The sequence below is a fragment of the Diaphorobacter sp. B2A2W2 genome (assembly GCF_056730635.1).
Genome location: NZ_JBWZOR010000012.1, coordinates 1 through 53,951, shown reverse-complemented (window position 1 = coordinate 53,951; position 53,951 = coordinate 1). Strand labels below are relative to the sequence as shown.

Sequence of the window (53,951 nt, the reverse complement as noted above, 5' to 3'; positions counted from 1 at the left end):
CCCTTCGGCAACCAGGGCGCGCACGGCGTGCAGCACCCTTAGTTGCCAACGCAGGTCGAGCGCGCTGGTGGGCTCGTCCAGCAGCATCAGGCGCGGCGCACGCACCAGCACCTGGGCCAGACCGACCATCTGACGCTGCCCGCCGGAGAGTTCGGCCAGGGGGCGCAGGGCCAGCGCATCGAGTTCCAGCGCGGCGAACACGCCGGCGATGGCGGCCTCGGCTGGTTCGCGGCCCAGTTCGGGGCGGCTCGCGCGCAGCGCGCTCAGCATGGCCTCGTAGGCCACGAGCGAGGTGGCCTGGGGCAGTGCCTGGGGCAGGTAGCCCACGCGGCGCAGGCGTGCGCGCGGCGGCAGGGTGGCGAGGTCGGTGCCGTCCAGCAGCACCTGTCCGCGTGCCGGCCGCAGCCCGGCAATGGCCTTGAGCAGCGTGGACTTGCCCACGGCGTTCGGGCCGACGAGCGCCACGAGCGCGCCTGGGGCGACGCATTCCAGGTCCAGCTCTTCGAATACGGGCCGGCGCGGGTAGCCCACGCTCAGGCGGCGCAGCTCCAGCCCCACGCTCATGCGCCCCTCCGGCGGCCCAGCACCAGGGCCAGGAACATGGGCACGCCCACCAGCGCGGTGATGATGCCGATGGGCAGGACCACGCCGGGCACCAGCACCTTGCTGAGGATGGAGGCGCCCGAGAGCATGAGCGCGCCCGCAAGTGCAGCCCCCGGCAGGTAGTAGCGGTGGTCCTCGCCCAGCAGCAACCGCGCGATGTGCGGCCCCACCAGGCCCACGAAGCCAATTGTTCCCACGAACGAGAGCGCCGTGGCTGCGAGCAGGCTCACGCGCAACAACGTGATGAGGCGCAGCCGCTCGACCGCGATGCCGAAGCTGCGGGCCTGGTCCTCGCCAGCGCGCAGCGCGGTGAGCGGCCAGGCATTCCTGGCGGACCAGACCGCGCACAGCAACAGCACGGCGGCCACGAGGGCGATCTTGTTCCAGGTGGCGCGCGCGAGACTGCCCATGGTCCAGAAAACGATCTGCTGCAGCGCATTGCTGTCGGCGATGAACTGCATGAGCCACAGCAGCGCCTCGAAGCTGAACAGCAGCGCGATGCCGAACAGCACCACCGTGTCCACCGTGGCGCCGTAGCGCCACGCAAGCAACTGGATCAGCAGCGTGGCCGCCGCCGCGCAGACGAAGGCTGAGAGCGGGACGGCCAGGTTCTCGCCGAAGGCCATGAGTGTGAAGCCGCCCACGACGGCGATGGATGCGCCGACGGCCGCTGCTGCCGACAGGCCCAGCGTGAAGGGGCTGGCCAGCGGGTTGTTGAGTGCGGTCTGCATCTCAGCGCCCGCCAGGCCCAGGGACGCGCCCACTAGCAATGCCATCACCGCGTAGGGCAGGCGCACCTCCCAGAGGATTACGCGCTGCTCCAGGGACAGGCTGCCGGGTTGCAGCAGCCCGGCCGCTACGTCGGTGAACGGCAGGCCGGAAGGGCCGGTGGCGAGATCGAGCGCGAGCGTGAGGCAGAGCACCACGGCCATGGCTGCCAGCAGCCACAGGCGCAGCGCGGCAAAGCGGCGATAGCGCGCGGCCAGCGCGGTCATGCGCCGTCTCCGATGGCGAGCGCCAGCGCCTGCTGCACGGCGGGCGCCATGCTGTCCCCATGGCCGGCGCCGGGAAAAGACAGGAAGCGCCAGTCCAGTCCCGGCGTGCCGCGCAGGCCGTCGAGCAGCGTGTGCAGGTGCTCGGCGCTGCGCCGCTCGCGTGCGATGGCGGCGCGGGCGGGGTCGGCGGGCCGTTGTGCCTCGCGCTCGCCCAGGGTGACGAGCAGGCGCACAGGGGCCGCATCGCCGCGGCGTGCGGCGCGAAAGCCTGCCTGTTCCTGCAGGATGAAGCCGTCGCGCCACCACACGGACGGGCTTGCGGCCACGTAGTTCTGAAAGCCACCGGGCCGTGTGAACAGCGCGTGCAACACGCACAGGCCACCATAGGAATGGCCGAAGAGGGTCTGCCGCGCCATGTCAGTGCGCACGGCCCGCTCCACCTGCGGACGCACCGTGGCGTGGATGAAATCGAGGAAGGTGTCGGCTCCGCCCTCGCGGCGGCCGCGCCCGTCCGTGGCAGGGCCGGGTGCGGATGGCGTGTAGTCGTAGGTGCGCGCGTCCAGGTCCAGCACCCGGTCGCCGGCATAACCCAGGCCCACCACCACGGCGCCCTGCGCCGGGGTGCCGGGGCCGCGCGCGAAGCGATTGCGCATGAGTTGCGCGGCAAGCGCGAACACCAGGTCGCCATCCAGCACGTAGAGCACGGGCCAGCCCTGCGGGGGCGGAGCCGCGGGCGGCGCCGCCAGCATGATGCGGTGCGTGTGGCCGCCGGAGGCGACGTCGATGCAGCGCGTGCCCGGCAGCGCGACGGGGGGCGCCTGCTCCAGCGTCAGCCGTGCGCAGCCGGGCAGGGCCGACAGGGCGCCCAGGCCCAGCAGGGTGCGGCGGGTGTAGGTGAGCGAGACGGAAGCACTTGCGCCCGGGGCTGTGGCGTGCGTTTCTGGGAGCTGCGCGGCAAGGCTCATGGCGTGAGCGCCGTCCAGTAGACGCCTTCCAGTGCAATCGGCTGGAAACGCGCGTACATCGTCTGCAGCGTGGCACGCGGGTCGAGGTCGGCGAACAGCGTGGGGTGCAGCCACTGGGCGAACACCTGCACGGCCACCACGTTGAACGGCGAGTTGTAGAAGTGGTGCCACATGGCGTAAGCGCGGCCTTCCCGGACGGCCTGCAACTGCGCGATGCCGCGGCGCTGCACTGCGCGCGCGAGCGAGGCACGCGCTGCCTCGAGCGTGGCGTCGGCGCCGAGTACGACGCGCAGCGGCGTTTGCCGGGCCGCGGCCAGCGTGCCGATGCCCGTGCCGATGTACACGCGCGGCTGTCGCGCGATCAGGAACTCGGGGTTCAACGTGCCGAATTCTCCCGGCACCAGTCCGCGGGCTACGTTGTGTGCGCCGGCCGCGTCCAGCAGTTTGCCGACCAGGCCCACCATGGTGTCGCAGCAGCCTTCGGACAGGCCCACGCGGTTTTCCAGGAACACCGTGGGGGCAGTGGGACGTGCCTGGGCGAGGCGGTCGGTGACCACCGCGAGCTGTGTGCGCCAGAATTGCACGAACGCTTCGGCCTCGCGCTTGTTGCCCAGCACTTCGCCCAGCAGCAGCATGCTGCGTGGTGTGTTGGCAAGGGGCTCGTGACGCAGGTCGATGAACACCACCGCGATACCCGCGGCTTCCAGGCGCGCCAGGGTCTCGCGGTCGCGCTCGCTGGGGCCGTGGCCGCCCGCGAGCCCCAAGATCGCCACCTGCGGCCGCAGTGCGATGGCTTGCTCGTCGCTGAAACTGCCGCTGCTCGTGCGGCCCACGCGGGGTACCTGGTCGATCTGCGGGAAGCGGCGCTTCCATTGCGCGTAGCCGGCCTCGTCAAGCTTCTCGAACTCCCCCATCATGCCGACCAGCCGGCGCAGGGGGTTGTCCTTGTCGAATACGGCCAGTGCGGGCAGCAGGCGCCCTTCGCCGAGCAGAATGCGCTCGACCTTGGCGGGTATGCGCACCGTGCGGCCCGCAAGGTCGGTCACCGTCAAGGTGCTCTGGGCATGGGCCGCGAAGAGAGCGCACAGCGAGATCAATGCGCTGGTGAGCATCCAGCGCAGGCAGCGGAAAGGGGAAGGCATGTTGCGGAGATCCAAGGCAGCGATCAGCAGTGCTGCGGGTTGCGAATCGCTAATTTTATTGAGAATGATTTGCATTGGCGAATTGAGACTGCTAGCATCCCACATGCCGCCGTTGCCTTTGTTTGCCGCGCCAACAAAGATGTTTGCTTGCCCTGGGGTTCGGTGCGCTTTACCGTCGTCTTTTTCCTTCGAGGCTCGCAGTTCGCCATGCACGGCCATTTCCCATGCTCACCGTCCGCCAGCGCCTCCCCTTGCTGCGTTGTGACGCCCGGCAATCCGCCCGCCGAGCCTGCGCTGCGCGATCACCTGGCGCGCCTGCGCGAGTTGCGGCCAGGCCTGCTGCTGCACTGGGAGGATGCGCCGGAGGCGGGGGATCTCACCGTGCAGGCCGAGATCGAAGCGGGTCTGCGCATCGTGCTGCTGCTCGAAGGCGCGGTGGATGTCTCCTATGGCGCCCAACGCGTGGCGCTGGCCAGCGCACGCGGCGGGGCCAGCGCCGTGCTGGTAGCGGTGGCCGAGCAGGAGCAGCTCACGCGCCGCACGCGACGGGGCGTGTATTCGCGCCGGGTCAATCTGGGCCTGGGGCACAACTGGCTGGCGCAATGCGGCGCGTTTCCAGGCGTGCTGGACGACTTCATGCACCGGCATCTCGAGACGCGGCCCTGGCAGGTGTCCCCGCGCGCCGTGGCGATCGCCGAGCAGATCGTGCATCCGCCGCAACTGGAGCCGCTGCTGCAGAGCATCTACCTGGAGAGCCGCGCGCTGGAACTGGCGGGCGAGGCGCTAGGCACGCTCCACCAGCACCCCACTGCACCGCCTGCGCCTGCACCGGCCGCGCTGCGTCCGCGCGAACACCAGCGCCTGCGCGAACTGCATGCATTCCTGGGCTCGGGCCAGGCCGACGGCCTGTCGCTCGACGAGATTGCGCGCCACGCGGGCGTGAACGCCAACACGCTGCAGCGACAGTTCCGCGCCGTCTACGGCACCACCGTGTTCGACCATCTGCGCGATTGCCGCCTGCAGCGCGCACGCCATGCGCTGGAGCATGAGGGTCTCACCGTGGGGCAGGCGGCGGGGGTGGCGGGCTACACCAGTGCGGCCAACTTCGCCACCGCGTACCGGCGGCGCTTTGGCCACCCTCCTAAGCTGGCCCGTTCGCGGGTGTAGCCAACGGGCGCCATCACGACACCAGCGCCTGCTTGGCGCCGCTGGTGGAGGTCCGTAGGTCTAGCGGGCCGCTCGACACCAAGGCGCAGGCTAGCTATGAGTCAAAAGTGCTTGTAACGCTTATGGGGAAAGCGCTATAAGCTACAAAATAAATAGCAAAATCACGTATTGCCCACATAAGGATTGCTGCGGCGCTCGCGCCCGAAGGTGCTCTCCGGCCCGTGCCCAGGGATAAACACCGTCTGGTCGCCCATTGGCCACAGGCGCTGGGTGATGCTGTCGATCAGTTGCTGGTGGTTGCCGCCAGGAAAGTCCGTGCGGCCGATGCTGCCCGCGAACAACACGTCGCCCACGAAGGCGCGGTCGATCTGCGGTGCATGGAACACCACGTGGCCGGGCGTGTGGCCGGGACAGTGGCGCACGTGCAATGTTTCGCGGCCGATGGTGACCGTGTCGCCGTCCTGCAGCCAGCGCGTGGGTGTGAACTGCCGCGCGGGCGGAAAGCCGAACATGGCGCTTTGCTGCGGCAACGCATCGATCCAGTACTGGTCGCCCGTATGCGGTCCGATGATGGGCAGGGACAGCCGCTCGGCCAGCTCGCCCGTACCACCGGCGTGGTCGATGTGCGCGTGCGTAAGCCAGATGGCCTTCAGTTGCAGGCCCAGGTGCTGCACTTCTGCCACCAGGGCATCCAGGTCGCCCCCGGGGTCGATGACCGCGGCGTCCATCGTTTCATCGCACCAGACGATGGAGCTGTTTTGCTGGAACGCAGTGACGGGGAGGGTGCGGTAGTGAAGCATCCGTCCATTGTCGCGGCACGCCGCTGGGGTCACAAAAAGTGCCCCGCACAAAGCGGGGCACACTTGCTTGTGGTTGGGAACGCGCGGGTGCTTAAAGCACCGATGAAGTCCCGCGCGTGGCGCGCATCCCTGTTGGGGCGGCCTGCGGTGCTGCAAGTCCTCGTAATGGCGACAGCCATCGCGGCGGTTGCGCCTTGCAGCCCCTCAGGGCGCGTGCCATCGCGCCGACCAGTGCGGCATCGCCTTAGCGGTTGTCGTTCTTGTGGCTCTGGCTGCCTGCGCGTGCGTGTTGCTCGCTGGTGCCGCCACGGGTGCCGCCCGATGGAGAGTTGTCGGAATCGCCGGCATTCCTGGAGCCGCCCGACGAGGCGTTCGAGCCCTGTCCGCCATGGCTCTTGGAGCCTGCTTCGCGTGCCTCTTGCGAATTGAACTCGTGGGCATTGCCCGACGCATGCGAGGCGCGGCCGCCTTCGGCAGCGATCTCGCGCTGACGGTCCTTGTCCATCGACGCGAAGCCGCGGCCCGAAGACTGGTTTTGCTGGGTGTCGCGGTTGTTGCTATCGCGATTGTTGTCCTGTGGATTGGTGTTGGCCATGTGAACGCTCCTGTTGGGTTGAGAAAGTGCACGAACAAGAATTGCTGCGTGTGGAATCACTTTCTGACCCGCAATGGGACGCTGCCGTGGTCCGGGGCCTACGTCTGCGTAGGATCGCCTTGTCAAAGGCCGTGTGAGCGATCTTGGAGGCCCGCGGCCGCCCTGGCGGCGGAGCGGCGCACCGCCAACGCGCCCGCCGCCAGGCCCAGGGCGAACATGGCGTACACGCCGGCAAGGGCGCGCCGCGAAAGGTGATGCTCGAAACCTGGCGTCAGCCGCTCGGGCGTGTACTGAAAGTCCACCACGCAGGCGATGGCGCTGGTCGCCGCCGCGCCGGCCACCACCACAGCCGGCTGCTGCGCGCGAGGCGAGCGCCCCCGGACTGCGGCATGCAGTCCCGCCCACCACACCGATGCGCAGTGGTGGATGAAAAACCCCACCAGCGTGTGACGGCCGCTGATGCCCCGCTGGAACAGGGCGCGCCGGCCCCAGCGCCAGTGGCTGACGGCGTTGAGCGGTGCGGCGGCGCTGCGCAACTCCCGGTACCCGGCCCATCCCAGCGCCAGCGCAGACAGCACGCTGGCGCAGCTGCCAGCCACCCACGCCTCGCGCAGGACACTCTGGCGGTGCGACCGGTGGTGGGCTTGTGGGTTGTGCGGGACTGACGGCATGGGCAACTCCTGGGGTGGGATAACCCAGTGTGGGTCCTGCAGCCCGACGGCGGTGTAGGAAGACCGCCGACAGCTGCCGGCTGCAAGTGCGTATGCGCGACCTGGCCCTGGAGGCGATGCAGCGCAGGGGCACACCGTGCGCATTCCGCGGGCTGTCTATAGCCTGAGCGGTGCTGGGGTGCCGGCATCTCTGGCCTTCGTGGCGATCTTCTGGCTGACGGCGGCCAACCCATCGCCGTAGGCGGCCGGCCGCTCAGTGCCTTCAGCGCTTGCCTATGGCTTAACCCGGTATCGCTTCCGGCACGGTTGCAAGGGATAAAACGCAGTATCGCCGCCGCGCAACGTACCTCGTTCATCTGCATGACTTGCCGCGCGCACATGGACGCGCGCGGGCTGCCGCTGCCTGCCACCGGCCCGCTTGATGGGGGGAGCGGGATGTGGCCGCCTCAGTCGGCGGCCAGTCCCACCGCGCCCAGGCGGCGCGCAATGGCCTCGCGCACGTTGCGCACGTGTTGCATGCCGGCTGCGTCGGCCGCGGCGGCGTCGCCCGCCAGGACGGCGTCGCACATCGCCTGGTAGTCGCGCATGCGCACCTGCTGCAGCGTGGCGGGGCGGTGCTGTGCGTACACGATCGGCATGTGGATGGAGGGCAGCAGGCGGCGCAGTTCGCGGCTGCCGCTGGCGGCCAGCAGCGCGCGGTACATGCCGCGGCGCGCGCTGGCGAAGGCGTCGGCGTCCTGGCTGCGGTCGGCCTCATGCAGCTGCGCCAGGGCTGCCTGGATGGGCGCTGTGGGTGCACCGTGGGCGATGCCGCGCGCCGCGCTGCGCGCGAGCAGGCCGGTCATGCGCTCGGCCACGTCCAGCACCTCCAGCGTTTCCTGGGGCGAGAGAGTGCGTATGGCAGCCCCTTTGTTGCGAAACAGGTCCACCAGTCCCTGGGCGGCCAGGCGCTGAAGCGCCTCGCGCACCGAGTTGCGGCTCACGCCGAACTGCGCGGCCAGGTCCACCTCCACCAGCCGCTGGCCGGGCACGAAGCGCTGCTGCGCCAGCCCCTGCACGATGCCGTGGAACACCGCGTCGGCGGCGCTCTGCGGGGTGTCGGCCCCGGTATCGGGCGAATCGGGTAAGGGCTGGGCGATGGAGGTCATGAGCGGGCGAGAGATTGCGCGCCAACGTTAGCACAACGGCTGGGGTATTGTTTTCAAAATTGTTCAACAATATCATCTGCAATATGCCAGGTGTTCTGGTTGACCTTCTACGAGGCCCGCATGGACTTTTCTCTCTCCCCTGAACTGCGCGCATTGCGCGACAAGGTGCGGCAATTCATCGCCGAACAGGTAATCCCCCTGGAAAACGACGAGCGCCAGTCCCACCACGGCCCGAGCGAGGCGTTGCGTGACGAGCTGGTGGCGCGCGGCAAGGCGGCAGGGCTGCTCACGCCCCATGCGTCGCGCGCCATGGGTGGCATGGGCCTCACGCATGTGGAAAAGGCCGTGGTGTTCGAGGAGGCCGGCTACTCCTGGCTGGGCCCCACGGCACTCAACATTCACGCGCCGGACGAGGGCAACATCCACCTGATGGAAGAGGTGGCCACGCCCGCGCAGAAGGAGCGCTGGCTGCGCGGCCAGGTGGCCGGCGACTGGCGCTCGTGCTTCGCCATGACCGAGCCCGCGCCCGGCGCGGGGGCGGACCCGTCCATGCTGGACACCACGGCCGTGCGGGATGGCGACGACTACGTGATCAACGGCCGCAAGTGGTTCATCACCGGCGCAGAAGGCGCGCACTACGCCATCGTCATGGCGCGCATGGAGGATGGTTCGGCCACCATGTTCCTGACCGACATGGACAAGCCCGGCATCGTGCTGGAGCGCAACATGGACGCCATGGATGCCTGCTTCACCGGCGGGCACGGTGTGCTGCGTTTCGACAACCTGCGCGTGCCCGCAGCCGATGTGCTGGGCGAGGTGGGCAAGGGCTTTCGCTACGCCCAGGTGCGCCTGGCGCCCGCGCGCCTTACGCACTGCATGCGCTGGCTGGGCCAGGCGCGCCGCGCGCACGATACGGCGCTGGAATACGCGCGCAAGCGCCACGCCTTCGGCAAGCCGCTGGCCGAGCACGAGGGCGTGGGCTACATGCTGGCCGACAACGACATGGACCTGCACACCGCGCGCCTGCACATCTGGCACACCGCATGGATGCTGGACCAAGGCGAGAAGTGCAACTTCGAATCGAGCCGCGCCAAGGTGGTGTGTTCCGAGGCCGAGTGGCGCGTGGTGGACCGCAGCGTGCAGATCCTGGGCGGGCAGGGCGTGACGGGCGAGACGCCGGTGATGCGCATCTTCACCGACATGCGGGCCTTTCGCATCTACGACGGCCCGAGCGAGGTGCACCGCTGGAGCATGGCGCGCAAGCTCGTGCACATGGCCGAGAAGGCCGCCGCAGCCAAGGAGGTGGCATGAGCGATACATTGACGCCCTTTCGCCTGGACGGCCGCGTGGTGCTGGTCACCGGCGCATCGAGTGGCCTGGGCCAGCATTTCGCGCGGCTGCTGGCTTCGGTAGGCGCTTGCGTAGCCGTCGCCGCGCGCCGGGCCGACAAGCTGCAGGGCGTGGTGGATGACATCGCCGCCGCGGGCGGCGAGGCGCGGGCGTTCACGCTGGACGTGACGGACGCCGCCAGCGTGCGCGCGTGCCTGGACGCCGTGGGCGCCTGGGGCGTGCCCGATGTGGTCATCAACAACGCGGGCGTCACGGTGACGCGCCCGCTGCTGGAGCAGACCGAAGAAGACTTCGACCAGGTGCTGGACACCAACCTCAAGGGCTGCTGGCTTGTCGCCACCGAGGCGGCGCGCCGCATGGTGGCCGCGGGCAAGGGCGGCGCGATCGTCAATGTGGCTTCCATCCTGGGCGAGCGCGTGGCGGGCGGCGTGGCGCCGTATGCAATCTCCAAGGCCGGCGTGGTCCAGGCCACCAAGGCCATGGCGCTGGAGCTGGCGCGCCACCGCATCCGCGTGAACGCGCTGCTGCCCGGCTACGTGGTGACCGACCTGAACCGCGACTTCCTCACCAGCGAGGCGGGCGACAAGCTGCGCAGCCGCATCCCCAGCCGGCGCTTTGGCGCGCTGACGGACCTGGACGGGCCGCTGCTGTTGCTGGCGTCCGACGCCGGCGCCGCCATGTCGGGCGCCACGGTGGCGGTCGACGGCGCGCACCTGGTGAGTTCGCTATGAGCGGGGCATCCACTTCTTTGCCGCTGGACGCGCTGGGCGACTACCTGCGCGCGCAGGGCCTGGCGGGCACGGGGCCGCTCGCGGCCACGGTACTGGCGGGCGGGCAGTCCAACCCCACCTTTCGCATCACCACGGCGGAAGGCCGCAATTACGTGCTGCGCAAGAAGCCCCCGGGGGCGCTGATCGCATCGGCCCACGCCATCGACCGCGAGTACCGCGTGATGCGCGCGCTGCAGGACACGGCCGTGCCCGTGCCGCGCATGCTGGCCTATTGCGACGATGCGGCGCTGCTGGGCACGCCGTTCTACGTGATGGAGTTTCTGCAGGGCCGAGTGCTCATGGACCAGTCGCTGCCCGGCGTGGAACCGGCCGAGCGCACCGCCATCTACCGCGAGATGAACCGCGTGATCGCCGCACTGCACGCCGTGGATTACGCCGCCGTGGGCCTGGCCGACTACGGCAAACCTGGCAACTACGTGGGCCGCCAGGTCGCGCGCTGGTCGCGCCAGTGCCGCGAGGCCACGGTGCCCGTCACGCCGGCGATGGAGCGGCTCATGGACTGGTTGCCCCAGCACCTGCCGCAGGACGACGAGACCACGCTGGTGCATGGCGACTACCGCTTGGACAACCTCGTGTTCCACCCCAGCGAGCCGCGCGTGATCGGCGTGCTGGACTGGGAACTGTCCACGCTGGGCCACCCGCTGGCCGACCTGGCCTACCAGTGCATGGCCTGGCGCATCCCGCCCACCCTGTGGCGCGGCATCGGCGGGCTCGATCTCACGGCGCTGGGCATCCCTCAGGAAAGCGAGTACGTGGGCTGGTACGAGCAGGCCACCGGACGCCAGGCGGCGGAGCACTGGGACTTCTACCTGGCCTACAACCTGTTCCGCATGGCGGCCATCCTGCACGGCATCGCCCAGCGGGCGCAGGACGGCAATGCCGCGGCCGCCGATGCGGTGGAGACGGGCGCCAAGGCCGGACCGCTGGCCGAACTGGGCTGGGAGGCGGCGCAGCGTTACATGGCCGGGCGCCAGTAAGCAGGTCGCTATGGAAATAGAAGCTGTTCGCGCTGGATATGTAAGCTTTTCCATGCGAAAGCGCGTGGAAAACGCCGAACACCCGGCGCGAATAGCTCCTGAATTCAGAGCGACAGCTCGTACCCGACGGTGATGGGCGCGTGGTCGCTGAACTTCTGCGCCTTGTAGATTTCCTCGGTACGCGCGAGCGCCGCGATGGCGGGCGTCGCCAGGTGGTAGTCCAGGCGCCACCCCACGTTGTTGGCATAGGCCTGGCCACGGTTGCTCCACCACGTGTAGCAAGCGTCCGTGGTCTCCGGCTGTAACTGACGGTAAACGTCCACCAGCCCGCCCGCGGGGTCAGAGATGTGCAACAACTTTGTCATCCAGGCGCGCTCCTCGGGTAAAAAGCCGCTGTTCTTCTGGTTGCTGCGCCAGTTCTTCAGGTCGATCTGCTGGTGGGCAATGTTGATGTCGCCGCACAGGATGAACTCCCGCTCGGCCTTCAGCCGCATGAGGTGCGGATGGAATTCCTCCAGGAAGCGGAACTTGGCCAACTGGCGCTCCTCGCCCGAGGAGCCGCTGGGGAAGTAGGCGCTGATGATGGACAGGCGCCGCGCGGGCGTGTCAAAGCGCAGTTCCACGTAGCGCCCCTCGGTGTCGAACTCGCTGGAGCCGTAGCCGATGACCACGTCGCTGGGCTCGTGGCGCGCATAGATGCCCACGCCGGAGTAGCCCTTCTTCACCGCAAAATGAAAGTAGCCCTTCAGGCCGGCCAGCTCCTCGAAACGCCCCTGCATGTCCGCAGACTGGGCCTTGATTTCCTGTACGCAAATACAATCCGGCCGGCTTTGGGCAATCCATGCCTCGACCCCTTTGGACGTGGCCGAGCGGATGCCGTTGAGGTTGAGACTGGTTAATTTGAACAAGGATGCATCCATGGTGACAGACAGCGCGCAGACGGTGGAACAAGGGGCGAGCCAAGCCCGCCTGGCGCAGGATTTCGTGCGGTTTGCTGTGGATTCAGGGGTGCTGCGCTTTGGTGAATTCAAGACCAAGGCAGGCCGCATGAGCCCGTATTTCTTCAACGCCGGTCTGTTCGACGACGGCGCCAAGCTCGGACGGCTGGCGCAATTCTATGCACAAGCCCTGCTGGCCAGCGGCGTCGAGTTCGACATGGTCTTCGGCCCCGCCTACAAAGGCATTCCGCTGGCCGCCACGGTGGCGGTGGAACTGGCGCGCCTGGGCAAGAACGTCCCCTTTGCCTACAACCGCAAAGAGGCCAAGGACCATGGCGAGGGCGGCACGCTGGTGGGCGCGCCGCTGCAGGGCAAGGTGCTCATCATCGACGACGTGATGAGCGCCGGCACCGCCGCGCGCGAGTCCATCGCGCTGATCCGCGCCGCGGGTGCCACGCCGCATGCCATTGCGATCGCCCTCGACCGCCAGGAGAAGGCCACCGAGAATGGACAGGACGTGGACCACAGCGCCGTGCAGTACGTGCGCCGTGAACTGGGCATGCAGGTTTGTGCTATCGCCAAGCTGGCAGACTTATTGCAATACCTATCGGCGGGTGGCGGCGATACGCAGATGCGCGAGCACCACGAGCGGGTGCTGGCCTATCGCCAGCGCTACGGCGTGAACGACTGAAAACAACGGCAGCAGCCAGGAGGGCAGGGGTTTTGAAAGCAGGCACACGACACGCGGGCTGGTTCATGGCAGGAGCAACCGCCGCAGCGCTGGGCCTGTTGTCCCCGGTCGCCTGGGCGCAACCGAAGCCGCCGCAAGAGGTGTACACCTGTATCGACAAAACCGGCAGGCGCATCACCGCCGACCGTCCCATCGCCGACTGCGTGGACCGTGAGCAGCGCATCCTGGACCACACCGGTGCCGAGCGGCGCCGCATCGGCCCCACGCTGACCGAACACGAGCGTGCCGCGTTGGAAGTGCAGCGCCGCAAGGAGGCGCAGGAGCGCGCGCGCATTGCCGAAGAGCGCCGCCGCGAGCGCGTGCTGATGGCGCGCTACCCCGACGAGGCGGCCCACCAGGTTGAGCGCGAGGCCGCCCTCGTGCAGGTGGACGAGGTCATGGCCGTGGCGCGCAAGCGCATCCAGGAACTGCAGGTCGAGCGCAAGCGCATTGACGGCGAGATGGAGTTCTACCGCCGCGACCCGCTCAAGGCGCCGATGAAGCTGCAGCGCCAGATCGCCGAGAACGATGAGGCCGTGGCCGAGCAGCAGCGCTTTTTGACCGCGCAGGACCAGGAAAAGCGCCGCATCCACCAGCGCTTCGACGCCGAACTGGCCCAGCTGCGCCAGTTATGGGCGGCCCAGCGCGCGGCGGCGTCGCAACTGGTGCCGCCGCAGTCCACGCTCGTATCGCCCGGCGCCTCGCGCTGAGACGGCACACAAAAAAGGCTCCAACGGGAGCCTTCTTTTTTGATAGCTGCCAGCGCCTGACTGGCCAGCGTTTCAGGCCAATTTGGCCTTCAGCAAGTCGTTGACCTGCTGGGGGTTCGCCTTGCCCTTGCTGGCCTTCATCACCTGGCCTACGAGGGCGTTGAAGGCCTTGTCCTTGCCGGCCTTGTACTGTTCCACGTTGGCGGCGTTGGCGGCGATCACTTCGTCGATGATCTTCTCCAGCGCGCCCGTATCGTTCATCTGCTTGAGGCCCTTGGCCTCGATCACGGCGTCCACGTCATGGCCTTCGCCGCTCCACAAGGCTTCGAATACCTGGCGAGCAGCGTTGTTGCTGATGGTGCCGTCGTTGATGCGGCCGATGAGCGCCGCCAGTTGGGCGCTGTTCACCTTGGCCTGCTCCACACCGATCTCCTCGGCATTCAGGCGGCGCGAGATCTCGCCCATCACCCAGTTGGAGGCGAGCTTGGGCTGGCCGCAGCCCTTGGCGGCGTCCTCGAAATAGGCCGCCATGGCCTGGCTCTGCGTGAGCGTGGTGGCGTCGTACTCGGGCAGGCCGTACTGCTGCACGAAACGCGCGGCCATCGCGCGCGGCAGCTCGGGCATCTGGGCCCTGATGTCATCGATCCACGGCGCGGCGATGCGCAGCGGCGGCAGGTCGGGGTCGGGAAAGTAGCGGTAGTCGGCCGCGTCTTCCTTGGTGCGCATGGCGCGCGTCTCGCCCGTGTCGGGGTCGAACAGCACGGTGGCCTGCTGGATCGAGCGGCCATCCTCGATCTCCTCGATCTGCCAGCGGATCTCGTAGTCGATCGCCTGCTGCATGCTCTTGAAGCTGTTGAGGTTCTTGATCTCACGGCGCGTGCCCAGGGGCTGGCCGGGCTTGCGCACCGAGACGTTGGCGTCGCAGCGGAAGCTGCCTTCCTGCATGTTGCCGTCGCAGATGCCGATCCAGGTCACGATCTTGTGCAGTTCCTTGGCGTAGGCCACGGCTTCTTCGCTGCTGCGGATGTCGGGCTCGGTCACGATCTCCAGCAGCGGCGTGCCGGCGCGGTTCAGGTCGATGCCCGACTGGCCCCCTCCACCCAATGAGGAGTCCTCGTGCAGCGACTTGCCCGCGTCTTCCTCCAGGTGGGCGCGCACCAGGCGCACGGTCTTCTTCTCATCGCCCAGATAGAAGGAGACTTCGCCGCCTTGCACCACCGGGATCTCGAACTGGCTGATCTGGTAGCCCTTGGGTAGGTCCGGGTAGAAGTAGTTCTTGCGCGCAAAAATGCTCTCTGGCGCAATGTGGGAGCCAAGGGCTAGTCCCAATTTGATAGCGCAGGCGACGGCCTCGCGGTTCATCACCGGCAGCGTGCCGGGCAGCGCCAGGTCCACGGCGCAGGCCTGGGTGTTGGGCTCGGCGCCAAAGGCGGTGCTGGCGCGGCTGAAGATCTTGCTGCGGGTGGCGAGCTGGGTGTGGGTCTCGAAGCCGATGACGACTTCGTAGCCCTGGATGAGTTTCGCGGTCATGGTCAGATGCCCTCCGGCGCACGGAGGTGGAAGTCGGTCGCCTGCTGCAGGCGGTGCGCGGCGTTCAGCAGGCGGCCCTCCTGGAAGTAGTTGCCGATGAGCTGCAGGCCCACGGGCATGCCGCCCGCGCCAAAGCCGGCGGGCACGCTCATGCCGGGCAGGCCGGCCAGAGACGCGGGCAGGGTGAAGATGTCGGCCAGGTAGTCGGCCAGCGGGTCGTTGCCGTGCTCGCCGAGCTTCCAGGCCACGCTGGGCGCCACGGGGCCGGCGATCAGGTCGCAATCCTTGAAGGCATTCTGGAAGTCGTCCGCGATCATGCGGCGGATCTTCTGCGCCTGCAGGTAGTAGGCGTCGTAGTAGCCGTGCGAGAGCACGTAGGTGCCGATCATGATGCGGCGCTTGACCTCGTCGCCGAAGCCTTCGGCGCGGGTCTTCTTGTACATGTCCACGAGGTCGGCGTAGTCCTTGGCGCGGTGGCCGAACTTCACGCCGTCAAAGCGCGAGAGGTTGGACGACGCCTCGGCCGGCGCAATGATGTAGTACACGGGGATCGACAGCTCCGTGCGCGGCAGGCTGATGGGCACCAGCTTTGCGCCCAGCTTCTCGTACTCCTTGAGCGCCGCATCGACGGCGGCGCGCACGTCGCCCGCCAGGCCGTCGCCGAAGAACTCGGCCGGGATGCCGATGCGCAGGCCGTCGATGGAGTCATTCAGCTTGGCGCTGAAATCCTCGGCTGGCACGTCCAGGCTGGTGGAGTCGCGGTCGGGGTCGGGGCCGCACATGGCCGACAGCAGCAGCGCGCAGTCCTCGGCCGAGCGGGCCATCGGGCCAGCCTGGTCCAGGCTGGAGGCGAAGGCGATCATGCCGTAGCGGCTGGCGCGGCCGTAGGTGGGCTTGATGCCGGTGACGCCGCAAAACGATGCCGGCTGGCGGATGGAGCCGCCGGTGTCCGTGCCGGTGACGGCCGGCGCCAGGCGCGCGGCCACGGCCACGGCGCTGCCGCCCGAGGAGCCGCCGGGGATGCGGCTGGTGTCCCAGGGGTTGCGCACCGGTGCGGGGGCGTCGCAGCCCACGGGCGCCACGGCGGAGTTTTCGTTGGCCGAGCCCATGGCGAACTCGTCGCAGTTGAGCTTGCCCAGCGTCACGCAGCCGGCATCGGCCAGACGAGTGACCACAGTGGCGTCGAACGGCGACTGGTAACCGGCCAGCATCTTCGAGCCGGCGGTGCTGGGGAAGTCGCGGGTGACGAAGATGTCCTTGTGCGCGATCGGCACGCCGGCCAGCGGGGCAGCCGTGCCGGCGGCGAGGGCCGCGTCCTGCGCGCGGGCCTGCGCCAGGGTGGCGTCCTCGTTCATGGCGACGTAGGCGCCCAGGTTCTGGTGCTGGCGTGCGCGGGCCAGGAAATGCTGCGCGGCCTCGACGGCCGAGACCTGTTTGCTGCGCAGTGCGCTGGTCAGCTGTGCGATGCCCAGGTCGTGGAGTTCGGAGGAGGGGGTGTTGCTCATGCTGTCGTCCTCACTCAATGACCTTGGGCACCAGGAACAGGCCGCGCTCGACGGCCGGCGCGCTGCGCTGGTTGGCCTCGCGCTGGTCGGGCTCGCTGGCCACGTCCTCGCGCAGGCGCAGCTGCACATCCCGCACCACCGCCACCGGGTGCGACAGGGGGGCGATGCCATGGGTATCCACAGCCTGCATCTTCTCGACGATGCCGAAAAAACCGTTGAGTTGTGTGAGCATGCGCTCACTTTCGCCGGGGCTCAGTTCGAGCCGGGCCAGATTGGCGATGCGGCCGATATCCTGGGGTGTCAGTGCCATAGGGAAGAGGGACGGGCGGAAACCAGATGTAAAGCGGCTTTCCGGGCTCCGCCAGGGGGAGTTATTCACAGGGGATGCGTTATTATCCCGGCTTTGCCGCTAGACCTCCATATTGCCGGTCATTGTGCGAAAAAAGCCAACAAACACCCCGTAATATCCGGCGACGGCAGGCCGACGTGCATGCCGTGCCTGAGAGGACCCTTGCATGTTCGGAGCTTTCCGTCGGTACTTCTCCACCGACCTGGCCATTGACCTTGGCACAGCCAACACCCTGATCTTCGCCCGCGACAAGGGCATCGTGCTCGATGAGCCCTCCGTCGTCGCCATCCGCCACGAGGGCGGCCCGCACGGCAAGAAAGTGATCCAGGCCGTGGGCCACGAGGCCAAGGCCATGCTGGGCAAAGTGCCTGGCAACATCGAGGCCATCCGCCCGATGAAGGACGGCGTGATTGCCGATTTCGTGATCACCGAGCAGATGATCAAGCAGTTCATCAAGATGGTGCATCCCCGCTCGGTGCTCACGCCCAGCCCGCGCATCATCATCTGCGTGCCCTGCGGCTCCACCCAGGTGGAGCGCCGGGCCATCAAGGACGCGGCCGAAGCGGCCGGCGCCACCGCCGTGTACCTGATCGAAGAGCCCATGGCCGCCGGCATCGGCGCGGGCCTGCCGGTATCCGAGGCCTCTGGCTCCATGGTGGTGGACATCGGCGGCGGCACCACCGAGGTCGGCGTGATCTCGCTGGGCGGCATGGTCTACAAGGGCAGCGTGCGCGTGGGTGGCGACAAGTTCGACGAATCCATCATCAATTACATCCGCCGCAACTACGGCATGCTGATCGGCGAGCCGACGGCCGAGGCCATCAAGAAGAACATCGGCTCTGCCTTCCCTGGCTCCGAGGTCAAGGAGATGGAGGTCAAGGGCCGCAACCTCTCCGAGGGCGTGCCGCGCAGCTTCACCATCTCGTCCAACGAGGTGCTGGAGGCCCTGACCGAGCCGCTCAACCAGATCGTCTCCGCCGTCAAGAACGCGCTGGAGCAGACCCCGCCGGAGCTGGGCGCCGACATTGCCGAGCGCGGCATGATGCTCACCGGCGGCGGCGCGTTGCTGCGCGACCTGGACCGTTTGCTGGCCGAGGAAACCGGCCTGCCCGTATTGGTGGCCGAGGAGCCCCTGACCTGCGTGGTGCGCGGCTGCGGCATCGCGCTGGAGCGCATGGACCGCCAGGGCAGCATCTTCACCAGCGACTGAGCCCGAACCGCGCCTGACGAGCTGTCCGCATGCCACTGGGAACCCTGGACCGTTCGGCGCCGACGCTGTTCAAGCAGGGGCCATCGCCGCTCTCCCGCCTCACCCTCTACAGCGCCCTGGCGCTGTTTTTGATGGTGGCGGACGCACGCTTTCACCTGACCGAGCCGCTGCGCAAGGCCGTCTCCACGGCGCTGTACCCGCTGCAATGGCTGATGCTGCAGCCGGTGGAGTTCGCGGACAAGGGGGCCGGATACTTCCAGTCGCTGCAGGCCGCGCAGCAGGGCATGGACGACGCGCAGCGCACCATGGCGCAAATGTCGGTGCGCGCCGGCGAGGCCGAGCAGCTGCTGCGCGAGAACGCCGAGCTGCGCCAGTTGCTGGCACTGCGCGAGCGCCTGACCACCGAGGCCACGGCCGCGCAAGTGATTTATGACACGGCAGACCCGTATACGCGGCGTGTGATGGTGGACCGTGGGCAGCTGGCAGGCGTGGAGCCGGGCTCGCCGGTGATGGATGCCTCGGGGGTGCTAGGGCAGGTCACACGCGTGTTCCCCATGCTCAGCGAAGTCACGCTGCTCATCGACCGCGACCAGGCCATTCCTGTGCTCAACCTGCGCACCGGTGCACGCAGCGTGGCCTACGGCGACCCGGTGGCCGGGCATGGCGGAGGCATGGAGCTGCGCTTCACGCCGGGCAATGCGGATGTGCAGGAAGGCGACCTGCTCACCACCAGCGGCGTGGACGGCCTGTACCCCGCGGGCCTGCCGGTTGCGCGCGTGCTGCGCGTGGAGCGGCGCGCCGACTCCGCCTTTGCGCGCATCTACTGCGCTCCCGTGGCGCAGATGTACGGAGCGCGCCATGTGATGGTGCTCAAGCCGGTGGTGGCCGACCTGCCACCGCGCCCCGAGCCCGAGCCGGCGGCGCCCAAGCGCGGAGGCCGCAAATGATCATGCCCAAGGGCCAGCAGCTGCTGCTGCCCGTGAACCCGGTCTTCATCGCTGCCAGCCTGGTGGCCGCGCTGGCGCTGAACATGCTGCCACTGGGCCGCGTGGTCTGGACGCCCGACTGGGTCATGGTGCTGCTCGTGTTCTGGGGCATGCACCAGCCGCAGCGCGTGGGGCTGGGGGTGGCTTTTCTCATGGGGCTGTGCCTGGATGTGTACCAGTCTGCCCTGCTGGGCCAGCATGCACTGGTGTACTGCCTGCTGATGTTCGGCGCGCAATACACGCACCGCCGGCTGCTGTGGTTCGGCCCGCTGCTGCAGGCGCTGCAACTGCTGCCGTTGTTCTTTGCGGCCCATGCGCTTGAACTGCTGCTGCGCGTAGCCATCGGCGGGGGCATCCTGCCTGGTTTCGAAGGCTTGGTGGCACCGCTGCTGGAGGCCGCCCTCTGGCCGCTGGCCAGCTGGGTGCTGCTGGCGCCCCAGCGCCGACCGCCCGACCGCGATGAAAACCGGCCGCTGTGAGCGCGCAGGGGTGAAGGGCCGCCGCGGATGACCGAACTGCGCAATGCCGAGGCCGATGTCTGGCACTTTCGCCTGCGCGTGTTCGTCGTGGGCGTGGTGGTGCTGCTGGCATTCCTGCTGATCGTCGCTCGCCTGGTGGTGCTGCAGGTGGTGCGCCACGAGGACCTCGCGGACCAGGCCGAGAGCAACCGCACGGCGGTCGTGCCCATCGTGCCCAACCGCGGCCTCATCCTGGACCGCAACGGCGTGGTGCTGGCCACCAACTACTCGGCATACACGCTGGAGATCACGCCCTCGCGGACCATGGACCTGGAGGCGACGATCGACGCCCTGGCCGAGGTCGTGGACATCCAGCCGCGCGACCGGCGCCGCTTCAAGCGTCTGCGCGAGGAGTCGCGCAGCTTCGACTCCCTGCCCATTCGCACACGGCTGTCGGACGAAGAGGTGGCGCGCTTTGCGGCGCAGCGCTACCGCTTCCCCGGCGTGGACATCAAGGCGCGGCTGTTTCGCAACTACCCGCTGGGCGAGGTGGCGAGCCACGCCATCGGCTACATCGGCCGCATCAACCAGCGCGAAAAGGAGCGCATCGAGGACTCGGACGATGCGGCCAACTACCGCGGCACGGACTACATCGGCAAGCTGGGGGTGGAGCAGAGCTTCGAATCCACGCTCCACGGCCAGACGGGGTTCGAGCGCATGGAGACCTCGGCCGGCGGGCATGCCGTGCGGCGCCTGAACAGCCACCCGGCGACGCCGGGCAACACGGTGATGCTGTCGCTGGACATCAAGCTGCAAAAGCTGATCGAAGATATGTTCGGCGAGCGCCGCGGCGCTCTGGTAGCGCTGGACCCGCGCAACGGCGAGGTGCTGGCGCTGGTGTCCAAACCCACGTTCGACCCCAACCTGTTCGTCGAGGGCATCGACCAGGAAAACTGGCAGGCGCTCAACGAGTCCATCAACAAGCCGCTGCTCAACCGCGCGCTGCGCGGCACCTACCCTCCCGGCTCCACCTACAAGCCCTTCATGGCGCTGGCCGCGCTGGAGCTGGGCAAGCGCACGGCGGGGCAGGTGTTCAACGACCCGGGCTATTACAACTATGGCGGGCGCACCTTCCGCAGCCACGAAGGCGGCCTGGGCGGCGTGGACATGCACCGCGCCATCCAGTATTCGAGCAACACCTACTTCTATTCGCTGGCCGTGGAGATGGGTGTGGACGCCATCCACGACTTCATGAAGCCGCTGGGCTTCGGGCAGATCACCGGCATCGACCTCGGGGGCGAAGTGCGCGGCGTGCTGCCCAGCACCGAGTGGAAGCGCAACACCTACAAGCGCCCGGAGGCCAAGCGCTGGTACTCGGGCGAGACAGTGTCGCTGGGCATCGGCCAGGGCTACAACAACTTCACCATGCTGCAGCTGGCCGTGGCCGAGGCCACGCTGGCCAACGGCGGCACCCGCCACCGTCCGCACCTGATCAAGGCCGTGAAAGACCAGGTGGGCGGGCAGGTGACCGAGGTGCAGCAGCCCCCCGGCGAGCGCCTGGGCTACAACCCCAAGCATGTGGCGATCGTGAACAACGCGCTGATGGCCGTGAACCAGGCGGGCACGGGGCGGCGCGTGTTCGCGGGCGCGCCCTACACCTCGGCGGGCAAAACCGGTACGGCGCAGGCGGTGAGCCTGGGGCAGAACGTGCGGTACAACGCCAAGCTGCTGGAGGAGCACCAGCGCGACCACTCCCTGTTTGCCGCGTTCGCGCCCGTGGAGGAGCCCCGCATCGCCGTGGCCGTGATCGTGGAGAACGCGGGCTTTGGCGCGGCGGCGGCGGCGCCCATCGTGCGCCGCGTGTTCGACTACTGGCTGCTGGGCCAGTACCCGAGCGAGCAAGACCTGGCGGCCGTCTCCAAGGGGCAGGCCGGTGCTCCCATGGGCACGCCGCGCAACGTGGCGGATGTGCCGCTCGCGATGCCTTGAGGGCTCTTCCGCCCGGTCAGGATGCGGAAGGACGCGCCAGTGCGCGCGGCGGCGGCAACTGGCTCACCACCAGGGCGGCCACGATCAGCGCCGCGCCCGCCAGGCCGGCCGCGCCCAGGCGCTCGCCGATCAGCACCCAGGCCGTGGCGGCGGCAAACACCGGCTCCAGCCCGAAGACGATGGCGCTGCGCATGGCATCCACGCGCTGCTGGCCCCAGGCCTGCAGCGTCACCACCAGCACGCTGGCCACCACGCCCAGGTAGGCCAGTGCCGTCAGCGCGTGCGCCGGCAGGTCCGCCAGGGCCTGCAGCGAAGTGGCGACCTCGCCATGGCGCGCGAGCAGCAGCACGCTGGCCGCGGCGAACATCACCAGCGCCTGCACCGCCGCCATGCGTGTGGCGCGCAGCGGCTGGGCCGCGGTGCGGCGCGCGCATTCCTCCAGCGTGAGGATGTAGATGGCATAGAACAGCGTGCTGGCGAGCGTCAGCGTGTCGCCCAGGTTCCAGGGCTCGTTCTCGTGGAACATCAGCACCATGCCGGCCAACGCCATGGCGCAGGCCGCCCACAGCGCGGCGCCATAGCGCCGGCCCAGCACGGCCATGGCCAACAGCGGCACCACCAGCACGTTCAGCCCGGTGACGAACGCATTGCGGTTGCTGCTGGTGCGCGCCAGCCCCTCGATTTGCAGCCAGAACGCGAGGAACAGCAGGGCGCCCAGCAGCAGACCCCAGCGCAGTTCCGTGCGCCGCAGACCGCGCCACAGCGGCGCCAGCACCAGCAGCGCAATCGCGAAGCGGGCCCAGATGATCTGCAGCGCATCCAGGTGCGCGGACATCATCTTCATCGCGGGGAAGGTGGTGCCCCAGACGGCGACCACCAGCAGGAGGGCCAGCAGGCCCTGGCGTTCGGAACGCATGGCTTCTTCAAAAATGAGAGCTGATGGCGCTTGTTTCAAAAGGATTTCGATATGTTTTCATATCGAAACCCAAGTACATCAAGCGCTGGCAGCTATGGTTTCATAAGCGGCCGCACCGTGCCGCCCGGCGGGTCAGTGGCTCATGCGCCCGATGAAGGAGCGGATGCGGTCGTTGGCCGGGTTGGAGAAGAACTCGGCCGGCGGCGCATCGTGGGCAATGCAGCCCTGGTCGAAGAACATCACGCGGTCGGCCACCTCGCGCGCAAAGCCCATCTCGTGCGTGACCACGATCATCGTCATGCCGCCGCGCGCCAGCTCGCGCATCACGTCCAGCACCTCCTGCACCATCTCGGGATCAAGGGCACTGGTGGGCTCGTCGAACAGCATCACCTTCGGTGCCATGGCCAGCGCGCGCGCAATCGCCACGCGCTGCTGCTGGCCGCCCGACAACTGCCAGGGGTACTTGTGCGCATGGTCCTGCATGCCCACGCGCTTGAGCAGGGCCATGGCCTTGTCGTTGGCCTCGCGGCGCGACGTGTGGCGGATGCGACGCGGCGCCAGCGTCACGTTGTCCAGCACCGTCATGTGGCCGAACAGGTTGAACTGCTGGAACACCATGCCCACCTCGCTGCGCTGCAGCTGCAGCGTGCGCGGGTCGTCGGTGACCTCCACGCCGTCGATGGTGATGCTGCCGCTGTCGTGCGGCTCCAGGCGGTTGATGGCGCGCAGCAGCGTGGACTTGCCCGAGCCCGAGGCGCCGATGATCACGGTGACCTCGCCCGTGCGGAACACGGTGGACACGCCCTTGAGCACCTCGTGGCTGCCGAAGGCCTTGCGCACGTCCTTGCACACGATATAGGGATTGGCGGAAGCGGCGTGGCTCATTTCACACGCCCTTCGACGTCAAAGCGGTACTCGATGGCATGCGTGACCTGCGTCACCAGCGTGGTCAGGATCAGGTAGGTGATGGCCACCGTGGTCAGCGTGGCCACGGGCTGGAAAGTGGCGGACTGGATGCGGTTGCCCACGTTGGTCAGCTCCACCACGCCGATGGCGTAGGCGAGCGACGAGTCCTTGAGCAGCGCTACGAAGTTGCTCACCAGCGGTGGCAGCGCGATCTTGAAGGCCTGGGGGAACACGACGTCGAAGAACACGTGCGTGCGCGACAGGCCGAGTGCGCGCGCGGCTTCGGTCTGCCCGCGCGGCACGGCCAGCAGGCCGGCGCGGATGGCCTCGGCGTTGTAGGCGCCCACGTTCAGACCCAGCGCCACCACGGCGGCGGCGAAGTCGGGCAGGTTCAGGCCCGGCACCAGCACGGGCAGCGCGAAGTACACGAACAGGATCTGCACCAGCAGCGGCGTGCCGCGGATCGCCCAGATGTAGAAGCTGGCCACCCAGCGCAGCCAGGCCAGGCGCGAGGTGCGCGCCAGCGCCGCGGCGGTGCCCAGCAGCAGGCCCACGGTGCCGCTGACCAGCGTCAGGTACAGCGTGGTGAGCGCGCCTTCGGAGAAGAGCTCCGCGTTGGAGCCGATGGGCTCAGGAAAGAAGGAGAGGAACTGGCCGAGCAGGGCGAGGACCAGCGCCATCAACACCAAAGCCGCCACCAGCGTTGCATTGCTGCGCTGGGTGCGGCTCCAGTGTGCGGGCCAGAGAGCGAGAAGCATGGGCAAAGCGGGCCGGACCCGCAGGCCCGGCGCAGTCGGTTACTTGCAGGTGACGTCTTCTTGGAAGTACTTCTGGGAGATCTTGCCCACAGTGCCGTCGGCGATCGCTTCCTTCAGCGCCTTGTTCCAGGCGTCGGCCAGGCCCTGGTTGCCCTTGGAGACGGCGGAGGCCACCTGCTCCACGAACAGCATGTCGCCCGTGCGGAAGCCCGCCTTGGGCGCCTTGGCCAGCATTTCCTTGGCCACGAAGCGGTCGGTCACCCAGGCGTCCACGCGCTTGGAAGCCAGGGCGTTGCGCGCGGCTTCGTCGGTGGGGAAGTTCTTCACGTCCTTCACGCCGGGCACCTTCTTCACGGCGTCCAGGTAGGTCGTGCCGGTCTGCACGGCCACCACCTTGCCGTTCAGGTCGGCGGCCTTGGCCACCTCGGGCTTCATCGACACGATGATGCCGCCCGAGCAGTAGTGCGGCAGCGTGAAGGTCACGGCCTTGGAGCGCTCGTCGGTGATGGCGTGCGAGGCGATCACCAGGTCCCAGCGGTCCTGGGCCAGGCCGGTCAGCAGCGCGTCGAAGCCGACGGTCTTCCACTCGTACTTCAGGCCCATCTTCTTGACCACGGCCTCGGCCACTTCGATCTCGTAGCCCGTGAGCTGCTTGCCCTTGAAGAAGTTGAACGGCGCGTACTGCCCCTCGGAGCCGAGGATGATGGTGCCGCTCTTCTGGATTTCTTCCAGGGGACGCGCCTGCACGACAACGGCGGCGCACAGCGCCACAGCAGTGGCCAGGGTCTTGAACATCTTCATAGGGAGTTCCTGCTTGCTTCAGGTACAAAAAATCCGGCATTGCGGATCACAAGCCGGAAACCAACGCCTGCGCAAGAAGCCCGGGTAAGGGCGGCGTCACGAGGCGGTCACATTATAGAGAGCGGCCCCTGGTGCGCCGCATTGACGCAAACCCGGGGGCCAGGGTCATTGCGGGCGCATCAGCGTGGACTTGCCGAACAGGCTCTCCAGCAGGTCCACGGCCAGCTCGGCCGTCTGGTTGCGCACGTCCAGCGCGGGGTTCAGCTCCACCAGGTCCGCCGAGCCGAGCGCACCGCAGTCGGCCAGCATCTCCATGCACAGCTGGGTTTCGCGGTAGGTCGGGCCGCCGCGCACGCCGGTGCCCACGCCCGGGGCCACCGACGGGTCCAGGCAATCCATGTCGAAGCTCACGTGCAGGTGCGTGTCCTGGTCCACGTCGGCCAGCGCGGCCTGCATCACCGCGCGCATGCCCAGCTCGTCGATGGTGCGCATGTCGTACACCTCGATGCCATGGTCGTTGACGAAGCGCTTCTCGGTGGCGTCCACGCTGCGCACGCCGATCAGCGTGATCTGCCCGGACTGCAGCGCCGGCGGCGCATCGGGGCCGGCCAGGCGCGTGAGCTGCGCCGGGCCGTGGCCCAGCAGGCACGCCACAGGCATGCCGTGCAGGTTGCCGCTGGGGGAGGACTCGGGGGTGTTGGCGTCCGCGTGCGCGTCGAACCACAGCACCTTCAGCCGCCGCCCGCGCGCGCGGCAGTGCTGCGCCACGGCGCTGATGGAGCCGATGGCCAGGCAGTGGTCGCCGCCCATGAGCAGCGGCAACTGGCCCGCCTGCAGCGCAGCGTGCGTGGCTTCGTACACCGCCCGGTTCCAGGCCGCGACCTCGGCCAGGTGGCGAAAGCCGCTGGCGGGCTCGGCCTGCGGGTTGCCGGGGCCGGCCAGGTTGCCCTGGTCGCGCACGTCGAAGCCGCGTGCCTGCATGGCCCGCGCGATGCCCGCGATGCGCAGCGCGTCGGGGCCCATGCTGGCGCCCAGCACGCTGGCGCCCACGTCGGTGGGGGCGCCGATCAGGGTCAGGGTCGTCATCGGGTCTCTCCTTGCCAGTGAATGCGGGTGGATCGGGTCAGCGCAGGAACGCGTCGTAGCCGGTCTTCAGGATCAGCATGCCCACCACCAGGATGAAGATGCCGCGCACGAAGCCCGCGCCGTGCTTCAGCGCCAGGTGGGCGCCGAGCAGGCTGCCTACCACGTTGGCCACGGCCAGCGGCAGCGCAAAGTGCCACCAGACATGGCCCTTGGCCGTGAACAGGATCAGCGCGGCCACGTTGGTGGCCAGGTTCAGCAGCTTGGCGGACACCGACGCGTTCAGGAAATCGTAGCCCAGCACGCGCACGAAGAGAAACACGAAGAAACTGCCCGTGCCGGGGCCGAAGAAGCCGTCGTAGAAACCGATGGTCACGCCGATGGCGCAGGCCGCCAGGGTTTCACGCCCCGCAGCCAGGCGCGGCGCGTGGTGGCGCCCCAAGTCCTTGCGCGCCAGGGTGTAGATCAGCAGCGCCACCAGCACCAGCGGCAGCAGCTTGCGCAGGAAATCGGCGGAGATCAGCGTCACCACCCAGGCGCCGGCGAACGCGCCGACGAATCCCGCCAGCGCCGCCGGCAGCATGGCACGCCAGCGCATCTGCACGCGGCGGCTGTACTGCCAGGTGGCGATGCCCGTGCCCCAGATGGCGGCACTCTTGTTGGTGCCCATCAGCGTGGCCGGCGGCGCGGTGGGAAACGTGGCGAACAGGGCGGGCAGCAGGATCAGGCCGCCCCCGCCGACGATTGCGTCCACGAAGCCGGCCAGCAGCGAGGCCAGCGAGACGATGATCCATTCCATGGGCGCGATTGTCGCACCGCTGCCGCTACGGAATCAGTAGCTGTTTGCGCCCACCCTGCGGGCGCTGGGGCCACTTTTGCTGAAAGTCTCGACAAATAAAAAGGCACCCGGGTTGCGGGTGCCTTGTGAAGGGGCATCTCGTTGCGGATGCCTGATTTGATGGTTGATGTTCTTGTGTTAGGGCTGTTGTCTCCTCGGTCCCCTCGGTTGGCGTGCCGAGGCGCGCTTCGAGTGCATGGACTGTAATAAAACGCACCCCGGTGGTGCATTGGTGGTTTCCCGCACCTGCTGCCACTGGTTCAAACTGGGGCACGCGCCTCGCTGCGAATCCATTGGGCGGCCATCTCGGCCATCATCAGCGTGGGTGCATTGGTATTGCCGCTGGTGATGGTGGGCATGGCGCCCGCGTCCACCACGCGCAGGCCAGCCACCACGCCGCCGCGGCCGTCGCGCACGCGCAGGCGCGCATCCAGCACGGCCTGCGGATCGTCCAGCCGGCCCATGCGTGTGGTGCCCACGGGATGGAAGATGGTGGTGGCGATATCGCCCGCCAGCCGGGCGAGGTCTTCGTCGCTCTGGTACTGCGGGCCGGGCTTGTATTCCTCGGGCTGGTAGGGAGCCAGCGCGGGCTGGGCCACGATGCGGCGCGTGACGCGCAGGCTGTCGGCGGCCACCTGGCGGTCCTCGGGCGTGGACAGGTAGTTGGGAGCGATGGCGGGCGCGGTGCGGAAGTCCGGGCTCTTGATCTGGATGGTTCCGCGGCTGGTGGGGTTCAGGTTGCACACGCTGGCCGTGAAGGCCGGGAAACGGTGCAGCGGCTCGCCGAAGGCCTCCAGCGACAGGGGCTGCACGTGGTACTCAAGGTTGGGGTGCGGCAGGTCCGGCTGGCTGCGTGTGAAGGCGCCCAGTTGCGACGGTGCCATGCTCATCGGACCGCTGCGCTTGAAGGCGTATTCCAGTCCGATCCTGGCCTTGCCCAGCAGGTTGCCCGCCAGCATGTTCAGTGTGGGCACGCCCTGCACCTTGTACACGGCGCGGATCTGCAGGTGGTCCTGCAGGTTGGCGCCCACGCCGGGCAGGTCGGCCTGTATGTCGATACCGTGCCGCTGCAGCAACGCGCCGGGGCCGATGCCCGACAGCTGCAGAATCTGTGGCGAGTTCACCGCGCCGGCGCTCAGGATCACCTCCTGCTGCGCGTGGGCCGTGACCATTTCCTCGCCAGTCCACACCTGCACGCCAGTGCAGCGCAGGCTGCCGTCCGGCTGACGGTCCAGTACCAGGCGCGTCACCTGGGCCGAGGTCCACATCTCGAAATTGGGCCGCCCATAGCAGGTGGGGCGCAGGAAGGCCTTGGCCGTGTTCCAGCGCCAGCCGTTCTTCTGGTTGACCTCGAAATAGCCCACGCCCTCGTTGGTGCCGCGGTTGAAGTCGTCGGTGGCGGGAATGCCGGCCTGCTGCGCGGCCTGGGCGAAGGCGTCGAGGATGTCCCAGCGCAGGCGTTGCTTTTCCACGCGCCATTCGCCCGAGCTGCCCGTGGACTTGCTGCCGTGCAGGCGCTTGAAGTTCTCGTTCACGCCCTCGGGCTGGTCCAGGCGCCAGTGGTCCTCGTGGCGGCGAAAGGCCGGCAGCACGTTGTCCCAGCGCCAGGCGTCGTCGCCCGTGATCTGGGCCCACTGGTCGTAGTCGCGCGCCTGGCCACGCATGTAGATCATGCCGTTGATGCTGCTGCAGCCGCCCAGCACCTTGCCGCGCGGGTAGCGCAGGCTGCGGCCGTTCAGGCCGGTGTCGGCCTCGGTGTGATAGAGCCAGTCGGTGCGCGGGTTGCCGATGCAATACAGGTAGCCCACGGGAATGTGGATCCAGTGGTAGTCGTCCCTGCGGCCGGCCTCCACGAGCAGCACACGGTTCTTGGGGTCTGCGCTGAGCCGGTTGGCCAGCAGGGCGCCGGCGGTGCCGCCGCCGATGATGATGTAGTCGAAAGTGGTGTCGCTCATGGATGCCGATCGCACGTCAGGGAAGGAGCGCAACGCGCCAGCGCCGGGGCTGCCGCAGTGCAGCAATCGATTGTGCGATTCGGCACTCGGGTGTCGAGAGGGAAACCCCGCTGCGCTACGTTTTTTGATAGTGGCAGCGCGCGCTGCGGGTGCGTCACGGCCGGTTTTTGATGTTTTTTCAAGCGCCGGCGGGCCTCGCTTTTGCCACGCGCCAATCTGTGGAATGATGCGCCGCGTCAGCCCGTGCGCGGCGCGGCCGCCGGAATATGCAAAACTGCGGGCGCCGCCAGTGGCGCCGGCGCCAGCCGGTCGCCCGGCCTCTTTCCCGACCACCATGCCCGTCACCCACCCTCCATCGGTCGTGCAGGACCACGCTGCCAGGCCCCTTGCCCAGCCGCAGGGCGAGTGGGTGGCCGCGGCCTTTGCCGACCGCCGGGCCTGGCGGCGGGTGGCGGCGCAGCTCAAGGACTGCGGTCCCGGCGTTGCCTGGAGCCTGCAAGGCGTGCAGCGTCTGGACCACGTGGGCGCGCAGATCCTGTGGAACCACTGGGGCCGCGCCTGGCCCGAGCAGCTGGAACTGACCGAGAACCAGCGTGAGATGCTGGAGCGCGTGGCGCAGTACACCACCCCCTGCGAGTCCCCCGCGCCTTGGCGCCTGGGCGACCAGGTGGACCGCCTGGGTGTGCTGGTGCTGCACGCGCTGGACCATGTGCGCCATCTGGTGATATTGGTGGGCCAGCTGGTGCTGGACGTGCTGCGCCTGCTGCGCAACCCGCGGCGCGGGCCATGGCGCGACATCTCGGGCCACCTGTACCGCATGGGCGCCACGGCGCTGCCCATCACGGCGCTGGTGGGCTTCCTGATCGGCGTGGTGCTGGCCTATCTCATGTCGCTGCAGTTGCGGCAGTTCGGCGCCGAAGCGTTTATCGTGAACATCCTGGGCATCTCGCTGATCCGCGAGCTGGGGCCCATGCTGGGCGCCATCCTCGTGGCGGGGCGATCGGGCTCGGCCATCACCGCGCAGATCGGCGTGATGCGCGTCACTGAGGAACTGGATGCTATGCGCGTCATGGGCATACCGCACGGTTTTCGCCTGGTGATGCCGCGTGCGCTGGCGCTGGCGCTGGCCATGCCCCTGGTGGCCCTGTGGACCACGCTGGCGGCGCTGGCGGGCGGCATGCTGGCTGCGGACCTGACCATGGGCATCTCGTCGGCCTACTTTGCGCAGGCCCTGCCTGCCGCCGTGAATGTGTCCAACCTGTGGCTGGCGATGTCCAAGTCGGTGGTTTTCGGCGTGTTCATCGCGCTCATCGGCTGCCACTGGGGGCTGCGCGTCAAGCCCAACACCCAGAGCCTGGGCGAAGGCACCACGGCCTCGGTGGTGAGCGCCATCACCATGGTGATCATCGTGGACGCGCTGTTCGCCGTCGCCTTCAAGAACGTGGGTTTCTAGCCATGGATGCCACCCGCCCCGCCGCAGACGCCGACACCAGGGCCGTGGTTGAGCCGCCGGTGGTGGACATCCGCGGCCTGGCCACGGTGTTCGGCCGGGGTGACGAAGCCTTCACGGTGCACGACGACCTGCAGCTCACCGTGCAGCGCGGCGAGATCCTCTCGCTCGTTGGGGGCTCGGGCACCGGCAAGACGGTGTTGCTGCGCCACATCCTGGGGCTCACGCGGCCCACGCGCGGCAGTGTGGAGGTGCTGGGCCGCTCGGCGGCTGAGCTGGTCGGCGGCGAGCGCGCCAGCAGCCGCGTGGGCATGCTGTTCCAGCACGGGGCGCTGTTCTCGGCCTTCAACGTGCTGGACAACATTGCTTTCGCGCTGCGCGAGCTCGGCACGCTGCCGCCCGCGCTGGTCAACGACGCGGCCATGGTCAAGCTGCGCCTGGCGGGGCTCAAGCCCGAGCACGCCACGCGCATGCCGGCGGACCTCTCGGGCGGCATGATCAAGCGCGTGGCCCTGGCGCGCGCGCTCATCATGGACCCGCCGCTGCTGCTGCTGGACGAGCCCACGGCGGGGCTGGACCCGAGCAGTTCCGACGAGTTCTGCGCGCTGCTGCGCGAGCTGCATGCGGCGCTGGGCCTCACGGTGATCATGGTCACGCACGATCTGGATACCCTGTACGCCCTGTCCACGCGCGTGGCCGTGCTGGCCGACCGGCGCGTCATCGTCACCGGCACGCCGCAGGAGGTCGCGCGCTTCGACCATCCCTTCATTCACCACTTTTTTCTCGGAGAACGCGGCCGCCGTGCCATGGCCCAGCCGCCCGCCGCCTCTTCGTCCAAGGAAGCCTGATGGAAAACAAGTCCCATGCCCTGGCCGCAGGCATTTTCGTGATCGCCGTGGCGGCGCTGCTGGCCGGCCTCGGCATGTGGCTCACGCGCGACCAGACCGATTACCAGCTCTACGAGCTGTCCAGCAAGGACAGCGTGAGCGGCCTGCAGCCCCAGGCAGCCGTGCGCTACAAGGGCGTGGCCGTAGGCAAGGTCACGCACATCGGTTTTGACCCGCAGGTCTCGGGCAACGTGCTGATCCGTATCGCCGTGAATGCGGACGCGCCCATCAGCCCCACCACCTTCGCCACACTGGGCTACCAGGGCGTGACGGGCCTGGCCCATGTGCAGCTGGACGACGCGGAGGCGCCGCTGCCCGCGCCGCCGCCGGGCGCCAGCGGCCTGCCGCGCCTGCCGCTGCACAGCTCCTCGTTCAGCCAACTGGCCGAGCAGGGCCCGGCCATCCTGGGCCAGGTGCAGGAGGCCACGCAGCGCATCAACACCCTGCTGGGCGACGAGAACCAGCAGCGCTTTTCCACAGCACTGAAGCAGTTGGGCGACGCGGCGGGCAGCATCGACCAGCTCGCGCGCCGCCTGGACAACACCGTGACCACCCGGCTGGACCCTGCGCTGGCGGGCGTGCCGCCGCTGGTGCAGGACACGCAGCAGACCCTGCAGGCGCTGCGCCAGGCGGGCAGCAGCGCGGCCACGGCCGCCAACGACGTCAGCCAGGCCATCCGCACGCTGCAGGCCGAGGGCGGCGCGCTCGACGAGATCGCCGCGGGCGCCAAGTCGCTGGCCGGCGCGGCCGACCGCTTCGGCCGCGTCACGCTGCCGCGCATCAACCATGCGGCCGACGAGACCGCGCGCGCCGCGCGCCGCCTGGGCCGCACGGCCTCGGGTATCAACGACAACCCGCAGTCGCTCATCTATGGACCAGGCCGCTCGGCCGCGGGGCCCGGCGAGCCTGGTTTCACCGCTCCCGCAGCGCAGCCCTGACGCATTGCAAGGACCCTATGATGACTATTAAAAAGATAGCTGTTGGCGCTCGCCAGATAAGCGCTAAAGCCATTTTTGGCTTCACATTTATGGCGCTGATGGCGGGCTGCTCCATCCTCCCCGAGCCGCCGGTGCGCGCCGATGTGTACGACTTCGGCCCCGGCCCCTTGCAGGCGCCGGGCCCCGCGGCCAGCGCGCCGCTGCCCCCGATCGCGCTGGCCGAGGTGACCGCCACGGGCCTGCCCGAGGGCAGCACCGCGCTGCTGTACCGGCTGGCCTATACCAACGCCCAGCAACTGCGCCCCTACACCCAGGCGCGCTGGAGCCTGCCGCCCGCCGTGCTGCTGCACCAGGCGGTGCGCGAGCGCCTGGGCCAGCGCCGCGCGGTGCTCTCAGGCGACGACGGCATGGCCGTGTTGCTGGAGCGCGGCCGCATGCCCAGCGTGCTGCGCCTGGAGCTGGAGGAGTTCAGCCATGTGTTCGGCGCGGCCCAGGCGAGCGCCGGCCTGGTGCGTGTGCGCGCCGTGCTGGCCGACGCGAGCACTGCGGGTGAGACGCTGGTCGCGCAGCGGGTGTTCGTGGCGCGGCGCGATGCCGCCACGCCCGATGCCGCCGGCGGCGCCAAGGCCCTGGCCGATGCGGCGGCCCAGGTGGCCGAGGAGCTGGCCGCATGGGTGGAGCAGTCCGGCCGCTGAGCGCCTGCGCCCTTCCCACCCCCAGAGACATGCGGCGCATGTCTTTTTTTTTTGCCCACCGCGCACCGGCGACGGGGCGGAGGCCTACATGCCGCTGTCGCACTGGGCTGACGCGGCTTGCGTGCGCGCACCGACGCGCTGCCGCCGGGCACCTGCCTAGAGTCCATTCATCGCCTCGCAATGCCCGGCGCCGTACAGGGGCCAGGCAGGCGATCCCTCAACAACCGCTACAGGAGAGTGACGTATGAACGAAGACCGCATTGAAGGCAACTGGAAGCAGTTCAAGGGCAAAGTGAAGGAGCAATGGGGCAAGCTGACCGACGACGACCTGGACGTCATCGCCGGCAAGCGCGACCAGCTGCTGGGCAAGCTGCAGGAGCGCCACGGGCTGGCCCGGGACGCAGCCGAGGAACAGCTCAAGGGCTGGGAACAGCGCAACCCCGACTTCCGCTACGACTGACGCAACGCGCCGCAGGGGCACGACTCGCGCGCCCTGCGGGATCCAATTTCCATCACATTCATCTGGAGGACATTCCATGAAAAACGCACGCAATCTGCTGGCCCTGGCGGCCGCTGCCCTGATGGCCACTTCGGGCATGGCCATGACCAAGGAGGAATACAACGCCGGCAAGGACCGCATCGGCGCTGACTACAAGGCCGCCAAGGCGCAGTGCGACACCCTGCAGGGCAACGCCAAGGACGTCTGCATGAAGGAGGCCAAGGGCCGCGAGAAGGTGGCCAAGGCCGAGTTGGAAGCCCAGTACAAGCCCAGCGACAAGGCCACCTACAACGTGAACGAGGCCCGTGCCGACGCTGACTATGAAGTGGCCAAGGAAAAATGCGACGACCAGAAGGGCGACGCCAAGGACATTTGCGTGAAGGACGCCAAGGCCGCCCATGTGGCCGCCAAGGAAAATGCCAAGGTGCAGCGCGCGCAGGCCAAGCCCGCCGACTCCACCGCCGAGAAGCGCGCCGATGTCGCAGAGGCCAAGAAGGACGCCGCAGAGGCCCAGCGCGAAGCCAACTACAAGGCCGCCAAGGAGCGCTGCGACACCATGAGCGGTGACGCCAAGGACAAGTGCGTGGCCGATGCCAAGCGCACCCACGGCCAATAAACCGGCAAACATGTGCAGCCCCGCCTCTGGCGGGGTTTTTTTTGTCCCCCACCAGCGGCGCCGACATGACATGTGTCAATACCGCCGGTGGCGGTTTTTCTTAAGCTCGCGCCGCTTCATAACGCCGCACAGGAAGGAAAGACCGCCCATGGCCGCATTGCAATGGTCCGAGGAACTCGCACTGGATCTGCCGCAGATGGACCACACGCACCAGGAATTCGTGGCACTGCTGCAGGCCGTGGAGAGTGCCGATGACGTGGCGCTCATCGGTGCCTGGGAAGACCTGGTGGCGCACACCGACGCCCACTTCGCCCAGGAGGACCGCTGGATGCAGGCCACCCGCTTTGCCGCGGGCAACTGCCACAGCACGCAGCACCAGGTGGTGCTCAAGATCATGCGCGAGGGCACCGACCGCGCGCGCCAGGGCGAGCTGCATGTCCTGCGCGAGATGGCTGCAGAGCTGGCCGTATGGTTTCCCCAGCATACGGACGCCATGGACGCGTCCCTCGCCCAGCACCTGCGCCGCGTGGGCTTCGATCCCGCCACGGGCAGCGTGCAGACGCCGGGCGCGCTGCCCGACGATCTGATCCACGGCTGCGGTGGGGCCTGCTCTTCGGGTGATGACACATCCGCCCAGCCCGCCGCCGCGGCTTGAACGATCGGCCAGCTCAGCAGAACTGCAAAACTGGGGCGGTGCGGCGCCGCGCCGGGTGCGTGTGGCGCTTGGCGACAGGTTGTGCCGGAGTGGCGCGGCGTGGCGTCCCGCGCCCGCCACGGTTGCTGTCGCGTCGCCCTGCTAAGCTTGCTGCGTTTTCACGGCCAGCCGGAGCCCCCATGACGCCGCATGAACCACCCGAAAGCGCGCTCTATCGCACCCTGCTCGAATCCACGCGCGCCATTCCGTGGAAGATCGACTGGGCCACGGCGACCTTTGCCTACATCGGCCCGCAGATCGAGGACCTGCTGGGCTGGGAGCCCACCAGCTGGCGCACCGTGCAGGATTGGGCCGACCGCATGCACCCCGACGACCGGGACCGGGTGGTCAACTTCTGCATTTCGCAGTCCCAGTCGGGCGTGGACCACGAGGCGGACTACCGCGCGCTCACCACGGGTGGGGATTACGTGTGGATCCGCGACGTGGTGCATGTGGTGCGCGACTTGCAGGGCAATGTGGTGTCGCTCGTGGGCTTCATGTTCGACATCACCGAGCGCAAGCAGAACGAGCACCAGCTGCTGCAACTGCAGCAGGAGCTGCAGGAACTGTCATTCCGCGACGGGCTCACGGGCGTGAACAACCGCCGCAAGTTCGACGCGGTGTACGAGCGCGAATGGCAGGAGGCGCAGCGCACCGGCGAGCCGCTGTCGCTGCTGATGTTCGATGTGGATTTCTTCAAGAGCTACAACGACCAGTACGGCCACGTGGAGGGCGACGAGTGCCTGCGGCGCGTGGCCCGCGCGCTGCAGCAGGCCGCCCACCGCCCGCGCGACTGCCTGGCGCGCTACGGGGGCGAGGAGTTCGTGCTGCTACTGCCCGGGGCGGACGCACCATCCGCGCGCGCGGTGGCGCAGCGCTGCATGCAGGAGGTGGCCCACGCCGGCATCGTGCATGCGGCTTCGCCCCTGGGCCAGCAGCTCACGGTGAGCGTGGGCATGGGCACGGCCCTGCCCGGCACGCAGGATGACTCCAAGCGGTTCCTGGAAACGGTGGACCGCTGCCTTTACCGTGCCAAGCACGCGGGGCGCAACCGCATCGAGGCCACGGCCTGACCGCTATGAACGCGCGGCCAGCACCGGGAACAGCTTGCTCAGCCCGTCGGCCATCACCTCCACGGCCAGCGCCGCGAGGATCAGCCCCATGAGCCGCGTCATCACGTTGATGCCCGTCTTGCCGAGCACGCGCTCGATGGGCTCGGCCAGTGCAAAGCACAGCGCCGTGGCCGCGCCCACCACCACGCCGTAGCCCACCAGCGCCAGGTGCTGCCAGATGCTCTGCGCGCGGTCGGCGTAGATCACCACGGTGGACATGGCCGCCGGCCCCGTGAGCAGCGGGATGGTCAGCGGCACCACGGCGATGCTGCTGCCCGCGGCCGCCTTTTCGGCGCCCTGCTCCAGCTCGTGGGTGTGCGGCTTGGCCTCGGCCGGCTGCGCATTGAGCATGTTCATGGCGCTGATCAACAGCAGCATGCCCCCGCCCACCTGGAAGCTCTGCAGCGAGATGTTGAAGAAGTCCAGGATCTGCAGGCCGACGAGCGCGCAGGCCGCGATCACGCAAAACGCGCTAAACGCCGCCACCTGGACGGTGCGCCGGCGCTGCGCGGCGTTGAAACCGCTGGTGTAGTGGATGAAGAACGGCACGATGGCCAATGGATTCACGATGGCCAGCAGCGTGATGAGCGGCTTCAAGTCCATCAGCGGCCCCCGGCAATGTCCATGAGCGTGGCCGAGGTGTAGCTGGCCGCGTCCGACATCAGCCACACGATGGCTTCGGCCACTTCCTCGGGCGTGCCGCCGCGCCCCATGGGCACCTGGCCTGCCAGGTCGCGCACGCGGTGGGGCAGGCCACCGCTGGCGTGGATATCGGTGTCGATCAGGCCGGGGCGCACGGCATTCACGCGGATGCCCTCGCCGCCCACCTCGTGCGCCAGGCCTATGGTGAGCGTGTCCAGCGCGCCCTTGGACGCCGCATAGTCCACGTACTGATGGGGTGCACCCAGCCGGGCCGCGATGCTGGACACGTTGACGATGCTGCCGCCGGCGCCGCCATGGCGCGTGCTCATGCGCAGCACCGCCTCGCGCACGCAGTAGAAGGCGCCCAGCACGTTGATGCTGAACATGCGCCGCAGGCGCTCGCCGTGCATTTCGTCCACGCGGGCAGGGCGGTCCACCACGCCCGCGTTGTTCACCAGTGCCGTGAGGCGCCCCAGGCGGTGGTCCACGGTTTGGAACAGAGTCACTACGTCGGCCTCCACCGCCACATCGGCCTGCACCGCGATGGCGCGCCCGCCCGCGGCCTCGATCTGGCGCACCACGCCTTTCGCGGCTTCGGCGTGGCGCAGGTAGTTGATGGCCACGGCCCAGCCGCGCTGCGCGGCCAGTACGGCGGCGGCAGCGCCGATGCCCCGGCTGCCGCCGGTGATCAGAACAATCTTGTCCATGTACGGGTGACTCCTGCAAGAATGGCGCATTGGAACAGGTTTGCGGCGCTGACGCGTATCGTCCACGCGCCTGCATTCCCTTCGCTCAACGCCTCAGGAGACACGACATGGGACAGTGGGTGGACCTTACCGCCAGCGACGGATTCACGGCCCCCGCCTGGGTGGCGCGCACCGACGGCGCGCCGCGCGGCGCGGTGGTGGTGCTGCAGGAGATCTTCGGCGTCAACGCCCACATCCGCGCCGTGACCGACCGGCTGGCCATGCGCGGCTACCTGGCGGTGGCGCCGTCCACCTTCGCGCGGGTGCAAAAGGGCGTGGACCTGGGCTACAGCGATGCCGACATGAAGGCCGGCCGGGCACTCAAGGCCGCCGTGGAGGGGTTGCCCGCGCCGGGCGTGATGCCCGACATCCAGGCCGCCATCGACTATGCCGCGCGGCACAGCGACTGCAAGGTCGGCGTGGTGGGCTTTTGCTGGGGCGGGCTGCTCACCTGGCGCGCGGCCTGCATGCTGCAGGGGCTGTCCGCGGCCGTGCCCTACTACGGCGGCGGCATGACCACGCCCGCCGAGGTGGCGCGCCAGCCGCGCGTGCCGGTGCTGGCGCACTTTGGCGAGCGCGACCAGTGGATCCCGCTGGACAGCGTGCAGGCCTTTGCCCGCGCGCACCCCGAGGCGCAGGTGCACGTGTACGCGGCGGACCACGGCTTCAACTGTGACCAGCGCGCCAGCTACGACGAGGCCGCCGCCATGACCGCGCGCGACCGCACGCTCGCCTTCCTGGCACGGCACGTCGGCTGAAATTAATAGAGAAAATCACCGCTAGCGCACACCTGGTAAGCGCTAGCAGCTAGATTATTGATAGCGTTTTCGCACCGACATCGCCGCTCAATGCGCACCGGCCGCGGCGTCGGCGCTGCCGCTGGCAGCGCGCGTGGGGTGGGCCAGCCACACCAGCGGGATCAGCAGCAGGAACAGCAGGGCCGAGGCATAGAAGATGTCGTTGGCCGCGAGCATGAAGGCCTGCTGGTTCACCAGCCGCTCCACCTGGGCCAGTGCCTGCTCGGGCGTGAGACCCCCGGCCTGCAGGCCCTGCAGCGCCTGCGTGAAGGGCAGGTGGCCCTGGTGCAGGCCTTCGGTCAGCTGGGCATGGTGCAGGCTGGCGCGCCGCTCCCACAGCGTGGTGGTGACGGACGTACCCACCGCGCCGGCCGTGATGCGCATGAAATTCGACAGCCCCGAGGCCGCCGGGATGCGGTCGGGCGCAATGCCCGACAGCGTGATCGTGACCAGCGGGATGAAGAAGAACGCCATCGCCACGCCCTGGATGATGGTGGGCACCATGATGGTGGCGAGGTCTGCCTGGGTGTTGAAATTGGACCGCATCCACAGCACCAGCGCAAACACCAGGAAGGCCAGCGTGGCAAAGCGGCGCGGGTCCACCTTGGCGATGTTCTTGCCCACCAGGGGCGACAGCACCATGGCCAGCAGCCCCACGGGCGCCATCACCTCGCCGGCCTGCGTGGCGGTGTAGCCCATGTACTGCTGCAGCCACAGCGGCAGCAGCACCACGTTGCCGAAGAACAGGCCGTAGCCCACGGAGGTGGCCAGCGCACCGGCCCAGAAATTGCGGATGCGAAACAGCGCCAGGTCCACCACGGGGTGGTCCTCGCCACGCTCCCAGACCACGAACGCCACCAGGCCCACGAGCGCGACCAGGCCGCAGGCCACCACCCAGGGCGACTCGAACCAGTCGTGCTCCTTGCCGATGTCCAGCATGACCTGCATGGCACCCACCCAGATCACGAGCAGCGCGAGGCCGATGGAGTCGATGGGCAGCGCGCGCCGCTCTGTCTCGCGCTGGTGGAAGATGCCCCAGGTGACCACCACGGCGGCAATGCCCACGGGCACGTTGATGTAGAAGATCCACGGCCAGGTCATGTTGTCGGTGATCCACCCGCCCAGCAGCGGCCCCATGACCGGCGCGATCAGCGTGGTCATGGACCACATGGCCATGGCCAGCCCCGCCAGCGCGCGCGGGTAGCTGGACAGCAGCAGCGACTGCGACAACGGGATCATCGGCCCGGCCACGAAGCCCTGCAGCGCGCGCGCGGCGATCAGCAGCGTCATGTTCGGCGCCAGGCCGCACAGCAGCGACGCGATCACGAACAGCGCCACGCTCGCCACGAACAGGCGCACCTGCCCGAAGCGCTGCGACAGCCAGCCCGTGAGCGGCACCGCGATGGCGTTGGCCACGGCAAAGCTGGTGATCACCCAGGTGCCCTGGGTGGGGCTCACGCCCAGGTCGCCCGCGATGGCGGGCAGGGACACGTTAGCGATCGACGTGTCCAGCACGTTCATGAAGGTGGCCGCCGACAGGGCCAGCGTGCCCCACAGCCGGGCGCTGCCCGTGAGGGGTGGCGGCGGCAGCGGCGGTGTGTGTGCGGGAGCGGTCATGCGCGTCGGCTCAGAGCGTGCCCAGGTTGGCGCGGATGATGCGCGCCACGTCGGCATCGGCGCCCTTGTCCAGCGCGTCGTACACGGCCGTGCTGGCCACCGCTTCCTTGCGCGGCGCATCGGCCAGCGCCGGGCCGCTGCGGTCCTGCGTGTCCACGCTCACGTTCATCGACAGGCCCACGCGCAGCGGGTGCTCGGCCAGCTGCCCGGCATCCAGCGCGATGCGCACGGGCACCCGCTGCACCACCTTGATCCAGTTGCCGGTGGCGTTCTGCGCCGGCAGCAGCGCGAAGGCAGCGCCCGTGCCCACGCCCAGCCCGGCCACGGTGCCGGTGTATTCCACTTTCTTGCCGTACAGGTCGGCGACGAGCGTGGCGCGCTGGCCCAGGCGCAGGTTGCGCAGCTGGTTCTCCTTGAAATTGGCGTCCACCCAGACCTCGCGCAGCGGCACGATGGTCATCAGCGGCGTGCCCGCGGCCACGCGCTGGCCCAGCTGTACCGTGCGCCGCGCAACGTAGCCGTCCACGGGTGCGGGCAGGGCGGTGCGGCGATCGGCCAGGTAGGCCTCGCGCACCTTGGCGGCTGCGGCCTGCACGCTGGGGTGCTGCGCCACGGCCACGCCCTGGGTGAGCGACTGATTGCTGGCGAGCTGCTCGCGCGCGGCGGCCACGCCCGCCTGCGCAGCGGCCAACTGCGTGCGCGCGGTCTGCAGCTGGCTCTGCGCGTGGCGCAGTTCCTCCTGCGAGACGGCGCCCTCGCCGGTCAGGGCCTGGCGGCGGCGCAGGTCGTCCTCGGCGCGCGCGATCTCGGCCTGGGCGCGTGCGGCCTCGGCCTCGCGCAGGCGCACCTGCGCGGCCAGGGCGCTGTTGTTGGCGTACAGCGTGCGTGTCTGCCGCACGGCCTGCGCCAGGTTGGCCTCGGCCTGCTGCAGCGCCACGCGCGCGTCGGCCGGGTCCAACTGCACCAGCGCGGCGCCGGCCCGCACGAAGTCGGTGTCGTCGGCCAGGATGGACATCACCGTGCCGCCGGTCTGCGGCGTGATCTGGATGACGTTGCCCTGCACGTAGGCGTTGTCGGTGTGCTCATAGTGGCTGGCGACCAGCCAGTCGTACAGGCCCCAGGCGCAGCCGGCGAGCACGACGACGCCAGCCAGGGTGAACAGCGCCTTGCGGCGGGAAGCCTTCGACGCGGTGGAAGGGGTGGAGGGAGTTGCGGTCATGGTGGACAAGGGCAAAAAAGGGGGAATGGGGGCGAATTCAGCGGGCGGCCGCCACCGTGGGGGCCGCTTGCGGGGCTTGCGCTGTGGGCGGCGGCGTGGCCGCATAGCCGCCGCCCAGGGCGCGCATCACGCCCACCTGGTTGTCCAGCCGCCGCGCGGCCAGGTCCACGGCCAGGCGGCGCTGGGCCAGCACCTGGCTTTCGGCCGACAGCACTTGCAGGTAGGTGCCCAGGCCTGCCTCATAGCGGCGCCGCGCAATGCCATAGGCGGCCTGTGCGGATTCGCCGGCCTGGCGCTGCTCCGCGATCTGCCGTGCGATCGAGCTGCTGCTGGCCAGCTGGTCGGCCGCGTCGCGCACCGCTTCCAGCAGGGCGGCGTTGTAGCTTTCGACGGCGGCGTCCCGGTCGGCCGCCTTGCCGCGCAGGTTGGCGCGCAGGCGGCCGGCATCGAAGATCGGCAGTCGCAGCGCCGGGCCCACGCCCCATTCACGGCTGCCGGCCTCGATGAAACGGTCCAGCCCCACGCTGGCCAGGCCCACGAAGGCGGTCAGGCTCACGTTGGGATAGAACTGCGCCCGCGCCACGCCCATGTCCTGGGTGGCGGCTTCCACGCGCCAGCGCGCGGCCGCCACGTCGGGGCGGCGGCCCAGCAGGTCGGCGGGCACGGCGGCAGGGGTTTCTGAAAAATGGATAGCTGCCAGCGCTTGTGGGGTCAGCGTCTGGGCCGCCTGGGGGGCGGCAATCAGCGCGCCCAGCGCATTGCGTGCCAGGGCTTCCTGCTCGCGCAGCGCCTCGATCTGCTGGCGCGCTTCGGGCAGGGCGCCTTCGCTTTGGCGCAGCTCCAGCTGGGTGTCCAGCCCGGCCTGCACGCGCCGCTGCACCAGTTGCAGCATTTCGGTGCGCTGTTGCAGCGTGCGCTCGGCCACGGCGCGCTGGGCCTGCAAGCGTGCCAGCTGGAAGTAGCCCTGCGCCACGCGGCTCGCGAGCAGCAGGCGCGCGGCCTCGGCGTCGGCGCGCGCGGCCTGGGCCTCGCCCAGTGCGGCGGCGAGGGCGGCACGGTGTTTGCCGAAGAAGTCCAGCTCCCAGCTGCCCGACAGGCGGGCGGTATCCACGCTACGAATGGCGCCGGCCTGGCCGGGGGGGTAGGGTCCGTTGGCGCTGTAGCGCTGGCGCGTGGCGTCCAGGCTGCCGTTGACCTGCGGGCTTTGGGCCGCGCGGGCGGTGTCGGCAAAGGCCTCGGCGCGCGCGATGCGGGCGGCGGCCTGCTGCAGCCCGGGGTTGCCTTGCAAGGCCTGGGTGATGAGCGCATCCAGCTGCGCATCGCCAAAGCTGCGCCACCAGTCGGCGGAGACCGCAGTCTGCGGCTGCACAGCAGCATCTGCGCCGGATGAGGGCGCAGTGGCCAGGCCCAGGGAGGCAGGGTCGCGCATCCGGGCGTGGGAGTCGATACCCGCCATGTCGGCGCAGCCCGACAGCAGAGGCAGGGCCAGCAGCGCGACGGCCAGGGTGGCGCCATACAGCAGCGCACTGCCGCGGGGCGCGGTTGGAGGAGTGAGCGCCGGGGCGCTGGAGGGTGAGAGGTGGTTTTTCATGTTGTGGTCTCTCGGCAAAGGGCAAACGGGGCGGGCTGCAAGGCCCAGGCGCTGGCGCCTATGGCCCGCCTTCTGGAGGGCGTACGTTGGCGTAGATGCGTTTCAGGAAGTCGCGCAACTGCGCCTCTTCCTCGGCGGAGAAGCCCTGCAGCAGCTGGTCCTGCACCTCGCCCAGGAGGGCAGGCAGCTGGGCGGCGACGGCCTGGCCCTCCGGCGTGAGCGCGACATGCACCACGCGGCGGTCTTCCTGCGATCGCTCGCGCTGGCACAGGCCCTTGACCTCCAGCCGGTCCAGCAGGCGCGTGAGGCCGCCCGCGTCCAGGTGGCACATGCGCGCCAGGGCCGCGGCGGTGCCGGGCGGGTCCAGCAGCAGGCGCAGCAGGGGTTTCCACTGCGCGTCGGTCAGGCCCAGGGGCTCCATGCGGCGCTCCACCTCATACCCCAGCAGGGTGGTGATGCGCCGCATCTGAAAGCCGATGCTGCGCTCGATCTCGAACGGCACCGGCAGCTCCGGGTCGGACAGCGGGCAGGCGGCATCCGCCGACAGGGGGGGCGGAATGGAAGGTGAATTCATGTCGTGACAATAGTTGACTGATCAATTATTGTCAAAGCAGTAAAACAAAACCCTGCTGGAAGCCGGGGCGGCGTGGCCGTGCAGCCGCGCGTGCGAGGAAGGGGTCAGCCCTGGCCGGTGCGCGCCAGGTAGCGCTTGCGCCAGAAGAACAGCGTGAGGCCGACGGCCGTGGCGGTCATGCTGCCCATGGCCCACCAGAAGCCGTCTTGCTTGTGCACCAAGGGGATGAACTCGAAGTTCATGCCGAAGATGCCGGCGATCAGGTTCAGCGGCAGGAACACGGCGGTGAGCGCCGTGAGCGTGCGCATGATGTCGTTGGTGCGGTTGCTCTGCGCCGAGAAGTGCATCTGCACCGTGGCCTCGGTGCTTTGCTCCAGCCGGCGCACGTGGTGCACCACGCGCTCGATGTGCTCCAGCACGTCGCGGCTGCGCACCTTGAGCAGGTCCAGCTCGCGCAGGGCCGCCGGCGTGTCCGACGAGGGGGCCCAGGTCTCCAGCACCGCGCACCAGGCCTGCACGGCGGCGCGCTGGTCTTCGCAGATCTCGTCGAGCTGGTGCAGGGTCAGGCGCGCGTCCATCAGGGCGCGCCAGTTGTTAAAGCGCGTGCGCGGCTGCAGCAGCTCGGCCTGCCAGTGGTCAAGCTGGCGCGACAGCTCGCGGCGCAGGTCCAGGTAGTTGTCCACGATCTGGTTGACCATGCGCAGCATCAGGTCGGCCGGGCTGGCGGGCAGGCGCGTGCCGGCCACAGGGCCGGTGCGCAGTTCGCGCACCACGGCTTCGGCGGGCGTGGTGGGCGGCGCGTTGCCGTTGGGCGCCTCGGGCGGGGGCGTCGTCGTCGGAGCCGGCGGGGTGATCAGGCGCGCCGCGTAGGCATCGCGCACGGAGCAGTCGGCCGGGTGCACCGACAGCAGCACCTGGTCGAACACCGCGAAGCCCACGGGGCTGGTGTCGATGCGCCGCAGTACGGGCGGGCCGCCGCGCGCCGCCGCCGGCATGAGCGGGGCGGCCGCGGGGGCGAGCGATGCGCTCAGGCGGCGCACCACCAGCATGTCGTACTGCGAGGTGTAGTCGTAATGCGAGGGCAGCTGGGCGTTGAGCAGGTCGGACACGTGCAGGTCCACCAGCTGCTGGCCCGTGAGCGCCTGCAGCACACCCTGCAGGCGCGGCAGTTCGGTGCTGAACGCCGCACGTGTGCAGGCGATCCAGTAAAAGCCCCGCGCGGGCGGCTGGGTGGGCAGCTCGGGCAGTTCCCGCGCTTGGGCGCCGGGCTGCAGGTGGAAGATGCGGATCGCCTGCGGGGTTAGGGTCAAATCGGCCTCCAACGCTTATGGGGCAAGCGCAAGCAGCTATTATTTTGCGAGCAAACGCGCGGCGTCCAGCGCGAAGTAGGTCAGCACGCCGTCGGCACCCGCGCGCTTGAAGGCCAGCAGCGACTCCATCATCACCTTGTCGTGGTCCAGCCAGCCGTTGGCGGCGGCGGCCTTGAGCATGGCGTACTCGCCGCTGACCTGGTAGGCGAAGGTGGGCACCTTGAATTCGTCCTTCACGCGGCGCACCACGTCCAGGTAGGGCATGCCGGGCTTGACCATGACCATGTCGGCGCCCTCGGCCAGGTCCAGCGCCACCTCGCGCAGGGCCTCGTCGGTGTTGGCCGGGTCCATCTGGTAGACGTTCTTGTTGCTGCGCCCCAGGTTGGCGGCCGAGCCCACCGCGTCGCGGAACGGGCCGTAGAAGGCGCTGGCGTACTTGGCGCTGTAGGCCATGATGCGGGTGTAGATCTGGCCGTGGGCCTCCAGCGCCTCGCGGATGGCGCCGATGCGCCCGTCCATCATGTCGCTGGGCGCGACCATGTCCACGCCGGCCTGGGCATGGGTCAGGGCCTGGCCTACCAGCAGTTCCACGGTCTCGTCGTTCAGGATGTAGCCGGTGTCGTCCAGCAGGCCGTCCTGGCCGTGGCTGGTGTAGGGGTCCAGCGCCACGTCGGTCATCACGCCGAGGTCGGGGAATTCGGCCTTGAGCCTGCGCACCACGCGCGGGATCAGCCCGTCGGGGTTGAGCGCCTCCTTGCCATCGGGCGTCTTGAGCGCCGCATCGATCGACGGAAACAGCGCGAGCACCGGGATGCCAAGCTTCACGCACTCTTCAGCCACGGGCAGCAGCAGGTCCAGGCTCAGGCGCTCCACGCCGGGCATGGACGCCACGGGTACGCGCAGGTTGGAGCCTTCGTGCACGAACACCGGGTAGATGAAGTCGTGCGGCGTGAGCACGGTCTCACGCACCAGGTTGCGGGTGAATGCATCGCGGCGCAGGCGGCGCGGGCGATTGGCGGGAAAGGGGGTGGGGCTGGACAGATGCATGGCGTCGATTGTCCTTCACTCCCATGCCGGGCTCCACCCCTGCGCTCATCCTTGCCCGGGCCTGCCCGTGGCCGCTGGTGGTAGCCTGTGCCACTTGCCATCTCGCCAGGAGTGCGCCATCACCACCGCAGCACAGGAGCACCGCTGGAACCAGCGGTACATGCAAACCGCAGTGACGCGGCCCTATTGGCGCGTGTGGACCTACGAAACGCCCGCCGTGGTGCTGGGCTGCTCGCAGCGCGCCTATCTGGACGGGGCCCGCGCGCGCCTGGCGCCCGGCATGGAGTTGTTGCAGCGCCCCTCGGGCGGTGGTGCGGTGCTGTGCGGCCCGTGGATGGTGAGTTGTTCGGTGGTGCTGCCGCCATCGCACCCCTGGGTGCAGGGCCGCCTGCCCGACAGCTACCAGGGGCTGGGCCAATTGCATGCGCAGGCACTGGCTCCGTGGGGTGTGGCGGCGCGGGCGCTGCCGCCCGATCAGGTTGCCGCTGCCAACGCCCGCGGCGGGCCGGTGGTGCCCTGGGCCTGCTATGGCAGCCTTGCACCGTGGGAAGTGGTGGATGTGGCCGGCCGCAAGCTGGTCGGCCTGGCCCAGCGGCGCCAGCGCGCCGGCGTGCTGCTGGTGGCGGGCACCCTGGTCACGCCCCCGGACTGGGCGCTGCTGTGCCAGGCGCTGGACCAGCAGGGCGACGAAGCTGCACTGCGCGCACGCACCGTTTCGTGCGCCGAACTCAGTGCCCGTGCGCCGGATGCGCAGCAGATGGCCAGCGCCTTGCGCGTGGCGCTGACACAGACGCTGGGTGAAGAAGCGGGCGACGGCGCGGGCGAGGCGGCGGACGACTCCGCGCGCTAGGCAACGGCGCCGAACCGTCCCTAGCGGACGCTCCATCTTGCGTACCCTGGCGGTGGGTGCTAGATTGGCCCTGGGCGGCCCCTCCGCCCCCCGCTTCACCTCCCTGAGCGGGCCCCGCTGCCTGCGACGCGGCGGGGTTTTCCGCCCGGATTTCCGGGCATTTTTTTGCCTCATGGCGGTTCCGTGTCCCGACCGGGTAATGCAGCACCGGCACCGCCACGTACACTGCGCCGATGCTCTGGGTCAAAGCCTTTCACATCGTTTTCGTCGCCAGCTGGTTTGCTGGCCTGTTTTACCTGCCGCGCATCTTCGTCAACCTGGCCATGGTGGCGCCCGGGTCGGTGGCCGAGCGGGAGCGCCTGCTGCTCATGGCGCGCAAGCTGCTGCGCTTCACCACGCTGCTGTCGGTCCCCGCCATCGCGCTGGGCCTGTGGCTGTGGCTGGGCTACGGCATCGGCAAGGGGCCGGGCAACGGCTGGCTGCACGCCAAACTGGCCGTGGTGCTGCTGGTGGTGGGCTACCACCACGCCTGCGCCGTACTGCTGCGCAGGCTGGCTTCCAACGCGGACCAGCACAGCCACCGCTGGTTCCGCTGGTTCAACGAGGTGCCGGTGCTGCTGCTGCTGGTCGCCGTGGTGTTGGTGGTCGTCAAGCCGTTCTGAGATGCAGCGGCTGCAGCGTTGCCCGGCTTCGTTTCCTCGCAATGGGGGCGGCGCGCGGCGGGCGGCAGCGGCCACGGCACGAGGTGATTGAGAGGGCATGCACAAGACGTCCGCCTGGCCTCTGGCGCTCATCTACGCGGCGCTGATCGTCTTCGCCAGCCTGTTCCCGTTCGACGGGTGGCGCGAGCAGGGAATCTCGCCCTGGGTGTTCTTCTCGGCGCGCATCCCGCCGCCGTACTGGACCTGGTTCGACGTCAACATGAACATCGCGGGCTATGCCCCGCTGGGGTTCCTGCTGGCCTTGGCGGGCCTGCGTTCTGGCTGGCCGCGCGCGGCCGTGCCGTTGGCGGCACTGGCGGGTGCGCTGCTGTCGCTGGGCATGGAATACCTGCAGATCTTCCTGCCGCGGCGGGTGCCGTCCAACATGGACTTCGCGCTCAACGCGACCGGTGCGCTGCTGGGAGCGTTGGCGGCCGCGCTGCTGGAGCGCTTCGGGGCCATTGCGCGTTGGAGCCGCTTTCGCGAGCGCTGGTTCGTTCCGCATGCGCGCGGCGCGCTGGTGTTGCTGGCGCTGTGGCCCTGGGCCCTGCTGTTCCCGGCGGCGCTGCCCTTTGGCCTGGGGCAGATGTGGGAGCGGCTGGAGGCCGCGCTCATTGAGGCGCTGCAGGACACGCCGTTTCTGCAGTGGCTGCCCGTGCGCGAGGCGCCGCTGGAGCCCCTGTCGCCGGGCGCCGAGCTCATGGCCGTCGCGCTGGGGCTGCTGATCCCCTGCCTGCTGGGCTACTGCGTCATGCGCCATGCGGGGCGCCGCATGGCCTTCGCACTGGCGACGGCCGCCGTGGGCGTGGGCGTGACGGCGCTGTCGTCGCTGCTGAGCTATGGGCCCACGCACGCTTGGGAGTGGCTCACGCTGCCGGCCCGCATGGGCGTGCTTGTTGCCCTGGGGGCGGCCCTGGCGATGGCGGCCGTGCCGCGGCGCGGCTGCGCGGCGTTGCTGCTGCTGGCGCTGATGCTGCACCTGAACCTGCTCAACCAGGCGCCCACCAGCGCCTACTTCGCACAGACGCTGCAGGCCTGGGAGCAGGGGCGCTTCATCCGCTTCTACGGCCTGGGGCAGTGGCTGGGCTGGCTCTGGCCCTATGGGGCACTCGCCTATGTGGTATTGCGGGTGTCGCGCCGCGATGGCGACTCCTAGAATCGTGCCATGAGCGACACCACCCCCCAGTACTACCAGCGCCACATCTTCTTTTGCCTGAACGAGCGCACGAACGGCGAGAACTGCTGCGCCCACCATGGCGCCCAGCAGGCGTTTGACCGCTGCAAGATGCTGGTCAAGCAGCAAGGCCTGATGGGCCCCGGCAAGGTGCGTGTGAACAAGGCGGGCTGCCTGGACCGCTGCGCCGGCGGCCCCATCGCCGTGGTCTATCCCGAAGGGACTTGGTACACCTACGTGGATGAGAGCGACATCGACGAGATCGTGGAGTCGCACCTCAAGAACGGCGTGGTGGTCGAGCGCTTGCTCACGCCGCCGGAACTTGGCCGCTGATTTGCGCTCACTATCCTCTTTGTAGTGTTTTGGGCTCCAGCGCTTTCCCATCCAGCGCGGGCAGCTCTTGATTGGATAGCAACGTGAATGCCCAGACCGAACGCCTGACCCTCACGGGCGCCGCGGGTGCCATCGAGGCTGCGCGCGATGCCGCGGCCGACGGCGTACCGCCGCGCGGCGTGGCGGTGATCGCCCATCCCCACCCGCTCTTCGGCGGCACCATGGACAACAAGGTGGTGCAGACCCTGGCGCGCGCCTTTGTGGCCTGCGGCTGGACGGCCGTGCGTTTCAACTTCCGGGGCGTCGGCGGTACCGCTGGCGTGCATGACGAAGGGCGCGGTGAGCTGGAGGATCTGCTGGCCGTCGTCCGCCAGGTGACGCCCGAGGGGCCTGGCGCCGTGCCGATTGCCCTCGCGGGTTTCTCCTTCGGCGCCTTCGTCACCAGCCACGCGCTGGCGCGGCTGTGGCCCGAGCGCCCAGTGGAGCGCGCCGTGCTCGTGGGCGCGGCGGCCAGCCGTTTCAAGGTGGCCGACGTACCCGCCGAGGCCCATCTGCGCACCCTGGTCGTGCACGGCGAAGCCGATGACACCGTGCCCTTGTCCGCTGTGATGGATTGGGCGCGACCGCAGACACTGCCGGTTACGGTTGTGCCTGGGGGCGGTCATTTCTTTCACGGACAATTGCCGCTGCTCAAGGGCCTGGTCATGCGCCACCTGCAATCCGCGCCCTGACGGCGCGGCACCGTTTCTCTTGTGCCGACCATGCGGTCGGCCCGTTTCTTCTCCCGTTTCCCGAGTGCCTGTTCCCATCATGAAGTCTCTGTTGTCCTCCCTGCGAACCCTTGCCTGCGCCGCCCTGATGGCCCCCGCCATCCTCTGGGCGCAGGTGCCCCAACCGCCGGAGATCGCCGCCCGCAATTACATGCTGGTGGACGTGACGGCCGGCCAGGTGCTGGCGACCAAGGACATCGACGCGCCGGTGGAGCAGGCTTCGCTGACCAAGCTCATGACGGGCTATCTGGTCTTTGACGCACTGCGCGCCAAGAAGATCACGCTGGAGCAGCGCCTGCCGGTGAGCGAGCGCGCCTGGAAGATGCCGGGTTCGCGCATGTTCATCGATCCCAAGATGCAGGTTCCGGTGGACGACCTGCTCAAGGGCATGATCGTGCAGTCGGGTAACGACGCCACCGTGGCCCTGGCCGAAGGTGTGGGCGGTACGGTGGAAAACTTCGTGCGCCTGATGAACGAGCAGGCCAAGGCGCTGGGCATGACGAACACCGCCTACAAGAACCCCGAGGGGTTGACCGAGCCCGGCCACACCACCACCGCGCGCGACCTGGCCACGCTGGCCACCCGGCTGATGCAGGACTTCCCCGAGTACATGCACTACTACTCGACCAAGCAGTACCGCTACGAGGGCACGCCCGCCTCCAACAGCAACAACCGCAACATGCTGCTGTTCCGCGATCCATCGGTGGACGGCCTGAAGACCGGCCATACCGCCGCCGCGGGCTATTGCCTGGTCGCCACGTCCAAGCGCGAGTTTCCCAATGTGGGGCAGCGCCGCCTGCTGTCCATCGTGCTGGGGGCCGCGAGTGAAAACGCCCGCGCCAACGAGAGCCAGAAGCTGCTGAACTGGGGCTACACGGCGTTTGATTCGGTGAAGCTGTTCGACGCTGGCCAGGCTGCCGCCACGCCCGCCGTGTGGAAGGGCACGCAGAGCACCCTCAAGATCGGCCGCCCTGAAGCCATCGTGATCACCGTGCCTTCGGGCAGCGCGGGCAAGGTCACGACCGAGATCGTACGCAAGGACCCGCTGGTCGCGCCCTTCACCAAGGGACAGGCCATCGGCACGCTGAAGGTGAAGTTGGGTGAGCAGCAGGTGGCCGAGGTGCCCCTGGTGGCGCTGGAGGATGTGGCACAGGCCGGCATCTTCGGCCGTGCCTGGGACGCCATTCGCCTCTGGATCAAGTAATCGCCACGCTTTGGAGGCGGCTCAGCCGGGGGTTCATCGTCCCCGGATTGCCTGTCCGCTTCCAAACTGGTACATTAGAAGGCTTTTCGGAATTTCCGAAGGGTTTCACGTTTTCGCTTTTTATAGCAATTCACGTTTAGGGACGTATTAATGCCAACCATTAACCAACTCGTGCGTCAGGGCCGCACGGTCGAAGTTGTCAAATCCAAAAGCCCTGCTATGGAAAACTGCCCCCAGCGCCGTGGCGTGTGCACCCGTGTGTACACCACGACGCCGAAGAAGCCTAACTCCGCTCTGCGTAAGGTCGCCAAGGTGCGCCTGACCAACGGTTTCGAGGTGATCTCCTACATCGGCGGTGAAGGCCACAACCTGCAAGAGCACAGCGTGGTGCTGGTGCGCGGCGGTCGTGTGAAGGACTTGCCCGGTGTGCGTTACCACATCGTGCGCGGTTCGCTTGACCTGCAAGGCGTCAAGGATCGCAAGCAGGCCCGCTCCAAGTACGGCGCGAAGAAGCCCAAGGCCAAGTAAGCCCTGGACCTTTCGGTCTGAGATTTTTCGGTGCTGTTCCCGCGTGGCGCGGTGACACAGCGTAGTGACCCTAAACGCAGGTGTTCTGCGCGGGTCGAGTAAGTGGGAGTCCTGAATGGCTCTCGCGGTGCCGGGAACGGTGCCAACTGAAGCAAAGATAGAGGTAAAAAATGCCACGTCGTCGCGAAGTCCCCAAACGTGAAATCCTGCCGGATCCCAAGTTCGGCAATGTCGAGCTGTCCAAATTCATGAACGTGATCATGGAAGGCGGCAAGAAAGCAGTTGCAGAGCGCATCATTTATGGCGCCCTGGATCTGATCTCCCAGAAGCAGCCTGAAAAGGATGCTCTGGAAGTGTTCGTCACGGCCATCAACAACGTGAAGCCGATGGTCGAAGTGAAGTCCCGCCGTGTGGGCGGTGCGAACTACCAGGTGCCCGTGGAAGTGCGTCCCGTGCGCCGTCTGGCCCTGTCGATGCGCTGGATCAAGGAAGCCGCCCGCAAGCGTGGCGAGAAGTCCATGGCCCAACGCCTGGCCAACGAGCTGATGGAAGCCACCGAAGGCCGTGGTGGCGCCATGAAGCGTCGTGACGAAGTGCACCGCATGGCCGAAGCCAACAAGGCCTTCAGCCACTTCCGCTTCTAAACCAGACGGAAGTCATCAAGGGTTCATCTCTGATCACGATAAAGGCCGCAGGCGTGCACAAGCGCGCTGCGGCCTTGTGTTGATGGAGGCCCTTAAGACAATAGTCGCGCGCAGCGTGCGGCTCCGAAACCCAAGCGATCAACCAAGGATTCATCATGGCTCGCAAAACACCCCTTGAGCGCTACCGCAATATCGGTATCTCCGCACACATCGACGCTGGCAAAACCACGACGTCCGAGCGTATCCTGTTCTACACGGGCGTGACCCACAAGCTGGGCGAAGTGCACGACGGCGCAGCCACCACCGACTGGATGGAGCAAGAGCAAGAGCGCGGCATCACGATCACCTCGTCCGCCGTGACCTGCTTCTGGAAGGGCATGGACCTGTCCCGCCCCGAGCACCGCATCAACATCATCGACACCCCCGGCCACGTGGACTTCACCATCGAGGTGGAGCGTTCCATGCGCGTGCTGGACGGCGCCGTTATGGTGTATTGCGCCGTGGGTGGCGTGCAGCCCCAGTCCGAGACTGTGTGGCGCCAAGCCAATAAGCACAAGGTGCCCCGCCTGGCCTTCGTGAACAAGATGGACCGTACCGGCGCCAACTTCTTCAAGGTCTATGACCAGATGAAGCTGCGCCTGAAGGCCAACCCTGTGCCCATCGTGGTGCCGATCGGTGCGGAAGACAACTTCCAGGGCGTGGTCGACCTGCTGAAGATGAAGGCCATCATCTGGGACGAGGCCTCGCAAGGCATGAAGTTCGAATACGGCGAGATCCCCGCCGAGCTCGTCGACACCTGCAAGAAGTGGCGCGAGAACATGGTGGAAGCCGCCGCCGAAGCCAGCGAAGAGCTGATGAACAAGTACCTGGAAGAGGGTGACCTGTCCGAGGCCGAGATCATCGGCGGCCTGCGCCAGCGCACCATCGCCACGGAAATCCAGCCCATGCTGTGCGGCTCTGCGTTCAAGAACAAGGGCGTGCAGCGCATGCTCGACGCCGTGCTGGATCTCCTGCCTTCGCCCGTGGACATCCCCGACGTGGCCGGCACCGATCCCGACGACGAAGAGAAGAAGCTGTCGCGCAAGGCCGACGACAACGAGAAATTCTCGGCCCTGGCATTCAAGCTGATGACTGACCCGTTCGTGGGCCAGCTGACTTTCGTGCGCGTGTACTCGGGCGTCCTGACCAAGGGTGACACCGTGTTCAACGCCGTGAAGGGCAAGAAGGAGCGTATCGGCCGTATCGTGCAGATGCACGCCAACGAACGCCAGGAAATCGAGGAAATTCGCGCTGGCGACATCGCTGCCTGCGTGGGCCTGAAGGACGTGACCACCGGCGACACGCTGTGCGATATCGAATCGCCCATCGTGCTGGAAAAAATGGTGTTCCCCGAGCCTGTGATCGCACAGGCCGTGGAGCCCAAGTCCAAGGCTGACCAGGAAAAGATGGGTATTGCCCTGTCGCGCCTGGCCTCCGAAGACCCGTCGTTCCGCGTGCGCACCGACGAAGAATCGGGCCAGACCATCATCGCCGGCATGGGCGAGCTGCACCTGGAAATCATCGTGGACCGCATGAAGCGCGAGTTCAACGTGGAAGCCAACGTGGGCAAGCCCCAGGTGGCCTACCGCGAAACCGTGCGCAAGACCGTCACCGATGTGGATGGCAAGTTCGTGCGCCAATCCGGTGGTAAGGGTCAGTACGGCCACGTGGTGTTCACGCTGGAGCCGCAAGAAGCCGGCAAGGGCTTCGAGTTCGTCGACGAAATCAAGGGCGGTGTGGTTCCTCGCGAATACATCCCTGCGGTGGAGAAGGGCGTGATCGAAGCGCTGACCTCCGGCGTGCTGGCGGGTTACCCCGTGGTGGACGTCAAGGTGCGCCTGACCTTCGGTTCGTACCACGACGTGGACTCGTCCGAGCAGGCTTTCAAGATGGCCGCCATCTTCGGCTTCAAGGAAGCGGCTCGCAAGGCCAACCCCGTCATCCTCGAGCCCATGATGGCCGTGGAAGTCGAGACGCCCGAGGACTACGCTGGCACCGTGATGGGTGACCTGTCCAGCCGTCGTGGCATGGTGCAGGGCATGGACGACATGGTCGGCGGCGGCAAGGCCATCAAGGCCGAAGTCCCGCTGTCCGAGATGTTCGGCTACGCCACGCAGCTGCGCTCCATGACGCAAGGTCGCGCGACGTACACGATGGAGTTCAAGCACTACGCCGAAGCACCGCGCAACGTGTCCGAAGCCATCGTTGCGGCTCGCGCCAAGTAAGCCGGGCATATAAGCAAAAGAGCTGCTAACGCTTGTCCATCAAGCGCAGGCAGCTCCTGTTTTTCTAGCAAGTTTCTTGCAATCTGCGATCCGGTGCCGTCCTGTTGCACTGTGCGGGCCGAACCAGCAACCGGATGCAGACGTTAAACCCTCACACAGGCATTGCTCTTTTGGAGTTCGAGA

The 53,951-nt window shown here is 68.3% G+C and carries 55 protein-coding genes (1 of these 55 running past the window's edge); 28 read left to right on the top strand and 27 right to left on the bottom strand.

Annotated elements, in window-relative coordinates:
* The 4 genes in view from AC1PPL_RS17045 to AC1PPL_RS17030 are tightly spaced (each overlapping or abutting the next) and all read right to left on the bottom strand, a layout consistent with a single transcriptional unit that may run on beyond the window.
* On the bottom strand, window positions 1-564 hold the 5' portion of the coding sequence (locus AC1PPL_RS17045) for an ABC transporter ATP-binding protein (protein ID WP_424296785.1). The gene continues 246 nt to the left of window position 1, outside the view; 564 of the gene's 810 nt are visible here — the first part of the coding sequence; its start codon is at window positions 562-564; its stop codon lies beyond the left edge, outside the window.
* Entirely contained in the window at window positions 561-1,598 is a 1,038-nt protein-coding gene (locus AC1PPL_RS17040; RefSeq protein WP_088887863.1) for a FecCD family ABC transporter permease, read from the bottom strand. The genes AC1PPL_RS17045 and AC1PPL_RS17040 overlap by 4 nt, the downstream gene beginning before the upstream one ends.
* Window positions 1,595-2,563 carry an alpha/beta hydrolase gene (locus AC1PPL_RS17035; protein WP_479973742.1) on the bottom strand — a complete coding sequence of 323 codons (969 nt, stop codon included), beginning with the start codon at window positions 2,561-2,563 and terminating at the stop codon, window positions 1,595-1,597. Before AC1PPL_RS17035 ends, AC1PPL_RS17040 begins: the two co-directional genes overlap by 4 nt.
* Window positions 2,560-3,705: an ABC transporter substrate-binding protein gene (locus tag AC1PPL_RS17030; RefSeq protein WP_479973741.1), complete on the bottom strand. Its 1,146-nt coding sequence runs from the start codon at window positions 3,703-3,705 to the stop codon at window positions 2,560-2,562. Before AC1PPL_RS17030 ends, AC1PPL_RS17035 begins: the two co-directional genes overlap by 4 nt.
* A 207-nt stretch (window positions 3,706-3,912) precedes the next feature.
* Between AC1PPL_RS17030 and AC1PPL_RS17025 the strand changes: the two genes are divergently transcribed.
* The gene (locus AC1PPL_RS17025) at window positions 3,913-4,872 is read left to right on the top strand and encodes a helix-turn-helix transcriptional regulator (RefSeq protein WP_123675289.1); all 960 of its coding nucleotides are present in this window, start codon (window positions 3,913-3,915) and stop codon (window positions 4,870-4,872) included.
* A gap of 161 nt (window positions 4,873-5,033) precedes the next feature.
* Here the strand turns inward: AC1PPL_RS17025 and AC1PPL_RS17020 are convergent, their stop codons facing one another.
* From AC1PPL_RS17020 to AC1PPL_RS17005, 4 genes are all read right to left on the bottom strand, one after another.
* Window positions 5,034-5,672 carry an MBL fold metallo-hydrolase gene (locus AC1PPL_RS17020; RefSeq protein ID WP_172205423.1) on the bottom strand — a complete coding sequence of 213 codons (639 nt, stop codon included), beginning with the start codon at window positions 5,670-5,672 and terminating at the stop codon, window positions 5,034-5,036.
* Window positions 5,673-5,916: 244 nt separating this feature from the next.
* Window positions 5,917-6,267: a KGG domain-containing protein gene (locus AC1PPL_RS17015; RefSeq protein ID WP_479973740.1), complete on the bottom strand. Its 351-nt coding sequence runs from the start codon at window positions 6,265-6,267 to the stop codon at window positions 5,917-5,919.
* 122 nt (window positions 6,268-6,389) lie between these two features.
* Window positions 6,390-6,938 carry a hypothetical protein gene (locus AC1PPL_RS17010; RefSeq protein WP_479973739.1) on the bottom strand — a complete coding sequence of 183 codons (549 nt, stop codon included), beginning with the start codon at window positions 6,936-6,938 and terminating at the stop codon, window positions 6,390-6,392.
* A gap of 446 nt (window positions 6,939-7,384) precedes the next feature.
* Window positions 7,385-8,086, bottom strand: coding sequence for a GntR family transcriptional regulator (locus tag AC1PPL_RS17005; RefSeq protein WP_313146791.1), 702 nt, complete (start codon window positions 8,084-8,086; stop codon window positions 7,385-7,387).
* A gap of 120 nt (window positions 8,087-8,206) precedes the next feature.
* Between AC1PPL_RS17005 and AC1PPL_RS17000 the strand changes: the two genes are divergently transcribed.
* Genes AC1PPL_RS17000 through AC1PPL_RS16990 form a run of 3 tightly spaced genes read left to right on the top strand, consistent with a single transcriptional unit; the run spans window position 8,207 to window position 11,204 of the window.
* Complete coding sequence (locus AC1PPL_RS17000) at window positions 8,207-9,397, top strand: acyl-CoA dehydrogenase family protein (protein WP_252101685.1); 1,191 nt, start codon at window positions 8,207-8,209, stop codon at window positions 9,395-9,397.
* Window positions 9,394-10,167 carry an SDR family NAD(P)-dependent oxidoreductase gene (locus AC1PPL_RS16995; RefSeq protein WP_479973738.1) on the top strand — a complete coding sequence of 258 codons (774 nt, stop codon included), beginning with the start codon at window positions 9,394-9,396 and terminating at the stop codon, window positions 10,165-10,167. The genes AC1PPL_RS17000 and AC1PPL_RS16995 overlap by 4 nt, the downstream gene beginning before the upstream one ends.
* Window positions 10,164-11,204 (top strand): phosphotransferase, encoded by a 1,041-nt coding sequence (locus tag AC1PPL_RS16990; RefSeq protein ID WP_479973737.1) that lies wholly within the window; start codon window positions 10,164-10,166, stop codon window positions 11,202-11,204. Before AC1PPL_RS16995 ends, AC1PPL_RS16990 begins: the two co-directional genes overlap by 4 nt.
* 104 nt (window positions 11,205-11,308) lie before the next feature.
* Here the strand turns inward: AC1PPL_RS16990 and AC1PPL_RS16985 are convergent, their stop codons facing one another.
* Window positions 11,309-12,112, bottom strand: a complete 804-nt coding sequence (locus tag AC1PPL_RS16985; protein ID WP_011803699.1) for an exodeoxyribonuclease III — start codon at window positions 12,110-12,112, stop codon at window positions 11,309-11,311.
* Window positions 12,113-12,122: 10 nt separating this feature from the next.
* Here AC1PPL_RS16985 and pyrE point away from each other — a divergent pair, with 10 nt between their 5' ends.
* The gene (gene pyrE, locus AC1PPL_RS16980) at window positions 12,123-12,833 is read left to right on the top strand and encodes an orotate phosphoribosyltransferase (protein WP_012655328.1); all 711 of its coding nucleotides are present in this window, start codon (window positions 12,123-12,125) and stop codon (window positions 12,831-12,833) included.
* A gap of 65 nt (window positions 12,834-12,898) precedes the next feature.
* A complete protein-coding gene (locus tag AC1PPL_RS16975) occupies window positions 12,899-13,582 on the top strand; it encodes a hypothetical protein (protein ID WP_049756442.1) in 684 nt (227 codons plus the stop codon).
* Window positions 13,583-13,654: 72 nt separating this feature from the next.
* Here AC1PPL_RS16975 and gatB read toward each other — a convergent pair whose 3' ends face one another.
* Genes gatB through gatC form a run of 3 tightly spaced genes read right to left on the bottom strand, consistent with a single transcriptional unit; the run spans window position 13,655 to window position 16,927 of the window.
* Window positions 13,655-15,112 (bottom strand): Asp-tRNA(Asn)/Glu-tRNA(Gln) amidotransferase subunit GatB, encoded by a 1,458-nt coding sequence (gene gatB / locus AC1PPL_RS16970; protein ID WP_479973736.1) that lies wholly within the window; start codon window positions 15,110-15,112, stop codon window positions 13,655-13,657.
* Window positions 15,113-15,114: 2 nt separating this feature from the next.
* Window positions 15,115-16,617: an Asp-tRNA(Asn)/Glu-tRNA(Gln) amidotransferase subunit GatA gene (gatA, locus tag AC1PPL_RS16965; RefSeq protein WP_479973735.1), complete on the bottom strand. Its 1,503-nt coding sequence runs from the start codon at window positions 16,615-16,617 to the stop codon at window positions 15,115-15,117.
* 10 nt (window positions 16,618-16,627) lie between these two features.
* Entirely contained in the window at window positions 16,628-16,927 is a 300-nt protein-coding gene (gatC, locus tag AC1PPL_RS16960) for an Asp-tRNA(Asn)/Glu-tRNA(Gln) amidotransferase subunit GatC (RefSeq protein ID WP_012655331.1), read from the bottom strand.
* 205 nt (window positions 16,928-17,132) lie between these two features.
* Here gatC and AC1PPL_RS16955 point away from each other — a divergent pair, with 205 nt between their 5' ends.
* From AC1PPL_RS16955 to mrdA, 4 genes are read left to right on the top strand one after another with little or no spacing between them, the layout of a single operon-like run.
* On the top strand, window positions 17,133-18,176 hold the full coding sequence (locus tag AC1PPL_RS16955) for a rod shape-determining protein (RefSeq protein WP_012655332.1): 1,044 nt from the start codon (window positions 17,133-17,135) through the stop codon (window positions 18,174-18,176).
* Between the two features lie 29 nt (window positions 18,177-18,205).
* Window positions 18,206-19,123 (top strand): rod shape-determining protein MreC, encoded by a 918-nt coding sequence (gene mreC / locus AC1PPL_RS16950; protein ID WP_088887853.1) that lies wholly within the window; start codon window positions 18,206-18,208, stop codon window positions 19,121-19,123.
* Window positions 19,120-19,641, top strand: a complete 522-nt coding sequence (gene mreD, locus AC1PPL_RS16945; protein ID WP_011803707.1) for a rod shape-determining protein MreD — start codon at window positions 19,120-19,122, stop codon at window positions 19,639-19,641. Before mreC ends, mreD begins: the two co-directional genes overlap by 4 nt.
* 27 nt (window positions 19,642-19,668) lie before the next feature.
* Window positions 19,669-21,609 carry a penicillin-binding protein 2 gene (gene mrdA / locus AC1PPL_RS16940; RefSeq protein WP_012655335.1) on the top strand — a complete coding sequence of 647 codons (1,941 nt, stop codon included), beginning with the start codon at window positions 19,669-19,671 and terminating at the stop codon, window positions 21,607-21,609.
* Window positions 21,610-21,625: 16 nt separating this feature from the next.
* Here the strand turns inward: mrdA and AC1PPL_RS16935 are convergent, their stop codons facing one another.
* From AC1PPL_RS16935 to AC1PPL_RS16905, 7 genes are all read right to left on the bottom strand, one after another.
* Complete coding sequence (locus AC1PPL_RS16935; protein WP_479973734.1) at window positions 21,626-22,525, bottom strand: DMT family transporter; 900 nt, start codon at window positions 22,523-22,525, stop codon at window positions 21,626-21,628.
* A gap of 132 nt (window positions 22,526-22,657) precedes the next feature.
* Window positions 22,658-23,410: an amino acid ABC transporter ATP-binding protein gene (locus tag AC1PPL_RS16930; RefSeq protein ID WP_011803710.1), complete on the bottom strand. Its 753-nt coding sequence runs from the start codon at window positions 23,408-23,410 to the stop codon at window positions 22,658-22,660.
* The gene (locus AC1PPL_RS16925; RefSeq protein ID WP_011803711.1) at window positions 23,407-24,189 is read right to left on the bottom strand and encodes an amino acid ABC transporter permease; all 783 of its coding nucleotides are present in this window, start codon (window positions 24,187-24,189) and stop codon (window positions 23,407-23,409) included. Before AC1PPL_RS16925 ends, AC1PPL_RS16930 begins: the two co-directional genes overlap by 4 nt.
* A 39-nt stretch (window positions 24,190-24,228) precedes the next feature.
* Complete coding sequence (locus AC1PPL_RS16920; protein WP_012655337.1) at window positions 24,229-24,990, bottom strand: ABC transporter substrate-binding protein; 762 nt, start codon at window positions 24,988-24,990, stop codon at window positions 24,229-24,231.
* A 165-nt stretch (window positions 24,991-25,155) separates the two neighbouring features.
* Complete coding sequence (gene rocF / locus AC1PPL_RS16915; RefSeq protein ID WP_252101693.1) at window positions 25,156-26,076, bottom strand: arginase; 921 nt, start codon at window positions 26,074-26,076, stop codon at window positions 25,156-25,158.
* A gap of 37 nt (window positions 26,077-26,113) precedes the next feature.
* Window positions 26,114-26,872 carry a sulfite exporter TauE/SafE family protein gene (locus tag AC1PPL_RS16910; RefSeq protein WP_012655339.1) on the bottom strand — a complete coding sequence of 253 codons (759 nt, stop codon included), beginning with the start codon at window positions 26,870-26,872 and terminating at the stop codon, window positions 26,114-26,116.
* 299 nt (window positions 26,873-27,171) lie between these two features.
* Window positions 27,172-28,866 (bottom strand): GMC family oxidoreductase, encoded by a 1,695-nt coding sequence (locus AC1PPL_RS16905; RefSeq protein ID WP_041835849.1) that lies wholly within the window; start codon window positions 28,864-28,866, stop codon window positions 27,172-27,174.
* A gap of 334 nt (window positions 28,867-29,200) precedes the next feature.
* Here AC1PPL_RS16905 and AC1PPL_RS16900 point away from each other — a divergent pair, with 334 nt between their 5' ends.
* From AC1PPL_RS16900 to AC1PPL_RS16865, 8 genes are all read left to right on the top strand, one after another.
* The gene (locus AC1PPL_RS16900) at window positions 29,201-30,319 is read left to right on the top strand and encodes an MlaE family ABC transporter permease (protein WP_479973733.1); all 1,119 of its coding nucleotides are present in this window, start codon (window positions 29,201-29,203) and stop codon (window positions 30,317-30,319) included.
* Window positions 30,320-30,321: 2 nt separating this feature from the next.
* Window positions 30,322-31,164, top strand: coding sequence for an ABC transporter ATP-binding protein (locus AC1PPL_RS16895; protein WP_012655342.1), 843 nt, complete (start codon window positions 30,322-30,324; stop codon window positions 31,162-31,164).
* On the top strand, window positions 31,164-32,141 hold the full coding sequence (locus AC1PPL_RS16890) for an MlaD family protein (RefSeq protein WP_088887848.1): 978 nt from the start codon (window positions 31,164-31,166) through the stop codon (window positions 32,139-32,141). The genes AC1PPL_RS16895 and AC1PPL_RS16890 overlap by 1 nt, the downstream gene beginning before the upstream one ends.
* Window positions 32,142-32,158: 17 nt before the next feature.
* Window positions 32,159-32,836, top strand: a complete 678-nt coding sequence (locus AC1PPL_RS16885) for an ABC-type transport auxiliary lipoprotein family protein (protein ID WP_479973732.1) — start codon at window positions 32,159-32,161, stop codon at window positions 32,834-32,836.
* A 244-nt stretch (window positions 32,837-33,080) separates the two neighbouring features.
* A complete protein-coding gene (locus AC1PPL_RS16880) occupies window positions 33,081-33,296 on the top strand; it encodes a CsbD family protein (RefSeq protein ID WP_088887846.1) in 216 nt (71 codons plus the stop codon).
* 76 nt (window positions 33,297-33,372) lie between these two features.
* The gene (locus AC1PPL_RS16875) at window positions 33,373-33,951 is read left to right on the top strand and encodes a hypothetical protein (protein ID WP_012655346.1); all 579 of its coding nucleotides are present in this window, start codon (window positions 33,373-33,375) and stop codon (window positions 33,949-33,951) included.
* 148 nt (window positions 33,952-34,099) lie between these two features.
* On the top strand, window positions 34,100-34,606 hold the full coding sequence (locus tag AC1PPL_RS16870; protein WP_287804003.1) for a hemerythrin domain-containing protein: 507 nt from the start codon (window positions 34,100-34,102) through the stop codon (window positions 34,604-34,606).
* 179 nt (window positions 34,607-34,785) lie between these two features.
* On the top strand, window positions 34,786-35,718 hold the full coding sequence (locus AC1PPL_RS16865; protein ID WP_287743559.1) for a GGDEF domain-containing protein: 933 nt from the start codon (window positions 34,786-34,788) through the stop codon (window positions 35,716-35,718).
* Between the two features lie 3 nt (window positions 35,719-35,721).
* Here the strand turns inward: AC1PPL_RS16865 and AC1PPL_RS16860 are convergent, their stop codons facing one another.
* Window positions 35,722-36,360, bottom strand: coding sequence for a MarC family protein (locus tag AC1PPL_RS16860; RefSeq protein ID WP_011803724.1), 639 nt, complete (start codon window positions 36,358-36,360; stop codon window positions 35,722-35,724).
* A complete protein-coding gene (locus AC1PPL_RS16855; protein WP_479973731.1) occupies window positions 36,360-37,106 on the bottom strand; it encodes an SDR family oxidoreductase in 747 nt (248 codons plus the stop codon). Before AC1PPL_RS16855 ends, AC1PPL_RS16860 begins: the two co-directional genes overlap by 1 nt.
* A 107-nt stretch (window positions 37,107-37,213) precedes the next feature.
* Between AC1PPL_RS16855 and AC1PPL_RS16850 the strand changes: the two genes are divergently transcribed.
* Window positions 37,214-37,903: a dienelactone hydrolase family protein gene (locus tag AC1PPL_RS16850; RefSeq protein ID WP_011803726.1), complete on the top strand. Its 690-nt coding sequence runs from the start codon at window positions 37,214-37,216 to the stop codon at window positions 37,901-37,903.
* An 87-nt stretch (window positions 37,904-37,990) separates the two neighbouring features.
* On the opposite strand, the gene AC1PPL_RS16845 is transcribed toward AC1PPL_RS16850, so the two are convergent.
* The 6 genes from AC1PPL_RS16845 to hemB form a co-directional block, all read right to left on the bottom strand.
* Entirely contained in the window at window positions 37,991-39,559 is a 1,569-nt protein-coding gene (locus AC1PPL_RS16845) for a DHA2 family efflux MFS transporter permease subunit (RefSeq protein WP_088887842.1), read from the bottom strand.
* A 10-nt stretch (window positions 39,560-39,569) separates the two neighbouring features.
* Window positions 39,570-40,778, bottom strand: coding sequence for an HlyD/EmrA/EmrK family protein (locus AC1PPL_RS16840; RefSeq protein WP_041836155.1), 1,209 nt, complete (start codon window positions 40,776-40,778; stop codon window positions 39,570-39,572).
* A 37-nt stretch (window positions 40,779-40,815) separates the two neighbouring features.
* Window positions 40,816-42,369, bottom strand: a complete 1,554-nt coding sequence (locus tag AC1PPL_RS16835; RefSeq protein ID WP_479973730.1) for an efflux transporter outer membrane subunit — start codon at window positions 42,367-42,369, stop codon at window positions 40,816-40,818.
* Window positions 42,370-42,427: 58 nt separating this feature from the next.
* Window positions 42,428-42,943: a MarR family winged helix-turn-helix transcriptional regulator gene (locus AC1PPL_RS16830; RefSeq protein WP_479973729.1), complete on the bottom strand. Its 516-nt coding sequence runs from the start codon at window positions 42,941-42,943 to the stop codon at window positions 42,428-42,430.
* A gap of 104 nt (window positions 42,944-43,047) precedes the next feature.
* Complete coding sequence (locus AC1PPL_RS16825) at window positions 43,048-44,253, bottom strand: magnesium transporter CorA family protein (RefSeq protein ID WP_479973728.1); 1,206 nt, start codon at window positions 44,251-44,253, stop codon at window positions 43,048-43,050.
* Between the two features lie 39 nt (window positions 44,254-44,292).
* Window positions 44,293-45,300: a porphobilinogen synthase gene (gene hemB, locus AC1PPL_RS16820; protein WP_047350408.1), complete on the bottom strand. Its 1,008-nt coding sequence runs from the start codon at window positions 45,298-45,300 to the stop codon at window positions 44,293-44,295.
* 160 nt (window positions 45,301-45,460) lie between these two features.
* Here hemB and AC1PPL_RS16815 point away from each other — a divergent pair, with 160 nt between their 5' ends.
* From AC1PPL_RS16815 to fusA, 9 genes are all read left to right on the top strand, one after another.
* Window positions 45,461-46,150, top strand: a complete 690-nt coding sequence (locus tag AC1PPL_RS16815) for a lipoate--protein ligase family protein (RefSeq protein ID WP_479973727.1) — start codon at window positions 45,461-45,463, stop codon at window positions 46,148-46,150.
* Window positions 46,151-46,383: 233 nt separating this feature from the next.
* Entirely contained in the window at window positions 46,384-46,812 is a 429-nt protein-coding gene (locus tag AC1PPL_RS16810; RefSeq protein WP_011803734.1) for a CopD family protein, read from the top strand.
* Window positions 46,813-46,909: 97 nt separating this feature from the next.
* The gene (locus tag AC1PPL_RS16805; protein ID WP_287743536.1) at window positions 46,910-48,007 is read left to right on the top strand and encodes a VanZ family protein; all 1,098 of its coding nucleotides are present in this window, start codon (window positions 46,910-46,912) and stop codon (window positions 48,005-48,007) included.
* Window positions 48,008-48,016: 9 nt separating this feature from the next.
* Window positions 48,017-48,358, top strand: coding sequence for a (2Fe-2S) ferredoxin domain-containing protein (locus AC1PPL_RS16800; RefSeq protein WP_011803736.1), 342 nt, complete (start codon window positions 48,017-48,019; stop codon window positions 48,356-48,358).
* An 83-nt stretch (window positions 48,359-48,441) separates the two neighbouring features.
* Window positions 48,442-49,089: an alpha/beta hydrolase gene (locus AC1PPL_RS16795; RefSeq protein ID WP_479973726.1), complete on the top strand. Its 648-nt coding sequence runs from the start codon at window positions 48,442-48,444 to the stop codon at window positions 49,087-49,089.
* 79 nt (window positions 49,090-49,168) lie between these two features.
* Window positions 49,169-50,332 carry a D-alanyl-D-alanine carboxypeptidase family protein gene (locus AC1PPL_RS16790; RefSeq protein WP_011803738.1) on the top strand — a complete coding sequence of 388 codons (1,164 nt, stop codon included), beginning with the start codon at window positions 49,169-49,171 and terminating at the stop codon, window positions 50,330-50,332.
* Between the two features lie 150 nt (window positions 50,333-50,482).
* Entirely contained in the window at window positions 50,483-50,860 is a 378-nt protein-coding gene (rpsL, locus tag AC1PPL_RS16785) for a 30S ribosomal protein S12 (RefSeq protein ID WP_003059441.1), read from the top strand.
* Between the two features lie 170 nt (window positions 50,861-51,030).
* A complete protein-coding gene (gene rpsG / locus AC1PPL_RS16780; RefSeq protein ID WP_011803739.1) occupies window positions 51,031-51,504 on the top strand; it encodes a 30S ribosomal protein S7 in 474 nt (157 codons plus the stop codon).
* A gap of 155 nt (window positions 51,505-51,659) precedes the next feature.
* A complete protein-coding gene (gene fusA, locus AC1PPL_RS16775; RefSeq protein ID WP_088887835.1) occupies window positions 51,660-53,768 on the top strand; it encodes an elongation factor G in 2,109 nt (702 codons plus the stop codon).
* Window positions 53,769-53,951 lie beyond the last annotated feature (183 nt).

What these genes read in the sequence shown, in the direction of transcription:
- AC1PPL_RS16990 (WP_479973737.1), top strand. Translation starts at nt 10,164, where the DNA reads ATGAGCGGGGCATCCACTTCTTTGCCGCTGGACGCGCTGGGCGACTAC.
- AC1PPL_RS16890 (WP_088887848.1), top strand. Translation starts at nt 31,164, where the DNA reads ATGGAAAACAAGTCCCATGCCCTGGCCGCAGGCATTTTCGTGATCGCC.
- rpsG (WP_011803739.1), top strand. Translation starts at nt 51,031, where the DNA reads ATGCCACGTCGTCGCGAAGTCCCCAAACGTGAAATCCTGCCGGATCCC.
- AC1PPL_RS16935 (WP_479973734.1), bottom strand. Translation starts at nt 22,525, where the DNA reads ATGCGTTCCGAACGCCAGGGCCTGCTGGCCCTCCTGCTGGTGGTCGCC.
- AC1PPL_RS16840 (WP_041836155.1), bottom strand. Translation starts at nt 40,778, where the DNA reads ATGACCGCAACTCCCTCCACCCCTTCCACCGCGTCGAAGGCTTCCCGC.
- AC1PPL_RS17005 (WP_313146791.1), bottom strand. Translation starts at nt 8,086, where the DNA reads ATGACCTCCATCGCCCAGCCCTTACCCGATTCGCCCGATACCGGGGCC.
- AC1PPL_RS16875 (WP_012655346.1), top strand. Translation starts at nt 33,373, where the DNA reads ATGAAAAACGCACGCAATCTGCTGGCCCTGGCGGCCGCTGCCCTGATG.
- AC1PPL_RS16930 (WP_011803710.1), bottom strand. Translation starts at nt 23,410, where the DNA reads ATGAGCCACGCCGCTTCCGCCAATCCCTATATCGTGTGCAAGGACGTG.
- AC1PPL_RS16895 (WP_012655342.1), top strand. Translation starts at nt 30,322, where the DNA reads ATGGATGCCACCCGCCCCGCCGCAGACGCCGACACCAGGGCCGTGGTT.
- AC1PPL_RS17025 (WP_123675289.1), top strand. Translation starts at nt 3,913, where the DNA reads ATGCACGGCCATTTCCCATGCTCACCGTCCGCCAGCGCCTCCCCTTGC.
- gatC (WP_012655331.1), bottom strand. Translation starts at nt 16,927, where the DNA reads ATGGCACTGACACCCCAGGATATCGGCCGCATCGCCAATCTGGCCCGG.
- AC1PPL_RS17035 (WP_479973742.1), bottom strand. Translation starts at nt 2,563, where the DNA reads ATGAGCCTTGCCGCGCAGCTCCCAGAAACGCACGCCACAGCCCCGGGC.
- AC1PPL_RS16975 (WP_049756442.1), top strand. Translation starts at nt 12,899, where the DNA reads ATGGCAGGAGCAACCGCCGCAGCGCTGGGCCTGTTGTCCCCGGTCGCC.
- AC1PPL_RS16835 (WP_479973730.1), bottom strand. Translation starts at nt 42,369, where the DNA reads ATGAAAAACCACCTCTCACCCTCCAGCGCCCCGGCGCTCACTCCTCCA.
- mreC (WP_088887853.1), top strand. Translation starts at nt 18,206, where the DNA reads ATGCCACTGGGAACCCTGGACCGTTCGGCGCCGACGCTGTTCAAGCAG.
- AC1PPL_RS16810 (WP_011803734.1), top strand. Translation starts at nt 46,384, where the DNA reads ATGCTCTGGGTCAAAGCCTTTCACATCGTTTTCGTCGCCAGCTGGTTT.
- AC1PPL_RS16880 (WP_088887846.1), top strand. Translation starts at nt 33,081, where the DNA reads ATGAACGAAGACCGCATTGAAGGCAACTGGAAGCAGTTCAAGGGCAAA.
- mreD (WP_011803707.1), top strand. Translation starts at nt 19,120, where the DNA reads ATGATCATGCCCAAGGGCCAGCAGCTGCTGCTGCCCGTGAACCCGGTC.
- AC1PPL_RS16910 (WP_012655339.1), bottom strand. Translation starts at nt 26,872, where the DNA reads ATGGAATGGATCATCGTCTCGCTGGCCTCGCTGCTGGCCGGCTTCGTG.
- hemB (WP_047350408.1), bottom strand. Translation starts at nt 45,300, where the DNA reads ATGCATCTGTCCAGCCCCACCCCCTTTCCCGCCAATCGCCCGCGCCGC.
- AC1PPL_RS16845 (WP_088887842.1), bottom strand. Translation starts at nt 39,559, where the DNA reads ATGACCGCTCCCGCACACACACCGCCGCTGCCGCCGCCACCCCTCACG.
- AC1PPL_RS16865 (WP_287743559.1), top strand. Translation starts at nt 34,786, where the DNA reads ATGACGCCGCATGAACCACCCGAAAGCGCGCTCTATCGCACCCTGCTC.
- AC1PPL_RS16870 (WP_287804003.1), top strand. Translation starts at nt 34,100, where the DNA reads ATGGCCGCATTGCAATGGTCCGAGGAACTCGCACTGGATCTGCCGCAG.
- AC1PPL_RS16805 (WP_287743536.1), top strand. Translation starts at nt 46,910, where the DNA reads ATGCACAAGACGTCCGCCTGGCCTCTGGCGCTCATCTACGCGGCGCTG.
- rocF (WP_252101693.1), bottom strand. Translation starts at nt 26,076, where the DNA reads ATGACGACCCTGACCCTGATCGGCGCCCCCACCGACGTGGGCGCCAGC.
- AC1PPL_RS17000 (WP_252101685.1), top strand. Translation starts at nt 8,207, where the DNA reads ATGGACTTTTCTCTCTCCCCTGAACTGCGCGCATTGCGCGACAAGGTG.
- AC1PPL_RS16920 (WP_012655337.1), bottom strand. Translation starts at nt 24,990, where the DNA reads ATGAAGATGTTCAAGACCCTGGCCACTGCTGTGGCGCTGTGCGCCGCC.
- AC1PPL_RS17030 (WP_479973741.1), bottom strand. Translation starts at nt 3,705, where the DNA reads ATGCCTTCCCCTTTCCGCTGCCTGCGCTGGATGCTCACCAGCGCATTG.
- gatA (WP_479973735.1), bottom strand. Translation starts at nt 16,617, where the DNA reads ATGAGCAACACCCCCTCCTCCGAACTCCACGACCTGGGCATCGCACAG.
- AC1PPL_RS16955 (WP_012655332.1), top strand. Translation starts at nt 17,133, where the DNA reads ATGTTCGGAGCTTTCCGTCGGTACTTCTCCACCGACCTGGCCATTGAC.
- gatB (WP_479973736.1), bottom strand. Translation starts at nt 15,112, where the DNA reads ATGACCGCGAAACTCATCCAGGGCTACGAAGTCGTCATCGGCTTCGAG.
- AC1PPL_RS16925 (WP_011803711.1), bottom strand. Translation starts at nt 24,189, where the DNA reads ATGCTTCTCGCTCTCTGGCCCGCACACTGGAGCCGCACCCAGCGCAGC.
- AC1PPL_RS16885 (WP_479973732.1), top strand. Translation starts at nt 32,159, where the DNA reads ATGATGACTATTAAAAAGATAGCTGTTGGCGCTCGCCAGATAAGCGCT.
- fusA (WP_088887835.1), top strand. Translation starts at nt 51,660, where the DNA reads ATGGCTCGCAAAACACCCCTTGAGCGCTACCGCAATATCGGTATCTCC.
- AC1PPL_RS16900 (WP_479973733.1), top strand. Translation starts at nt 29,201, where the DNA reads ATGCCCGTCACCCACCCTCCATCGGTCGTGCAGGACCACGCTGCCAGG.
- AC1PPL_RS16855 (WP_479973731.1), bottom strand. Translation starts at nt 37,106, where the DNA reads ATGGACAAGATTGTTCTGATCACCGGCGGCAGCCGGGGCATCGGCGCT.
- AC1PPL_RS16850 (WP_011803726.1), top strand. Translation starts at nt 37,214, where the DNA reads ATGGGACAGTGGGTGGACCTTACCGCCAGCGACGGATTCACGGCCCCC.
- AC1PPL_RS16815 (WP_479973727.1), top strand. Translation starts at nt 45,461, where the DNA reads ATGCAAACCGCAGTGACGCGGCCCTATTGGCGCGTGTGGACCTACGAA.
- AC1PPL_RS16995 (WP_479973738.1), top strand. Translation starts at nt 9,394, where the DNA reads ATGAGCGATACATTGACGCCCTTTCGCCTGGACGGCCGCGTGGTGCTG.
- AC1PPL_RS17020 (WP_172205423.1), bottom strand. Translation starts at nt 5,672, where the DNA reads ATGCTTCACTACCGCACCCTCCCCGTCACTGCGTTCCAGCAAAACAGC.
- AC1PPL_RS16860 (WP_011803724.1), bottom strand. Translation starts at nt 36,360, where the DNA reads ATGGACTTGAAGCCGCTCATCACGCTGCTGGCCATCGTGAATCCATTG.
- AC1PPL_RS17040 (WP_088887863.1), bottom strand. Translation starts at nt 1,598, where the DNA reads ATGACCGCGCTGGCCGCGCGCTATCGCCGCTTTGCCGCGCTGCGCCTG.
- AC1PPL_RS17015 (WP_479973740.1), bottom strand. Translation starts at nt 6,267, where the DNA reads ATGGCCAACACCAATCCACAGGACAACAATCGCGATAGCAACAACCGC.
- pyrE (WP_012655328.1), top strand. Translation starts at nt 12,123, where the DNA reads ATGGTGACAGACAGCGCGCAGACGGTGGAACAAGGGGCGAGCCAAGCC.
- mrdA (WP_012655335.1), top strand. Translation starts at nt 19,669, where the DNA reads ATGACCGAACTGCGCAATGCCGAGGCCGATGTCTGGCACTTTCGCCTG.
- AC1PPL_RS16905 (WP_041835849.1), bottom strand. Translation starts at nt 28,866, where the DNA reads ATGAGCGACACCACTTTCGACTACATCATCATCGGCGGCGGCACCGCC.
- AC1PPL_RS16800 (WP_011803736.1), top strand. Translation starts at nt 48,017, where the DNA reads ATGAGCGACACCACCCCCCAGTACTACCAGCGCCACATCTTCTTTTGC.
- AC1PPL_RS16790 (WP_011803738.1), top strand. Translation starts at nt 49,169, where the DNA reads ATGAAGTCTCTGTTGTCCTCCCTGCGAACCCTTGCCTGCGCCGCCCTG.
- AC1PPL_RS16830 (WP_479973729.1), bottom strand. Translation starts at nt 42,943, where the DNA reads ATGAATTCACCTTCCATTCCGCCCCCCCTGTCGGCGGATGCCGCCTGC.
- AC1PPL_RS17010 (WP_479973739.1), bottom strand. Translation starts at nt 6,938, where the DNA reads ATGCCGTCAGTCCCGCACAACCCACAAGCCCACCACCGGTCGCACCGC.
- rpsL (WP_003059441.1), top strand. Translation starts at nt 50,483, where the DNA reads ATGCCAACCATTAACCAACTCGTGCGTCAGGGCCGCACGGTCGAAGTT.